The 42,248-nt window shown below is 69.6% G+C and carries 38 protein-coding genes and 1 riboswitch (1 of these 39 only partly in view); of the genes, 15 read left to right on the forward strand and 23 right to left on the reverse strand.

The features are described 5' to 3' along the window. The 14 genes from ABZ717_RS10900 to pyrR all read right to left on the reverse strand — a co-directional run. A protein-coding gene (locus ABZ717_RS10900) for a hypothetical protein (protein ID WP_358508195.1) crosses the window boundary here: on the reverse strand, positions 1-329 show its beginning. Its footprint begins 331 nt before the window's first position; only the first 329 of its 660 coding nucleotides appear in the window; the start codon lies at positions 327-329; its stop codon lies off the left edge, out of view. Positions 330-484: 155 nt separating this feature from the next. After that, positions 485-1,678 carry a methionine adenosyltransferase gene (gene metK, locus ABZ717_RS10905; protein WP_358508196.1) on the reverse strand — a complete coding sequence of 398 codons (1,194 nt, stop codon included), beginning with the start codon at positions 1,676-1,678 and terminating at the stop codon, positions 485-487. Positions 1,679-1,966: 288 nt separating this feature from the next. Further along, complete coding sequence (coaBC, locus tag ABZ717_RS10910) at positions 1,967-3,169, reverse strand: bifunctional phosphopantothenoylcysteine decarboxylase/phosphopantothenate--cysteine ligase CoaBC (protein ID WP_067606423.1); 1,203 nt, start codon at positions 3,167-3,169, stop codon at positions 1,967-1,969. A gap of 112 nt (positions 3,170-3,281) precedes the next feature. Beyond that, positions 3,282-3,548, reverse strand: a complete 267-nt coding sequence (gene rpoZ / locus ABZ717_RS10915) for a DNA-directed RNA polymerase subunit omega (RefSeq protein WP_358508198.1) — start codon at positions 3,546-3,548, stop codon at positions 3,282-3,284. A gap of 133 nt (positions 3,549-3,681) precedes the next feature. After that, the gene (gmk, locus tag ABZ717_RS10920; RefSeq protein WP_358508200.1) at positions 3,682-4,272 is read right to left on the reverse strand and encodes a guanylate kinase; all 591 of its coding nucleotides are present in this window, start codon (positions 4,270-4,272) and stop codon (positions 3,682-3,684) included. Positions 4,273-4,592: 320 nt separating this feature from the next. After that, the gene (mihF, locus tag ABZ717_RS10925) at positions 4,593-4,916 is read right to left on the reverse strand and encodes an integration host factor, actinobacterial type (RefSeq protein ID WP_017546565.1); all 324 of its coding nucleotides are present in this window, start codon (positions 4,914-4,916) and stop codon (positions 4,593-4,595) included. Positions 4,917-5,308: 392 nt separating this feature from the next. After that, positions 5,309-6,016: an orotidine-5'-phosphate decarboxylase gene (pyrF, locus tag ABZ717_RS10930; RefSeq protein WP_358508202.1), complete on the reverse strand. Its 708-nt coding sequence runs from the start codon at positions 6,014-6,016 to the stop codon at positions 5,309-5,311. Between the two features lie 304 nt (positions 6,017-6,320). Next, positions 6,321-7,256, reverse strand: coding sequence for a dihydroorotate dehydrogenase (locus tag ABZ717_RS10935; RefSeq protein ID WP_358508204.1), 936 nt, complete (start codon positions 7,254-7,256; stop codon positions 6,321-6,323). Between the two features lie 69 nt (positions 7,257-7,325). Beyond that, positions 7,326-8,225, reverse strand: coding sequence for a dihydroorotate dehydrogenase electron transfer subunit (locus ABZ717_RS10940; protein WP_358508205.1), 900 nt, complete (start codon positions 8,223-8,225; stop codon positions 7,326-7,328). Between the two features lie 87 nt (positions 8,226-8,312). Further along, positions 8,313-11,621 carry a carbamoyl-phosphate synthase large subunit gene (gene carB, locus ABZ717_RS10945; RefSeq protein ID WP_358508207.1) on the reverse strand — a complete coding sequence of 1,103 codons (3,309 nt, stop codon included), beginning with the start codon at positions 11,619-11,621 and terminating at the stop codon, positions 8,313-8,315. A 15-nt stretch (positions 11,622-11,636) separates the two neighbouring features. Continuing rightward, positions 11,637-12,779, reverse strand: a complete 1,143-nt coding sequence (gene carA / locus ABZ717_RS10950) for a glutamine-hydrolyzing carbamoyl-phosphate synthase small subunit (RefSeq protein ID WP_358508209.1) — start codon at positions 12,777-12,779, stop codon at positions 11,637-11,639. A gap of 44 nt (positions 12,780-12,823) precedes the next feature. Next, positions 12,824-14,125 carry a dihydroorotase gene (locus tag ABZ717_RS10955; protein ID WP_358508211.1) on the reverse strand — a complete coding sequence of 434 codons (1,302 nt, stop codon included), beginning with the start codon at positions 14,123-14,125 and terminating at the stop codon, positions 12,824-12,826. A gap of 90 nt (positions 14,126-14,215) precedes the next feature. Continuing rightward, positions 14,216-15,124 carry an aspartate carbamoyltransferase catalytic subunit gene (locus ABZ717_RS10960; RefSeq protein ID WP_358508213.1) on the reverse strand — a complete coding sequence of 303 codons (909 nt, stop codon included), beginning with the start codon at positions 15,122-15,124 and terminating at the stop codon, positions 14,216-14,218. Continuing rightward, the gene (gene pyrR, locus ABZ717_RS10965) at positions 15,124-15,798 is read right to left on the reverse strand and encodes a bifunctional pyr operon transcriptional regulator/uracil phosphoribosyltransferase PyrR (RefSeq protein WP_358508215.1); all 675 of its coding nucleotides are present in this window, start codon (positions 15,796-15,798) and stop codon (positions 15,124-15,126) included. Before pyrR ends, ABZ717_RS10960 begins: the two co-directional genes overlap by 1 nt. 502 nt (positions 15,799-16,300) lie before the next feature. On the opposite strand from pyrR, the gene ABZ717_RS10970 reads away from it, so the two are divergent. Then, a complete protein-coding gene (locus ABZ717_RS10970; protein WP_013154123.1) occupies positions 16,301-16,795 on the forward strand; it encodes a transcriptional regulator in 495 nt (164 codons plus the stop codon). A 310-nt stretch (positions 16,796-17,105) separates the two neighbouring features. Next, a complete protein-coding gene (locus tag ABZ717_RS10975) occupies positions 17,106-17,717 on the forward strand; it encodes a GNAT family N-acetyltransferase (protein ID WP_358508217.1) in 612 nt (203 codons plus the stop codon). Here the strand turns inward: ABZ717_RS10975 and metF are convergent. After that, on the reverse strand, positions 17,632-18,564 hold the full coding sequence (metF, locus tag ABZ717_RS10980) for a methylenetetrahydrofolate reductase [NAD(P)H] (protein ID WP_358508251.1): 933 nt from the start codon (positions 18,562-18,564) through the stop codon (positions 17,632-17,634). The two genes, ABZ717_RS10975 and metF, sit on opposite strands and share 86 nt — an antisense overlap. Before the next feature lie 354 nt (positions 18,565-18,918). Between metF and ABZ717_RS10985 the strand changes: the two genes are divergently transcribed. The 3 genes from ABZ717_RS10985 (at position 18,919) to ABZ717_RS10995 (ending at position 22,385) form a co-directional block, all read left to right on the forward strand. Further along, positions 18,919-19,995: a polyprenyl synthetase family protein gene (locus tag ABZ717_RS10985; protein WP_358508219.1), complete on the forward strand. Its 1,077-nt coding sequence runs from the start codon at positions 18,919-18,921 to the stop codon at positions 19,993-19,995. Between the two features lie 154 nt (positions 19,996-20,149). Then, on the forward strand, positions 20,150-21,424 hold the full coding sequence (locus ABZ717_RS10990; protein WP_358508221.1) for a DUF418 domain-containing protein: 1,275 nt from the start codon (positions 20,150-20,152) through the stop codon (positions 21,422-21,424). Between the two features lie 67 nt (positions 21,425-21,491). Further along, positions 21,492-22,385 (forward strand): SDR family oxidoreductase, encoded by an 894-nt coding sequence (locus tag ABZ717_RS10995; RefSeq protein WP_358508222.1) that lies wholly within the window; start codon positions 21,492-21,494, stop codon positions 22,383-22,385. A gap of 118 nt (positions 22,386-22,503) precedes the next feature. Here the strand turns inward: ABZ717_RS10995 and thiE are convergent, their stop codons facing one another. Next, complete coding sequence (gene thiE, locus ABZ717_RS11000) at positions 22,504-23,166, reverse strand: thiamine phosphate synthase (RefSeq protein ID WP_358508224.1); 663 nt, start codon at positions 23,164-23,166, stop codon at positions 22,504-22,506. An 80-nt stretch (positions 23,167-23,246) separates the two neighbouring features. Then, positions 23,247-23,606: an Rv2175c family DNA-binding protein gene (locus ABZ717_RS11005; protein ID WP_358508226.1), complete on the reverse strand. Its 360-nt coding sequence runs from the start codon at positions 23,604-23,606 to the stop codon at positions 23,247-23,249. An 87-nt stretch (positions 23,607-23,693) separates the two neighbouring features. After that, positions 23,694-23,805, forward strand: a riboswitch (TPP riboswitch). Between ABZ717_RS11005 and thiO the strand changes: the two genes are divergently transcribed. From thiO to thiI, 7 genes are all read left to right on the forward strand, one after another. Further along, complete coding sequence (gene thiO, locus ABZ717_RS11010; RefSeq protein ID WP_358508228.1) at positions 23,803-25,005, forward strand: glycine oxidase ThiO; 1,203 nt, start codon at positions 23,803-23,805, stop codon at positions 25,003-25,005. Its footprint overlaps the riboswitch before it by 3 nt. 26 nt (positions 25,006-25,031) lie before the next feature. Further along, positions 25,032-25,244, forward strand: coding sequence for a sulfur carrier protein ThiS (gene thiS / locus ABZ717_RS11015; RefSeq protein ID WP_358508253.1), 213 nt, complete (start codon positions 25,032-25,034; stop codon positions 25,242-25,244). Positions 25,245-25,247: 3 nt separating this feature from the next. Further along, positions 25,248-26,045, forward strand: coding sequence for a thiazole synthase (locus ABZ717_RS11020; RefSeq protein ID WP_358508229.1), 798 nt, complete (start codon positions 25,248-25,250; stop codon positions 26,043-26,045). A 364-nt stretch (positions 26,046-26,409) separates the two neighbouring features. Then, positions 26,410-28,365 (forward strand): Stk1 family PASTA domain-containing Ser/Thr kinase, encoded by a 1,956-nt coding sequence (gene pknB / locus ABZ717_RS11025; protein WP_358508231.1) that lies wholly within the window; start codon positions 26,410-26,412, stop codon positions 28,363-28,365. A 125-nt stretch (positions 28,366-28,490) separates the two neighbouring features. After that, a complete protein-coding gene (locus ABZ717_RS11030) occupies positions 28,491-29,156 on the forward strand; it encodes a response regulator transcription factor (protein ID WP_358508233.1) in 666 nt (221 codons plus the stop codon). Positions 29,157-29,342: 186 nt separating this feature from the next. Continuing rightward, a complete protein-coding gene (locus tag ABZ717_RS11035) occupies positions 29,343-30,368 on the forward strand; it encodes a 6-phosphofructokinase (protein ID WP_358508234.1) in 1,026 nt (341 codons plus the stop codon). Between the two features lie 242 nt (positions 30,369-30,610). Continuing rightward, positions 30,611-31,903 carry a tRNA uracil 4-sulfurtransferase ThiI gene (gene thiI / locus ABZ717_RS11040; protein ID WP_358508236.1) on the forward strand — a complete coding sequence of 431 codons (1,293 nt, stop codon included), beginning with the start codon at positions 30,611-30,613 and terminating at the stop codon, positions 31,901-31,903. Between the two features lie 85 nt (positions 31,904-31,988). On the opposite strand, the gene aroF is transcribed toward thiI, so the two are convergent. Beyond that, the gene (gene aroF / locus ABZ717_RS11045) at positions 31,989-33,035 is read right to left on the reverse strand and encodes a 3-deoxy-7-phosphoheptulonate synthase (protein WP_358508238.1); all 1,047 of its coding nucleotides are present in this window, start codon (positions 33,033-33,035) and stop codon (positions 31,989-31,991) included. A gap of 371 nt (positions 33,036-33,406) precedes the next feature. Between aroF and ABZ717_RS11050 the strand changes: the two genes are divergently transcribed. After that, positions 33,407-34,039, forward strand: a complete 633-nt coding sequence (locus ABZ717_RS11050) for a molybdopterin-dependent oxidoreductase (protein WP_358508240.1) — start codon at positions 33,407-33,409, stop codon at positions 34,037-34,039. A gap of 55 nt (positions 34,040-34,094) precedes the next feature. Here ABZ717_RS11050 and ABZ717_RS11055 read toward each other — a convergent pair whose 3' ends face one another. Genes ABZ717_RS11055 through ABZ717_RS11065 form a run of 3 tightly spaced genes read right to left on the reverse strand, consistent with a single transcriptional unit; the run spans position 34,095 to position 36,943 of the window. Then, a complete protein-coding gene (locus ABZ717_RS11055) occupies positions 34,095-35,240 on the reverse strand; it encodes a DUF5931 domain-containing protein (protein WP_358508255.1) in 1,146 nt (381 codons plus the stop codon). Between the two features lie 3 nt (positions 35,241-35,243). After that, complete coding sequence (locus ABZ717_RS11060) at positions 35,244-36,137, reverse strand: hypothetical protein (RefSeq protein WP_358508241.1); 894 nt, start codon at positions 36,135-36,137, stop codon at positions 35,244-35,246. Further along, a complete protein-coding gene (locus ABZ717_RS11065; RefSeq protein ID WP_358508243.1) occupies positions 36,134-36,943 on the reverse strand; it encodes an alpha/beta fold hydrolase in 810 nt (269 codons plus the stop codon). The genes ABZ717_RS11060 and ABZ717_RS11065 overlap by 4 nt, the downstream gene beginning before the upstream one ends. 416 nt (positions 36,944-37,359) lie before the next feature. Here ABZ717_RS11065 and ABZ717_RS11070 point away from each other — a divergent pair, with 416 nt between their 5' ends. After that, positions 37,360-38,178, forward strand: coding sequence for a lysophospholipid acyltransferase family protein (locus tag ABZ717_RS11070; RefSeq protein WP_358508244.1), 819 nt, complete (start codon positions 37,360-37,362; stop codon positions 38,176-38,178). Between the two features lie 119 nt (positions 38,179-38,297). Here ABZ717_RS11070 and ABZ717_RS11075 read toward each other — a convergent pair whose 3' ends face one another. Both ABZ717_RS11075 and ABZ717_RS11080 read right to left on the reverse strand, forming a co-directional pair. Next, positions 38,298-39,245 carry an ROK family glucokinase gene (locus ABZ717_RS11075; protein WP_358508245.1) on the reverse strand — a complete coding sequence of 316 codons (948 nt, stop codon included), beginning with the start codon at positions 39,243-39,245 and terminating at the stop codon, positions 38,298-38,300. A gap of 129 nt (positions 39,246-39,374) precedes the next feature. Further along, positions 39,375-39,854, reverse strand: coding sequence for a hypothetical protein (locus tag ABZ717_RS11080; protein WP_358508247.1), 480 nt, complete (start codon positions 39,852-39,854; stop codon positions 39,375-39,377). 486 nt (positions 39,855-40,340) lie between these two features. Between ABZ717_RS11080 and ABZ717_RS11085 the strand changes: the two genes are divergently transcribed. Next, entirely contained in the window at positions 40,341-42,149 is a 1,809-nt protein-coding gene (locus ABZ717_RS11085; protein ID WP_358508248.1) for a long-chain fatty acid--CoA ligase, read from the forward strand. Positions 42,150-42,248: the final 99 nt, after the last annotated feature.

Raw genomic sequence — 42,248 nt, forward strand, 5'->3', positions numbered from 1 at the left:
AGGACGTCGCGCTGTCCCGGCTCCAGTGGACGCTCCCACACGGCCCGGCCCTCCTCGACGCCTTCGGGGGCCCCGGAGACGTAACGCAGCGACTTCGGTAGGAACTGCACGATCTGGGCGTCGGGTACGGCCTCGTAGCCGGCGTTGCGCACCCTGATGGTGTACTCGACCCGGTCACCGACCTGGAGTCGTTCCTCGGAGCGCTCGCCGACGGTGACGTGCAGACTCCCCGCTCCGGGCACCGGCCCCTCCTCGTCCGGGGCCGGTTGCCCGGGAAGAGCGATCAGTGCGGCCAGTCCGACCGCGGACACCGCCGATGACACGGCCATGGTGTTCTCCCTCGCGAAGCATCACGTCGATGACTCAAAGCACCTATTTTGTAACACTGTGTAGTCGTCGAGTGTGGGAGGCATGCAGGGAAATGTCCGCGGACGCGACGAGGGGGCGTGTGACCGCGACCGGTCACACGCCCCCTCGGGGAGCCCTAGGCGCCGACGAAGGACCGCAGCGCGGCGGCCCGGTCGGTGCTCTCCCAGGTGAACTCCTTGAGCTCACGGCCGAAGTGACCGTAGGCGGCGGTGTTGGAGTAGATCGGACGCAGCAGGTCCAGGTCGCGCACGATGGCGGCCGGACGCAGGTCGAAGACCTCCTTGACGGCCTTCTCGATCAGCTCCGGGGCGACCCGCTCGGTACCGAAGGTCTCCAGGAACACGCCGACCGGGTGCGCCTTGCCGATCGCGTAGGCCACCTGGACCTCCACGCGCTCGGCCAGTTCGGCGGCGACGATGTTCTTGGCGACCCAGCGGGTGGCGTAGGCGGCCGAACGGTCCACCTTCGACGGGTCCTTGCCGGAGAAGGCGCCGCCTCCATGGCGGGCGTAGCCGCCGTAGGTGTCGACGATGATCTTGCGGCCGGTCAGACCGGCGTCGCCCATCGGGCCGCCGATCTCGAAGCGACCGGTCGGGTTGACCAGGAGGCGGTAGTCGTCGGAGTCCAGGCCGTAGGCGGCCACGACCGGTTCGATGACGTGCTCCCGGATGTCCGGGGTCAGCATCTCCTCAAGGTTGATGTCGGCGGAGTGCTGGCTGGAGACCACCACGGTGTCCAGCCGGACCGGGGTCTGGCCCTCGTATTCGACGGTGACCTGGGTCTTGCCATCGGGGCGCAGGTAGGGCACCGTGCCGTCCCGCCGAACACTCGCGAGCCGCTCCGAGAGCGCGTGCGCCAGTTTGATGGGCAACGGCATGAGCTCGGGGGTCTCACGGTTGGCGTAGCCGAACATCAGACCCTGGTCGCCCGCGCCCTGACGGTCGAGGGCGTCCTCTTCGTTCTCGACACGCGCCTCGTAGGCGGTGTCGACGCCCTGGGCGATGTCGGGGGACTGCGCGTCGATGGAGACGTTGACCCCGCAGGAGTCACCATCGAACCCCTTGGCGGAGGAGTCGTATCCGATCTGGAGGATCTTCTCGCGCACGATGGCGGGGATGTCGACGTAGGTCTGAGTGGTGACCTCACCCGCGATGTGGACCTGACCGGTGGTGATCAGCGTCTCGACCGCGACCCGGCTGCCGGGGTCGGTGGTGAGCATCGCGTCGAGGATCGCGTCACTGATCTGGTCGGCCATCTTGTCGGGATGGCCTTCGGTGACGGACTCGGAGGTGAAAAGGCGGCGGGACACGTTGCGTGACTCCTTGCAGCGGCTGCTGGCTGACATGGTCGGTGCGGTCCGGCTCGCCCCGGCTTCGCGCCGAGGGCGGTCAATGCCGACCGACGGGGTTGGTTATTCGTCCACTGTAACGGGACCAGTGGGGACGGTCGCCCGTTGGTCGACCTGGCAGGTCGCACACAGGGCCCGTTCGAAGTGTGACGTACTCGGCGGTAGGAATCTAGCGTAACGACATGGGGATTTTCACGCGTCCACCTCGAAGGAGACCGGATTCCCACCGGTGTTCGAGCACGCCCTCTCTCAGGGGGTCCGCCCCGGCGAACGTTCCACCACCAGGTCCCACACACGGTCGGCGAGGTCCTCCTTGGGACCGGTGGGGATGTCCACCACGGTGCCGTCGGCGCCCAGGACGGTCGCCTGGTTGTCCTCGGTGCCGAAGGCGCGTCCACCACCGACCTGGTTGACCACGAGCAGGTCGCAACCCTTGCGGGCCAGCTTGGCGCGGCCGTTGGCGATCACGTCGTCGGTCTCGGCGGCGAACCCCACGATGGTCTGGTCGGTGCCCTCCCTCTCCCGGGTGGTGACCAGACCGGCGAGGATGTCGGGGTTCTCGACCAGTTCGAGCGGGGCCGGGGCCGCGCCGGACTTCTTGATCTTGGACGCGGCGCTGTCGACCGGACGGAAGTCGGCGACGGCCGCGGTCATCACCACGATGTCCGCCGCCGCGCGTTCGGCCTCCATGGCCTCGGCCAGTTCCAGCGCCGAGGACACCCGCACCAGGCTCACGCCGGCCGGGTCGGGCAGGGAGACGTTGGCGGCCACCAGGGTGACGTCGGCGCCGCGCGCCGCGGCGGTGCGGGCCAGCGCGTAGCCCTGCCGTCCCGAGGAGTGGTTGCCGATGAAGCGCACCGGGTCGATGGCCTCGCGGGTACCGCCCGCGGAGATGAGCACGCGGCGACCGGCCAGGTCGGGTTCGGCGGTCCCACGACGCAGGACCAGGCGGGCGGCCTCGAACAGTTCGGCGGGTTCGGGGAGTCGACCTCGGCCGGTGTCGACGCCGGTCAGTCGGCCCACGGCCGGGTCGAGGACGATGGCGCCGCGCGAACGCAGCGTGGCCACGTTGGCCCGGGTGGCGGGGTGTTCCCACATCTCGGTGTGCATCGCCGGGGCGAACACGACCGGACAGCGGGCGGTGAGCAGGGTGTTGGTCAGCAGGTCGTCGGCGATCCCGGCGGCGGCCTTGGCCATGATGTCGGCGGTCGCCGGGGCGACGAACACCAGGTCCGCGGACTGGCCGATGCGCACGTGCGGAACCTCGTGCACCCGGTCCCACACACCGGTCTCGACGGGCTGCCCGGACAGGGCCGCCCAGGTGGGCTCTCCGACGAAGCGCAGGGCGGCTTCGGTGGGCACGACACGGACTCGGTGGCCGGACTCGGTCAGTCGGCGCAGGAGCTCGCAGATCTTGTAGGCGGCGATGCCACCGCCGACGCCGAGGACCACCTGGGGAACGTTCTCTGTGTCACTCACACCAGTTGTTCTACCAGGAGGCGCCCGTCGCACGCCCCTGGCGGGGTGTGCGACGGGCGCCGTGGTACTCGGGCACGTACTCGGGTCAGATGCCCTCGTAGGGCTCCGCGGTGAGCAGACCGGACTTGACCTCGCGCAGGGCGATGGACAGGGACTTCTCCTGGACCTGGGTCTCCACCAGCGGTCCGACGTACTCCAGCAGGCCCTCGCCCAGCTGGGCGTAGTAGGCGTTGATCTGGCGGGCCCGCTTCGAGGCCATGGTGACCAGGCTGTACTTGCTGTCCACCAGTTCCAGCAGGTCGTCGATCGGCGGGTTGGTGATGCCTTCGGCGACGGGCTCGGTACCAGCCACTTTGTTACCCCCAGGGACGGTCTCCGGCTCGTCGACAAGCCGTGACGTTGATTGGATGGAATGGTTCTCGGGGCCCGGTGAGGCGGGTGTGCGCCACCACCGATGTTCGGCGCGGCCGCTGTCACCCCAATTATCACACCTTGGGCGCGGTCATCAACGCTAGCAGCTCGTCGCACACGTCCTGTACGGACGTGTTGACCAGGGTCGTGTCGAATTCCTTCTCCGCGGCGAGTTCGACCTTGGCCACCTCCAGCCTGCGCTGGATGACCTCCTCGCTCTCGGTGCCGCGACCGGAGAGCCTGCGCACCAGCTCCTCCCAGGAGGGCGGGGCGAGGAAGACGTGCAGGGCGTCGGACATGGACTCGCGGACCTGTCGGGCGCCTTGGAGTTCGATCTCCAGCAGGACGGGGGTGCCGGAGTCCAGGCGTTCCTGGACCGGGCCACGCGGGGTGCCGTAGCGGTTGCCGGCGAACTCCGCCCATTCGAGCAGTTGGTTCTCGGCGACGAGGCGGTCGAACTCCTCGTCGGAGACGAAGTGGTACTGGACACCGTCGTGTTCGCCGGGGCGGGGGGCACGGGTGGTCACCGAGACCGACAGCCACACGTCGGGGTCGACCTCTCGCAGGTGCGCGACGACGGTGCTCTTGCCAACGCCCGAGGGTCCGGACAGCACGGTCAGCCGTTTCGCGACGGGGCGGGCGGGGTCCGCGTTCTGCGCAGGCATGTAGATCAGGATTCCATTCGGCGTGTTCGCCGCGCGGTGGGCCACCGGTCCGCCGGGACCGGCCAGGTCCGGCACGGTACCGCGCGGGCGGCTCACGCGGCCGCCGGTGGGCGGGCCGCGTACGGTCGCGGGAGATCCCTTTATACCACCGAGGCCGCGGCGCGATGGACGGAGTGTGACCTGGGGTCCACTCCTTGCCCGTCGGCCGCGGCCTCGGATCACGCTTCCCACCGATGAGACCCCACCGGATGCGGGGGCTCGTCACGCGTCTGTGGGGGACGCGACGTCCGGTGTTCGGCTATCTGCTCCGTACTTCCGAGCTACTTGGTGAGGTCACCGAACTCGCTCTCCAGGGCGGCACGCTGGTTGGTGCCCAGACCCCGGACACGGCGCGACTCAGCGATGTTGAGCCGCTCCATGATCTGCTTCGCGCGGACCTTGCCGACACCGGGGAGGGATTCCAGCAAAGCCGAAACCTTCATCTTGCCGATGACGTCGTCCTTGAGGCCGTTGGAAAGCACCTCGGACAGCGAGATGCCGCCGTTCTTCAGCTTGTTCTTGACCTCAGCGCGCTCTTTTCTGGCCTTGGCGGCTTTCTCGAGAGCCGCGCTGCGCTGCTCGGGTGTGAGGGGAGGAAGGGCCACGCCGGGTCACCTCGGATTTCTACTCGTTTGTAGAGGGCGGACGCCTGCGAAAGTTAGTAGGTCCGACCCCTGTTAGGCAACGTAAAGTGCCCTTTCAGAGGCTATTTCGTTGAAGGAACTACCCAGAGTAGTCGACCAATTGCGTGCAGGTACGAAAACCAGGACTTTCGTCCCGATTGCCGAGCAGGCGAAGCGCACGACCAGCGCAGGTCACACAGGGGTGACCCGGGTCACTCTTCGCCACGGCAATGGGGTTTCGGACACGCCTATTTGATCACCGTCTGTGACCCGCAACTGTGCGTGATGGGACGAATGCGAAGATCCGGAGGGCGATCCGTGCGGCCGGTTCCGGATCCGCGCAGCACAGCGGTTCCGGGACCGGCCACCGGATTTCAGACACGGGCCCCGGCACGCCGTACGGCCGCCGCGATGGAGGCCGCCGCCGCACCGGGGTCCGCGGCACGGGTGATCGGGCGACCGATGACGAGAAGGTCCGCCCCTGCCTCGATCGCCTCCTCCGGAGTCGCGACCCGGGACTGGTCACCCTTGTCCGCACCGGCCGGGCGCACGCCCGGCGTGATGAGGGTGATGTCCGGGCCCACCTCTGCGCGGACCGCCGCCACTTCCTGAGGCGAACACACCAGTGCGCGCGCTCCCGCGCCCACCGAGAGCGCCGCCAGGCGACGGACCGCGTCCCGTGCCGGACCGAGCAGCCCCACCTGCTCCAGATCCGTCTCGTTCATGGAGGTGAGCACCGTCACCGCCGCGATCTTGGTGTCCGGGGCGGCCTCGACCGCCGCTCGGACCATGTCCGCTCCCCCGCTCGCGTGCACGGTCAGGATCGAGGGCCGCAGCCCCGCCACGCTGCGCGCCGCACCGGCCACGGTGGCGGGGATGTCGTACAGCTTCAGGTCGAGGAAGACACCGACGCGGTTGGCCCCGCGTACGGCGCTGATCACCTCGGGCCCGTAGCGCAGGTACAGCTCCAGGCCCACCTTCACCGTGCTGACGTGCGGTGCGACGGCGGACGCCCAAGTGGCCGCGGTCTCGATGTCGCCGGCATCGATCGCGACGGCGATGGGCGCGGAAGGAGCGGTCATGTCGGTCTCTCCAATCGTGTGACCCGGCCGGAGCCCGGGGTCCGGCACTCGTCCGCCGTTCTTACGAACGTGCTTACGAATGCACATCCACTGTCATGTGCACACCGCATGGTGTGCGATTCCCTGGATCGAGCGCTTCATGCACCCGACCCGCGTCACTTCCCCGTAACGGCCTTCCAGTCGGCCGTAGGCGGCTGTTCCCCCTGATCCCTGCTCTGGATGCCGGGCGCGCCCGTTCAGCCACACAGAGCCATCTCAACGCTGTTCAGGCCGGTCAGGGCCTTGCCGCCCGGTGACCCGCGGATCACAACCCCGAGCGGTGCGCGGCGCCCACCAGATCCGAGGCCTTGGGCACCCCCAGAGTCTCCAGCGTCTCGGTGAACTCGCGCAGGACCCGAGTGCACGCGGAGGGGTCCGAGAAGTTCACCGTTCCCACCGCCACGGCGCTCGCGCCCGCCGCCATGAACTCCAACACGTCGGATCCGGTGCGCACACCCCCGACACCGACGATGGGCACGTCGGGGAAGGCCTCGTGGACCCGATAGACGCATCCCACGGCCAGCGGACGGATCGCCGGTCCGGAGAGTCCGCCCATCCCACCGGTCACCGCGGGACGCAACGTGCGGGTGTCCACGCTCATGCCCCGCAGGGTGTTGATCATGGTCAGTCCGTCGGCCCTGGCGCCGACGCAGGCCTCGGCCAGCTTCAGCACGTCCGGGACGTCCACCGCGATCTTGGCCAGCACGGGCAGATCGGATCGGGCGTGCGAGCGCACCGTCTGCACCACCGCGGCGGCCTGGGCCGGGTCGTCGGCGAAGTGTCGTCCGGCGGGGTCGGTCGGGTCGGGGCAGGACAGGTTCACCTCGATGGCGGCCACCCCTTCGGCGTCCGAGACCCGGCGGGCCAGCTCACCGAACTCCCCCACCCCCGAGCCCGCGATGGACACGATCGCCCGGCCGCCCCGGGACAGCAGCCACGGCAGGTCGCGTTCGAGGAACACGTCCACGCCGGGCCCCTGAAGGCCGATGGTGCTCAGCATCCCGCTGGGGGTCTCCGCCATACGCGGGGCCGGGCGGCCCGCCCGCGGCTCCAACATCAAGGACTTGGTGGTGATGGCGCCGATCTCCGCCACGTCGAAGAATTGCGCCAGCTCCCGTCCCGAGCCCGCACACCCGGCGGCGGTCACCACCGGGTTGGGGAGTTCCAGGGATCCGAGTCGGGTCCTGAGGTCTGCGTTCACGTGTCTTCGCTCGCTCGTGGTCGCCCGGACGACCCGCGCCCGGGACCTGGGGTGACTCATCATTGCCGGTCAGGCGATGTCACGGGTCGACTCCGCCGTGCCGGCGGCCCCCGACCCCTTCCAACCGGGTGCGCCCAAGGCGTCGAAGGGGATGGTGCCCACGTCGTCGAACCGCACCCGTTCGCCCCGGAAGACGGGGCCGTCCACGCAGGACCGCACCATCCGCGTGATCCCGTCCTCTCCCACCACCGGGATCACACAGGTCATGCAGATCCCGATGCCGCAGGCCATGGTCTCCTCGACCGCGACCTGCACGGGGACGCCGTGCTTGCCGGCCACCTGGGTGACGGCGCGCAGCATCGGCATGGGTCCACAGGCGTACACGGCGTCGGAGCGGGCGTCCTCGATCACCCGACCGAGGACGTCGGTGACCCGTCCGCGGGTACCGAAGGAACCGTCGTCGGTGGTGAACTCCGCGGTCTCCGCGATCCGGCGGGCGGTGATCGCGCTGAACACCCGATCGGCCGAGGCACCGCCCAGGACGAAGTCCACCCGGCAGCCGCGCCGACGCAGCGACTGCGCCAGTGGGAACAGCGGGGCGCTCCCCGATCCCCCGCCCACCAGCACGCAGTTGACGGGATCCCGGGGCAGGGGGAAGGGCCGACCCAGCGGGCCCACCACGTCGAGCAGGTCGCGCGATCTTCGTTCGGCCAGCCAGGCGGTGCCGGTACCGCGCACCGCGAACAGGAACTCCACGGTTCCGCCGTAGTCGGGTTTGACGTCGTGGATGGCGAAGGGGCGACGCAGCAACGTGCTGGAATGGTCGCCGCCCACCGTCACCGAGACGAACTGCCCGGAACGGAAGCGCTCGGCTATACCCGGGGCGACGACGGTGATGGCGTAGTAGGCGTCCACCCTGCGCACGTTCAGCACGGGGCACCTGACCTGCACCGGTCCGTTGTCGCTCATCTGTGGTGGCAGCCTCTCTGGACTCGCGGCGGTACGGTCCGGGTGCCGCGGGGGTGTTCCCACGGCACCCGGACGCTCCGCTACAGCCTAGGAGTCCTCGCGACTCGCCGTGAGCGCTCGGGCGTGCTCCTGCAAGGAGCGCACCCCCACGTCCCCGCGCACACCGGCCTCGATGGCCTGCACCGCGGCGGCCAGACCCTGGACCGTGGTGACGCTGGGAACGTTCCGGACGATCGCGGCGGTACGGATCTCGTAGCCGTCCAGACGTGGTCCGGCCTGCCCGGCGCTGCCGAACGGGGTGTTGACGATGAGGTCGACCTCCCCGTCGTGGATGAGCTGCACGATGGTGCGCTCGCCGTCGGGGCCGGGGCCCGCGCTGTGCTTGCGCACCACGGTGGCGCGCACGCCGTTGCGGCGCAGGACGACGGCGGTGCCCTCGGTGGCCAGGATCTCCAGGCCGAGGTCGGCCAGGCGCTTGACCGGGAAGATCATCGAGCGCTTGTCCCGGTTGGCGACCGACACGAACACCTTGCCCCGGGTGGGCATCGAGCTGTTGACCGCGAGCTGGGACTTGGCGAAGGCCGCCCCGAACTCCACGTCCAGGCCCATGACCTCACCGGTGGAGCGCATCTCCGGGCCGAGGATGGTGTCGACGCCCTCACCGTGCTTGTCGATGAAGCGGTTGAACGGCATCACCGCCTCCTTGACGGAGACCGGTGCGTCGGCGGGCAGGTCGCCACCGTCGCCCTTGGAGGGCAGCATGCCCTCGGCGCGCAGTTCGGCGATGCTGCTGCCGGCCATGACCCGGGCGGCGGCCTTGGCCAGCGGGACCGCGGTGGCCTTGGACACGAACGGCACCGTCCGGGAGGCGCGCGGGTTGGCCTCCAGGACGTTGAGGACGCCCGAGGCGAGCGCGTACTGGACGTTGAGCAGTCCCCGCACCCCGGTGCCGCGGGCGATGGCCTCGGTGGAGTAGCGGATGCGCTCGATGTCCTCGCTGCCCAGCGTGATGGAGGGCAGGGTGCACGCGGAGTCGCCGGAGTGGATGCCGGCCTCCTCGATGTGCTCCATGACGCCGCCCAGGTAGAGGTCCTTGCCGTCGTAGAGGGCGTCGACGTCGATCTCGATGGCGTCGTCGAGGAAGCGGTCGATCAGCACCGGGTGTTCGGGGCTGACCTCGGCGTTGCGCTCGATGTAGTCGGCGAGCATCGCCTCGCTGTAGACGATCTCCATGCCGCGGCCGCCCAGCACGTAGGAGGGTCGGACCATGACCGGGTAGCCGATCTCGTCGGCCGCGACCTTGGCCTGCTCGAAGGAGTAGGCGGTGCCGTACTTGGGCGCGGGGAGGCCGGCGGCGTCCAGGACCTTGCCGAACTCGCCGCGGTCCTCGGCCAGGTCGATGGCCTCCGGGCTGGTGCCGATGATGGGCACTCCGGCGTCCTTGAGACGTCGGGCCAGGCCCAGCGGGGTCTGACCGCCGAGCTGGACGATGACCCCGACGACCGGTCCGGCGGCCTGCTCGGCGCGCACGACCTCCAGGACGTCCTCCAGTGTGAGCGGCTCGAAGTAGAGCCGGTCGCTGGTGTCGTAGTCGGTGGAGACGGTCTCGGGGTTGCAGTTGACCATGACGGTCTCGAACCCGGCGTCGGAGAGCGCGAAGGAGGCGTGGACGCAGGAGTAGTCGAACTCCACGCCCTGGCCGATGCGGTTGGGTCCCGATCCCAGGATGATGATCTTGGGCTTGTCCCCGGTGGGGACCTCGGTCTCCTCGTCGTAGCTGGAGTACAGGTACGGCGTCTCGGCCTCGAACTCGGCGGCGCAGGTGTCCACGGTCAGGTAGACGGGGTGGATGCCCAGGGCGTGTCGGAGTTCGCGCACGACGTCCTCGGACTTGCCGGTGATCTCACCGATCTGGAGGTCGGAGAAGCCGAGTCCCTTCACCTCGCGCAGCAGCGCGGCGTCGAGTTTGGACGCGGCGGCCAGGGTGCGCGCGGCCTCCTCCAGACGCAGCATCTGGTCCAGGAACCACGGGTCGATCCTGGTGGACTCGTGCAGTTCCTCGACGGTGGCCCCGGCGCGCAGGGCCTGCTGGACCTGGCGCAGACGGTGCTCGGTGGGTCGGGCGGCCTCGCGCACGAGATCGTCCTTGTCGCCGGGCTCGCCCGCCCAGGTCAGGCCCACCCCGGACTTCTCCAGGGAGCGCATGGCCTTCTGGAGCGCCTCAGGGAAGGATCGGCCCATCGCCATGGCCTCGCCCACCGACTTCATGGTGGTGGTCAGGCCGGGGTCGGCGCCGGGGAACTTCTCGAAGGCGAAGCGGGGCACCTTGACCACGACGTAGTCGAGCGTGGGCTCGAAGCTGGCCGGGGTCTCCTTGGTGATGTCGTTGGGGATCTCGTCCATCGTGTAGCCGATGGCGAGCTTGGCGGCGATCTTGGCGATCGGGAAGCCGGTGGCCTTGGAGGCCAGGGCCGAGGAACGGGACACCCGCGGGTTCATCTCGATGACGATGATCCGGCCGGTCTCGGGGTGGACGGCGAACTGGATGTTGCAGCCGCCGGTGTCCACGCCGACCTCGCGGATGACCGCGATGCCGATGTCGCGGAGTTCCTGGTACTCGCGATCGGTCAGGGTCATGGCGGGGGCCACGGTGATGGAGTCACCGGTGTGCACGCCCATGGGGTCGAGGTTCTCGATGGAGCAGACGACGACCACGTTGTCCTTGGCGTCGCGCATCAGCTCCAGCTCGTACTCCTTCCAACCGAGGATGGACTCCTCCAGGAGCACCTCGGTGGTCGGGGAGAGAGCCAGTCCCTGGCCGGCGATGCGGCGCAGATCGTTCTCATCGTGGGCGAAGCCGGAGCCGGCGCCGCCCATGGTGAAGGAGGGGCGGACCACCACGGGGTAGTTCAGGTCCTCGGCGGCGTCCAGGCACTCTTGGATGGTGTGGCAGATGCGCGAACGCGCGGACTCGCCGCCGATGCGCTCCACGATGCCCTTGAAGGTCTCGCGGTCCTCACCGGACTGGATGGCCTCGATGTTGGCGCCGATGAGTTCGACGTCGTACTTGGCCAGGATCCCGGCCTCGTCCAGGGCCACGGCGGCGTTGAGCGCGGTCTGTCCGCCCAGCGTCGGCAGGAGCGCGTCGGGGCGTTCCTTGGCGATGATCTTCTCGATCATCCCGGTGGTGATCGGCTCGACGTAGGTGGCGTCGGCGATCTCGGGGTCGGTCATGATCGTGGCCGGGTTGGAGTTGACCAGGATGACCCGGAGGCCCTCGGCCTTGAGGACGCGACAGGCCTGGGTACCCGAGTAGTCGAACTCGGCCGCCTGCCCGATCACGATCGGGCCGGAGCCGATCACGAGGACGGATGAAAGGTCACTACGGCGCGGCATGCTCTGTACCTCTTACTACTTGGCAGCCGGTGCGGGCTGGGCGGACATCAGGTCGACGAACTCGTCGAAGAGATCGGCGGCGTCGTGGGGGCCCGCGGCGGCCTCCGGGTGGAACTGGACGCTGAACACGGGGCGGTCCAGCAACCGCAGGCCCTCGACGACCTGGTCGTTGAGGCCGATATGGCTGACCTCGGCCCGGCCGTAGGGGGTGTCGAACGGGATGTCGAGCGGTGCGTCCACGGCGAAACCGTGGTTCTGGCTGGTGATCGCCACCTTCTTGGTACGGGTGTCGATGACCGGCTGGTTGGCGCCTCGGTGCCCGAAGGGCAGCTTGTAGGTGCCAAGGCCCAGGGCGCGGCCCAGGATCTGGTTGCCGAAGCAGATGCCGAAGAGCGGCTTGTCGGCGTCCAGGATCCCTCGCATGGCCTTCACGGGTCCGTCGGCGGCCGCGGGGTCGCCGGGGCCGTTGCTGAAGAAGACGCCGTCCGGGTCCAGGGCGAGGATGTCCTCGGCGGTGGTGGAGGAGGGCACCACGGTGACCCGGCAGCCCCGCTCGGTCAGGCGCTGGGGCGTCATGGACTTGATGCCCAGGTCGACGGCGACGACGTGGTGTCGGGCCTCGACGCCCTCGGGCGGCAGGATCTCGTAGGCGGTGTCGGTGCTGACCTGGCCCGCCAGGTCGGCGCCGGCCATGGGGGGCTGTTCGAGGACGCGCGCGAGCAGCGCCTTCGGGTCGGTCTCGACGCTGCTGATCGCGGCGCGCATCGCACCCTTGTCGCGCAGGTGGCGGGTGAGGGCGCGGGTCCCGGTCAGGGCGATGCCGACCACGTCCTGGCGGTGCATCTCGTCGTCCAGGGTGCCCTTCGAGCGCCAGCTGGAGGTGATGCGGGAGGGCTCGCGCACCACGAAGCCGGCGACCCAGATGCGGGTCGACTCGGGATCGTCGTCGTTGACCCCGGTGTTGCCGATGTGCGGGGCGGTCATCACGACGATCTGGCGGTGGTAGGAGGGGTCTGTGAGCGTCTCCTGGTAGCCGGTCATACCGGTGTTGAAGACGGCCTCGCCGAAGGTCTCACCGACGGCGCCGAAGGATCGGCCGTGGAACACGCGACCGTCCTCGAGCACCAGAATCGCCGGTCCACCGATCTCCTCGGACACGTTTGCCCCCTCTGTCGTGCCAGGTCCGGCCTGGGCTTGGTAACTCACTTGATCTTCCCTTCCAGGACGGTCGGTGCGCCGCGCAGGAACGTGGCGATGATCCGACCGGGCAGGCTCATGCCGCGGAAGGGCGTGTTGCCGCTCTTGCCGACCATGGCGGCCGCGTCGACCTCGACGGGCGCGGCGGGGTCGTACAGAACGATGTTGGCGGGTTCGCCGACGGCGAGCTCACGACCGTGCCCGCCGACGCGACCGATGCGGGCGGGAGCGGTGGACATGCGGTCCGCGACCTGTTCCCAGGTGAGCAGACCGGTCTCGACCATGGTCCTGTGGACCACTCCGAGGGCGGTCTCCAGTCCGATCATGCCCATCGCGGCGGTGGACCATTCGGTCTCCTTGGCCTCGACCGGGTGGGGGGCGTGGTCGGTGGCCACGATGTCGATGGTGCCGTCGGCCAGTCCCTCGCGCAGCGCCTGGACGTCCTCGGCGGTGCGCAGCGGCGGGTTGACCTTGTAGACCGGGTCGTAGCTCTCGGCCAGGTCGTCGGTGAGGATCAGGTGGTGGGGGGTGACCTCCGCGGTGACGTCGCAGCCGCGTTCCTTGGCCCAACGGATGATGTCGACCGAGCCCTTGGTGGAGACGTGGCACACGTGCAGACGCGAGCCGACGTGCTGGGCGAGCAGGCAGTCGCGGGCGATGATCGCCTCCTCGGCGACCGCGGGCCAGCCGGGCAGGCCGAGGCGGTCCGAGACGCGACCCTCGTTCATCTGGGCGCCCTCGGTCAGGCGCGGTTCCTGGGCGTGCTGGGCGATGACGCCGTCGAAGGCCTTGACGTACTCCAGTGCGCGGCGCATGAGCAGCGCGTCGGAGACACAGATGCCGTCGTCGGAGAAGACCCGGACCCGGGCGGCGGAGTCGGCCATGGCGCCGATCTCGGAGAGCCGTTCGCCGGCCAGACCGACGGTGACGGCTCCGACCGGACGCACGTCGCAGTATCCGGCCTCCTCGCCCAGGCGCCAGACCTGCTCGACCACCCCGGCGGTGTCGGCGACGGGGTCGGTGTTGGCCATGGCGTGCACGGCGGTGTAGCCGCCCATCGCGGCGGCGCGGGAGCCGGAGGCGACGGTCTCGGCGTCCTCACGGCCGGGTTCGCGCAGGTGGGTGTGCAGGTCGACCAGGCCGGGAAGGGCGATCAGACCGGTGACGTCCACGACCTCTGCCCCGTCGGGGGTCGGCAGGTCGGGACCGATCGCGGTGATCTCGCCGTTCTCGAACAGCAGGTCGACCGGGTCATCACCGAGCGGGCGTGCGCCGCGGATCAGGTGGGTTCCCTGGTTTTCGGGCATGGAGATGTCGGCTTTCTCGTGTTCGTTGAAGTTCGTGGGCGGCGGGAGGGACCGACGAACGCGCGGTGGCGTGTTCGGGCACCCGTTCCGCTAGGAGCCGCCGAGCAGCAGGTAGAGCACGGCCATGCGCAGGCTGACACCGTTGGCGACCTGCTCGGTGACGGTGCAGCGGGGCGAGTCGGCGACCTCGGCGGAGATCTCCATGCCGCGCACCATCGGGCCCGGGTGCATGACGATGGCTTCCTGCGGCATCCGACTCAGGCGTTCGCCGTCCAGGCCGTAGTTGCGGCTGTATTCGCGCACTGAGGGGAAGAAGGAGTCGTGCATGCGCTCGGCCTGCACGCGCAGCATCATCACCACGTCGGACTTGGGCAGTACCTCGTCGAGGTCGTAGGAGATCTCGCAGGGCCAGGTGTGCACCGAGACCGGCAGCAGCGTGGGCGGGGCGACCAGGGTCACGTGCGCGCCCAGGGTGGTGAGCAGCAGGACGTTGGAGCGGGCGACCCGGCTGTGCAGGATGTCGCCGACCACGACCACGCGCAGCCCTTCGAGCCGGCCCAGACGCTCGCGCATGGTGAAGGCGTCCAGCAGCGCCTGGGTGGGGTGCTCGTGGGTGCCGTCGCCGGCGTTGAGCACGGAGCCGTCGACCCAGTTCGCCAGGCGGTGGGGCGCCCCGGAGGCGCTGTGTCGGATGACCACGCCGTCGGCGCCCATGGCCTGGAGGGTGAGCGCGGTGTCCTTGAGGCTCTCCCCCTTGGAGACGCTGGAGCCCTTGGCCGAGAAGTTGATGACGTCGGCGGACAGGCGTTTGGCTGCCAGTTCGAAGGAGGTGCGGGTACGGGTGGAGTCCTCGTAGAAGAGGTTGACCACGGTGCGACCGCGCAGGGTGGGGAGCTTCTTGACGGAGCGGTCCCCCACCTGGGCGAGTTCGCCGGCGGTGTCCAGGATGAGCGTGGCCTCGTCCCGATCGAGGTCACCGGCGGAGAGCAGGTGGCGCATCAAAGGTCCCCTTCCGTGTCCTCGGAGCGCTGGAGGGAACCGGGCCGCGTTCCTTCCTTGAGGGTGGCGGCGGGCGAGGGCCCGAGGAGGACGGCGTCGAGGCCGTCGCTCTCCCGCAGTTGGACGGTGACGCTCTCGCGAAGGGAGGTGGGCAGGTTCTTGCCCACGTAGTCGGCGCGGATCGGCAGTTCGCGGTGGCCGCGGTCGACGAGGACGGCGAGCTGAACGGCGCGGGGGCGGCCGAGGTCGCCGAGGGCGTCCAACGCGGCGCGCACGGTGCGGCCGGAGAAGAGGACGTCGTCGACGAGGACGACGACGCGGTCATCGAGGCCACCGGCGGGGATCTCGGTCTTGCCGAGGGCGCGGGCGGGAGCGAGCCGCAGGTCGTCGCGGTACATGGTGATGTCGAGGGAACCGGCGGGAACGTCGAGGTCCTCGACCCGCTCGATCCGTCGTGCCAGGCGTTCGGCGAGGGGGACGCCTCTGGAGGGGATGCCCAGGAGGGTGACGTCCTGGCCGCCCTTGGTGCGTTCGAGCACCTCGTGGGCGATCCGGGTCAGCGCCCGGTTGATCTCGTTGCCGTCGAGGACGGCTCGTGTGCCTTCGGGTACCTCGGGCACCGACGCGGGAGGTGCGGTCTCGTTGTCGTCCCGCGCGGGTTTTCGCGCATGCAAAGTAGTGACCCCTTCCCTGCCTCACAGAACAGGTCGTTAAAGGATGTCGATCGGGCCCACGCTACCAGCGAGGACTCCGGCACCTTCGGGCGCGCCCCCACCCCCGAAAGCACAAGTGTGATGCTCATCACATCACATGCCACGGATTGCCCAGCAAAGAGTATCCATTTCATGACACTCCGGAATCGCACCCAATCCGTGGGAAACACGAAATTCCCTGCAGGAGTGGGCTTTGCGACCCCCGAGAGCGCCCCACTCGTCCCGACCCCTCCACAAATGAGAGGCGTCTCACCTACGCACGGTTTGGCCACTGATTAGTCGCGTTTCACACCAACGGCTTGACCTGGACACCGACCCCCCTCTACCGTCACTGTCTGTAACCACTACCGGGTGGGGTTGCACCCCGTGACCATCCGCTGGACCGCCCAGGCGGCCCGCCGAGTACGAGCGGACGTCTCCCCCACTCACGCCAGCCACCGTCACGGCCGGGAGCGACAAAAAGATGCCATCCGAATACGCCAAGTCCCTCGGTGCGCGACTGCGTGCCATCCGCACCCAACAGGGCCTTTCCCTGCACGGAGTGGAGGAGAAGTCCCACGGACGCTGGAAGGCCGTCGTGGTGGGCTCCTACGAGCGCGGCGACCGCGCCGTCACCGTCCAGAAGCTGGCCGAGCTCGCCGACTTCTACGGCGTGCCGATGTCGGAGCTGCTGCCCGGCGGCGCCGCGCCCACTCCGCTCGGCCCGACACCCAAGTTGGTGATCGACCTGGAGCGTATGCAGCAGCTCCCGCAGGAGAAGGCCGGTCCTCTCTCCCGCTACGTCGCCACCATCCAGAGTCAGCGGGGTGACTACAACGGGCGGGTGCTGTCCATCCGCCAGGAGGACCTGCGCTCACTCGCGGTCATCTACGACAAGTCCCCAGGCGACCTCACCGAGGAGCTCATCAACTGGGGCGTCCTCGACCCCGAGGCCCGCCGCGCCGTCGACGCCTTCTGACCCCGGGCGCGAAACAAGCACGATCACTCACGAAGAGCCGGGTGCCGTCCGAAAGGGCGGCACCCGGCTCTTCGTGGGTCCGGCCCGGTCGGGCGGCGGCCGGAACGTACGACGAGGCCGGGTAAGGGCTTCCCCTCCCCGACCCGGCCTCGCCTCACCCGCACATCGGCGGGCGTATCGAACTCCTGTTCGATAGACACCAGTTAACACCCCCACGCGCGGAGCGTCAAGGAGAGCCGGGGGGAACAACGGGCGCATCGGCCCCGGGAAAACCAGGTCGAACGGCGGTGCCACCGCCTACTCTGGACCCGTGGCAGTCGACACCGAGTTACGTGAACTCGCCCCCGGCGCCTTCGCGCACGTCGTTCCGGCGCTTTTGGAGGTCTACGAGGCCGCCATGCGACCACCCCCGGAACAGTTGCCGGGCCGGGCCTCCGTCATGCACGGTCACACCCGCTATCCGGGGTTCCGCGCCATCCTGGCCGTCCAGGACGAGCGCGCGGTGGGATTCGCCTACGCCTTCCACGGTGCGAGTGGCCAGTGGTGGCACGACGTCGTCACCACGGGTATGCGCGTCCGAGGGCGGCGGGGCCACCTCAAGCGCTATCTGAGCGACCCCCTGGAGATCGCCGAGGTGCACGTACACCCCGACGCCCAGAACCTGGGCATCGGCCGCCGCATGCTGCACCGACTGTGCGAGGGAAGGCCCGAACGCACGGCCGTGTTGTCCACGCGTTCGGGCCCTTCGGCGGCACGCCACCTCTACCGCTCGTGCGGGTTCGTCGAGGTGCTGGACCCGTTCTCCTTCCCGGGGAGCCCGGACCAGCCCTTCTCGATCATGGCCGCGCGTCTGCCGCTGACGGCCCCTGCCGCTCCGGAGCGATCTCCCGGTAGATCTCCCTGGTGGCCGTGGACTGGTTGAAGGTGATGAAGTGGATGCCCGGCGCGCCCTCCGCCAGCAGCCGCTCGCACATCTTCTGGGCGTGCTCGATCCCGAACGCCCGCACCGCCTCGGCGTCGTCGCCGAAGCTCTCGAAACGCTCGGCCAGCGCACGCGGGAACGGGGCGCCCGACAGCATCTCCGAGCGCCGGATCGAGGCCGTCTTCACCACCGGGAACACCTCGGGGATGATCGGGATGTCACAGCCCCGGGCGGCCACCCGGTCGCGCAGCCGTAGGTAGTCCTCGGCGTCGAAGAACATCTGGGTGATGGCGTAGTCGGCGCCCGCCCGGCACTTGCGCACGAAGTGGTCGGTGTCGACCTCGACGTCGGCCGATCTCGGGTGCTTGTAGGGGAAGGCGGCCACGCCCACGGAGAAGTCGCCGCTCTCCTTGAGCAGGCGGACCAGTTCCTCCGCGTAGGTGAGTCCCTCCGGGTGCTGGACCCACGCGCCGTCGGGGTCGCCGGGCGGGTCACCGCGCACGGCCAGCATGTTGGACACACCCGCGTCGCACAGGCGACCGATGAGGTGGCGCAACTCGGCGACGGAGTGGTCGACCAGCGTCATGTGCGCGACCGGCATCAGCGTGGTGTCGGTGGCGATGCGCTCGGTGGTCTCCACCGTGAGGTCGCGGGTACCGCCGCCGGCTCCGTAGGTGACGGAGACGAACGAGGGACCCAGCGCCTCGATCTCCCGGATGGCCCGCCACAGACGCTCTTGCGAACGGGCGTTGCGGGGCGGGAAGAACTCGAAGGAGAACAGCGGCTCGCCCGAGTCGAGCAGGTCTCGGATATGGCGCGGCCTGGGGGCCGGGCCTCGGGGCGCCACGAGGCGCGTGGGTGCAGCGAGCATGCTTTCCACCCTAGGCCAGGACCTCCGATTCGCGGACACCTCATCTCATGTTTCAAGATACCTATCGGCGACATCGTCTCACGTACCATCATGTGAGACAGGGGGATTTTTACCGGAAACCTCCTGTTCGACCCAGATCTGAACCAAAAGTCCCTATTATGGCGGGTTTTCGCTGATCCGAGACCCCACTCCGAGGGGTGCGCCCGCATCACGACTTGTCCACATTTCGGACACCGAGAATTCCATCACCGGGAACCGGCCCTCACACCCTTGCCCGGCCGCCGAACACCCGGGCCCCTACCCTCTCGACCAGGGACTAACCTGCTGGGTATGGCCCCTTCTACTGCCTTTTCAGCCGTGTCCGTCATCCGTTCCGACGTGGACCGCGAACTGTCCGACTTCTGCGCCGAACACCGTGTCCGGCTGCTGGAGATCGGCCCCGAGCTGGCCCCCGCCATGGATTCCTTGGAGGCGATCGTCTCCAGCGGCAAGCGGCTGCGTCCCACCTTCGCCTACTGGGGGTGGCGCGGCGCGGGCGGGGCCGAGGGCGACGCCAGGATGATCCGCGCGGCCGCGTCCCTGGAGTTCCTCCAGGCCTGCGCGCTCGTGCACGACGACGTGATCGACAACAGCGACACCCGGCGCGGCGCCCCCGCCACCCACAAGCGCATGGCACGGCTGCACGCCGACCAGGGCTGGAGCGGCGACAGCGACGGATTCGGTCGTGGCGCCGCGATCCTCATCGGTGACCTGTGCCTGACCTGGTCCGACGAGATGTACCAGGCCTGCGGGTTCGTGCCGCGGACGCTGCAGGACGGGCGTGCTCCCTTCGACGCGATGCGCACCGAGGTCATGGCCGGGCAGTACTTGGACACCTTGGAGCAGGTCCGCGGCATCGAGACCCGTGAGGCCGCCCTTCGGGTGATGCGGTACAAGACCGCCGCGTACACGGTGGAGCGTCCGCTGCACCTGGGGGCCGCGTTGGCCGGGCGGGGCGAGGAGCTCGCCCGGGTCTACACCGACTACGGCGTCCCGCTGGGGATCGCCTTCCAGCTGCGCGACGACCTGCTGGGCGTGTTCGGCGACCCGACCACCATGGGCAAGCCGGCCGGTGACGACCTGCGCGAGGGCAAGCGGACCCTGGTGGTGGCCGAGACCCTGGCGCGGTCCGGTGAGACCGACGCCGAGCGCTTCCGCTCGCTGCTGGGCGTGCCCGACCTGTCGACGGACTCGGTGGAGTGGATGTGCTCCCTGGTGGAGTCCAGCGGCGCCCTGACCGCCTGTGAGTCGCTGGTCGAGGAGTACTCCGAGCAGGCGCTCGCCGCACTGGAGGACCCGGAGCTGGACGAGGGCGCGCGTGACCCGCTGCGCGAGTTGGTCGTCGCGGCCACCCGCCGCTCCCACTGATCGGCGATCCGCCCGAACCCCGAACCCCGAACCCCGAAGGATTGATTTTGGGGTCTTCGGGGTTTTTTATACCCTTTTTCAAATTACGCCCACAGCCCGATTCCGGCATGAATCGGAATCCACGATAGACCTTGAAACCGGAGCGCTCCCTCCCATGGCCAGAAACACCGCCCCTCTCGGGCCGACCACCACGGCCGAACGGGCACTCGCTCCGGACCTCGCCCGCGGCTTCATGCTGCTCTTCATCGCCCTGGCCAACACGGTCTGGTACCTGGGGGCCGCACCGAACACCGGCATCACCGCGCACCCCACCCCTGAGGGCGCACTGGACGATGTCGTGCAGTTCTTCACGGTCATGGCCGTGGACATGCGCAGCTACCCGATGTTCGCCTTCCTGTTCGGGTACGGCATGGTGCAATTGGCCAGGCGCCAGGAGGCGGCGGGTGCCGACGTCAAGGGCGTCGACGCCCTGCTGCGCCGCCGCAACCTGTGGCTCCTCGTCTTCGGCTTCTTCCACGCACTGCTGCTGTGGATGGGCGACATCCTCGGCGCCTATGGCATGCTCGGGCTGGTCCTGGGATGGCTGTTCCTCCGGCGCAAGAGCGGGACACTGCTCGTGTGGGGCGCCGTGCTGACCGGCCTGCTCGCGCTCCTGTCCGTGATCGTCCTCCTGCTCCTGCCGATCCTCGGCGAGGTCGACATGGGCGATCAGGACGTTCTGGTCACGGCCGCCGACATCGCCGAGACGTCCATCCTGTCCGCCGCGGTCATGCGAATGCTGGCCTGGCCCCTCAGCGTCGGGCAGGGGCTGCTGATCCCGGCCTTGCCCGCCGCAGCCCTGTTCGGGTTCTGGGCCGCGCGCCGCCGGATCCTGGAGGAGCCGGAACGGAACCTGCCCCTGCTGCGCGGGGTCGCGATCGTGGGCATCACCGTCGGCTGGCTCGGCGGTCTCCCCCTGGCGTTGGCCCAGATCGGCGTGTGGGACCTGGCCCCGATCCAGGGGCAGGCGCTGGCCATCCCGCACATGTCGACCGGCCTGTTCTGCGGGCTCGGGTACGTCGCGCTGATCGCCCTGGTGGCGTACCGGGTCCGGGAACGGGGACGAACCCGGGGCATCCTGGTGAGCGCCCTGAGCGCGACGGGGAAGCGCTCCCTCAGCGCCTACCTGGCCCAATCCGTGCTGTGCGCGCCGCTGCTGGCCGCATGGGGCCTGGGGCTGGCCGCGCACATGTCCTCGTGGACGATGTTCCTGTACGCGGTCGGGGTGTGGCTGCTCACCGTGGTGGGCGCCTACGCGCTGGAGCGCGCGGGGCGTCGTGGCCCGGCCGAGGTGCTGTTGCGCCGCCTGACCTACCGGCGCATCACCCGTACGATCGCCCCTGTCACGGGTGGGAACGAGGAGGCTCCCCAAGAGCACACCACCCGCTGACCGATGAGCTCAAAAAGGGGCGTGCCGATGAGCGGCCGGCACGTCCCCATACTCCAGGATGGCTGTCATGGGTGACGATCACATGACAAACCACACCATAGGGGTGACCGGAGCCACGGGAGCGGTGGGCGGGCGCGTGGCCGCCCGGATCGCTCGGCTCGGGTCGACACAGCGATTCATCGTGCGCGACATCAATCGCGCCCCGGAGTACCCGGGCAGCAGCGCGTCGATGGCCGACTACGAGGACGGGGCCGGGTTCACGCGGGCCTGTCGGGGGGTGGACACCCTGTTCCTGGTCTCGGCCACCGAGTCCGAGGAACGAATGGAGACCCACGTCAGCGCGGTGGACGCGGCGGTCGAGGCGGGGGTCTCCCGGATCGTGTACCTGTCGTTCCTCGGTGCGGGCCCGGCCTCGACCTTCACCTTCGCCCGGACGCACTTCTTCACCGAGGCGCACATCAGATCCACCGGTGTGTCCTACACGTTCCTGAGACCGAGCCTGTACCTGGACCTGCTGCCCCATTGGGTGGACGACGAGGGAGTGGTGCGCGGCCCGGCCGGTGACGGTCGGGCCGCGTGGGTGTCCCGGGACGACGTGGCCGACGTGGCCACCGCCGTCCTGACCGACCCCGTGGTGATCGCCGCGTCGGAGCGGACCACCTACGACGTGACCGGCCCGGAGGCGTTGTCGGTGGGCGCCACGGTGGAGAAGCTGGGCAGGCTCACCGGCCGCACCATCCACTACGTGCCCCAGAACTGGGAGGAGGCGCTGGAGTCACGCCGGCGCACCGGAGCCGCGGAGTGGGAGGTCGAGGGGTGGGCGTCGTCGTACGCGGCGATCGCGAACGGGGAGATGGACGTGGTGGCCGATACCGTGCCGAGCCTGACCGGGCACCCGGCGCAATCCATCGAGGGTTTCCTGCGCCGTCATCCGAGCGCGTTGGCGCACGTCGCGGTCTGACATCGGCGGTCTCTTCCCGACCACCGCCGTGCGGAGTGCGCGGTCGAGTTCGGCGGACCCGAGGTGCTGATCCCCGGGAGGTTCCCCGTCACCGGGTCCGGTGAGGCGTCGCCTCGGTTCAGGCCCGCGCGGTGAGCCGTTCCTTGAGGGCGACCGCCGCGGCACGGGGGTCCTCCGCCTCGGTGATGGCGCGCACCACGACGACACGCGAGGCGCCGGCGTCGAGCACCTCGTCGATGGTGGTCAGGTCGATGCCGCCGATGGCGAACCAGGGTCGTTCGGTCCCCAGTGCGGCGGCCTTCTCCACCAGGGCCGGGCCGGCGGCAGGGCGTCCCGGCTTGGTGGGGGTGGCCCAGGTCGGTCCGACGCAGAAGTAGTCGCTGCCGGCTTCCTCGGCGGAGGCCATGGCGGCCTCGACGTCGTTGTTGGATCGCCCGATGACGGGGTCCGCGCCGATGATGTCCCTGGCCATGGACACGGGCAGATCGCGCTGTCCCAGATGCAGAACGTCGGCGCGCACCGCGCGGGCGATGTCGGCGCGGTCGTTGACGGCGAGCAGCGCGCCGTGGCGTTCGCACGCCTCGCGCATGACCTCCAGCGCGGCGAGTTCCTCGCGGGCCTCCAGCCCCTTGTCCCGGAGCTGGACGATGTCCACCCCTCCGGCCAGGGCCGCGTCCGTGAACTCGGCGAGGTCACCGCGCTCGGTACGGGCGTCGGTGCACAGGTACAGAAGGGATGCGTCCAGGCGCTCGCGCAGGCTGGTTCCGTGGTTGGTCCTCACACCCGACACATTAGGCCCTGGTCGTCGAGAGACCCAAGGGCGCACCCCCCGGTGCGCCCCATGGAGCGAACGGCGATCACTCAGAAGGCCATGGCCTGGGCGCGGCGACGCACCTCGGTGCCCCGGTTCTCGCGCATGGCCTGGATCGGGGTCCCCGGAAGGGTGTCGTCCGGTGTGAAGAGCCAGCGCAGAGCCTCCTCGGTGGAGAAACCCGCGTCGGAGAGCAGCACGATGGTGCCGGGCAGCCCCTTGACGAGGTCGTCACCGTCCAGGAAGGCGGCGGGGATGGAGAGTTCTCCCTTGCGAACCACGCCCATGAGGCGGTTCTCGCGGATGAACGTCTTGATCCGGTTCGGGCTGACGCCCAGCGGCTCGGCCGCCTCGCGCAGGGTCAGCCAGTCGCCGACCAGTTCGTCGATGTCGAGGTCTTTGTGTGTCACCCTCCCAATCTGCCACACCCCACCGGCCACCGAGGACCGCCCGAACCCGTGCGGGGTCACCTGGCCTAGGATGGCGGGGAGCGAACAGACATGTCCCGCGGGAGCCGGGTGGACCCGGCTGAGAGGGAGACCGAGCAGTCTCCGACCGCACGAACCTGATCCGGATCATGCCGGCGAAGGGAGGGGAGCGCGCACCATGCGCGACTTCGAGGATTCCCGCTACAGGACCGGTTCCGACACCGATGGTGTGGTCGTCGTCGGTGGCGGCGTCATCGGGAGGGTGGTCGCCTGGCGGGCGGCCCGACACGGTCTGGACGTCACCCTGGTCGAGCCCGATCCCGTCACCGAACCCGCCGACGCGCGTTCCTCCTCCGCCGTCGCGGCGGGCATGCTCACGCCCGCCACCGAGGCGATCTTCGGTGAGGAGGAACTCATGGGACTCGGCGTCCGCTCCGCGCGGATGTACGACTCCTTCGTCGCCGAGGTGGAGGCGGACTCCGCCATGTCGGTGGGCCACCACCGCACCGGAACGCTCCTGGTCGCCTTCGACCGGGACGACCTGGCCGTCCTCGATGAACTCCACGACCTGCAACGACGTCTGGGCATCGCCACCGAGCGGTTGAACAGTCGAGAGTGCCGCCGGTTGGAACCCCACCTGGCCCCTTCGGTGCGGGGCGGGGTCCTGGCCCCAGAGGATCACTCCGTCGACCCCCGCCGTCTACTTCCGGCCCTGGCCCGGGCCGCCGAACGCGCGGGCGCGCGCGAGGTGGCCGGGGCCGTGACCGAGGTCTCCTCCCCCGGTCCCGACGGGGCCCGGTTGGGAGTGCACCTGGCCGACGGCACCGTTCTGCCGACCCACCAGGTCGTCCTCGCCGCGGGTTGCCTGAGCGACCGGATCACCCTGCCCGCGCCGGTGCTGCCTCCGATCCGGCCGGTCAAGGGACAGTTGTTGCGCGCCCGGGTCCGTGAGGGGGAGCCCCCGCTCGTGGAGCGGACGGTGCGCGGCCTGGTCCGCGGCTTCCCGGTCTACCTGGTGCCCCGCGCCGACGGCGAGGTCATCGTGGGCGCGACCCAGGAGGAGCTGGGGTACGACACCGCCCTGACCGCGGGCGGGCTCTGGCAGGTGCTGCGGGACGCGCGCGAACTCGTTCCCGGGGTCACCGAGCTGGAGGTCACCGAGACCTGCGTGGGCCTGCGCCCCGGGTCCCCCGACAACCGACCCCTGCTGGGCCCCACCCGGGTGCCGGGACTGCACCTGGCCGTGGGCCACTTCCGGCACGGGGTGCTGTTGGCCCCCGTGACCGGAGAGGTCATGGTGCGGGCGCTCACGACCGGGGCCCTGCCCGAATACGCGCATGGATTCGCCGCCGACCGGCCGCTGTCCGATGGCGGCGCGTGAGACGAACCGACGACGTGGGAGTGACTGTGGAACTGATCATCAACGGCGAGAGTCGCCAGAGCACGGCCACCACGGTCGAGGCGGTCGTACGCGACCTCACCTCGGCCGGCGACGGGGCGATCCCCGGCGGGATCGCGGTGGCGATCAACGACGAGGTGGTGCGGCGCACCGCGTGGGCCGGCACGGACCTGACGCCGGGCGACCGCGTGGACGTCCTGACCGCCGTACAGGGAGGCTGAACCATGACCGACATCCTCGACACCCGCCCCGATGTCGACACCGTCGAAGACCCCGTGATCATCGCCGGCGTCCCCTTCGGCTCCCGCCTCATCACCGGAACCGGCGGCGCGCCCTCCCTGGAGGTGCTGGAGGAGGCCCTGCTGGCCTCGGGGACGGAGCTGACCACCGTGGCCATGCGCCGGGTCGCCCCGGGCACGCAGGGATCGGTGTGGGACGTCCTGTCCCGCAACGGCATCCGTCCACTGCCCAACACCGCGGGCTGCTTCACCGCCGTGGAGGCCGTGCGCACCGCCAGGCTGGGGCGCGAGGCCTTGGAGACCGACTGGGTGAAGCTGGAGGTCGTCGCCGACGAGCACACGCTGCTTCCCGACCCGGTGGAGCTGTTGGAGGCCGCGGAGACACTCGTGGACGACGGTTTCACGGTGTTGCCCTACACCAACGACGACCCGGTGCTGGCCCGGCGTCTGGAGCAGCTCGGCTGCGCCGCCGTCATGCCGCTGGCCGCTCCGATCGGCTCCGGTCTGGGCATTCGCAACCCGCACAATCTGGAGCTGATCGTCGAACAGGCCGGCGTGCCGGTCATCGTCGACGCCGGCATCGGTACCGCCAGCGACGCGGCCCTGGCCATGGAACTGGGGTGCGACGCGGTGTTGTTGGCCACTGCCGTGACCCGTGCCCAAGACCCGGCCCTGATGGCGCGGGCCATGCGCGACGCGGTCCGGGCCGGTAGGGACGCCCGCCGTGCCGGGCGCATCCCGATCCGGCGGCACGCCCTTGCCTCCAGTCCCGACGTGGTCTGAGCGAAGTACCACTCGACCTGCCCGTCCGAGGTCCGTGTCCGGGCAGGTCGGAGCGGTCGCCGCGGCCCTCGGTCAAGAGCCGGCCGGTGCGGCGCCAAGCGAAGGTTTGGTGTCGTCCCCTACCTTGGATGGAATGTGTGTGCCGTGAGAGGGCACCGCACCCACCGAGACAGCCCAGGCGCGCGCACCCCCCGAGCGCACACGGACGGCCCGTGTGTCGCACAGTGCGGGGCCGCCGCGACCATGAACCGCGGGGCAGAACCGACTCCGGATTCCGCTATCGTGTCGGTTCGACATCTGGTGTCGGGTACGCGCCATCGGCCGCGATCTCCCGCGCTCCCCGCAGCAAGGACACAACTCCGCCGTGGACATGACGACTTCCGACCCGCTTGTAGGCGCGACGCTGGACCGTCGCTACTTCGTCGAGTCCAGGATCGCCGGTGGTGGTATGGCGACGGTCTACGTCGCCCACGACCTCAGGCTGGACCGCAGACTCGCTCTGAAGGTCATGCACCCGTCCCTGGCTCAGGACCCCTCCTTCGTCCAGCGATTCATCAACGAGGCGCACTCCGTCGCCAAGCTCTCGCACCCCAACGTGGTCCAGGTCTTCGACCAGGGCGAGGACCAGGGACACGTGTTCCTGGCCATGGAATACGTACCGGGGCGCACGCTGCGCGACCTGCTCAAGGAGCGCGGCCGGCTGACCGCCCGTCAGGCGCTGAACTTCATGGCCCCGGTGCTGGCCGCCCTGGGCGCCGCGCACCAGGCCGGCATGGTGCACCGTGACGTCAAACCCGAGAACGTCCTCATCACCGAGGACGGTCGGGTCAAGGTCGCCGACTTCGGTCTGGCGCGCGCGGTCGAGCAGTCCAACCAGGGGCTGACCCGCACCGGCACCCTGATGGGCACCGCCGCCTACCTGGCGCCCGAACAGATCGAGAAGGGCGTGGCCGACGCCCGCAGCGACGTCTACGCCGCGGGCATCATGTTCTACGAATTGCTCACCGGTGGCCAGCCGCACACCGGTGAGACCCCCATCGCCATCGCCTACCAGCACGTGAACGAGGACGTGCCGAGACCCTCGCACTTCCTGCCGGGGCTCTCCCCCGATGTGGACGCCCTGGTCACCAAGGCCACCGAGCGCGACCCCAGGTACCGGCCCGGTAACGCCGGTCAGTACCTGTCCAAGGTGCTGGAGGTCCTGAGCACTCTGCCCGAGTCGCCCTCGGGCGCCCAGGAGCGCATGACCCCGGTCGCGCCCACCGGCGCGGCGGGCGTCACCATGACCGCGCCCCAGCTGATCGCGGGTGGCGCGGGACCGGGTACCGAGAACGCCACGATGGTCGTCGACATGAACGCCGCCGCCGACTACGACGACGACTACGGCCCGGACGACGAGGGCGGCTCCTGGTTCTCGCGCAACCGCCTGTTGGTGGTGGGCGCGGCCGCCATGGCGCTGCTCGTGGGCGTGGTCGGCTGGTGGTTCCTGCTGGGCCGCTACGAACCCGTCCCCGACGTCGTCGGCGCCACGCCCGAGGTCGCCCGGGACGAGATCCGGTCGGCCGGATTGATCTACGACCTGTCCGACGATCAGGTCTACAGCGACGTCGCCGTGGGCGAGGTGGGCTCCACCGACCCCGAGGTGGGCGAGCGGCTCTCCCCCGGCGACCCGGTGACCGTGTACGTCTCCAAGGGGCCGCAGGAGGTGGAGATGCCCGACATCGCCGGGCAGAACATCGCCGACGTCCTCAAGGACCTGGAGGACCTGGGCTTCGTCGCCGACCGGATCGAGCAGGAGGAGGTCGAGTCGCCCGACGTCGATCCGGGTCAGGTCATCTCCAGCGAGCCCGAGGCGGGAGCGACCGCCGACCGTGAGGAGACGGTGACGCTCACCGTCAGTAAGGGCATCCCCGTGCCGAGCCTGGCCGGTGAGGAACGCGCGGACGCCGAGTCCACCCTGGAGGAGCTGGGCCTGACGGTCGAGATCGTCGAGGAGGACAGCGAGAACGTCGATGAGGGTCAGGTCATCGACCAGACACCCGACACCGGCACCAACGTGGGTCCCGGGTCCACCGTCACCCTGACCGTGTCCACCGGCCCGCCGGACGTGGAGATCCCCGACGTGGTCGGCGAGAAGATCAAGGACGCCCGCGAGGCCCTGGAGGACGCCGGCTTCAAGGTCGAGGTGGAGCGCATCCTGGGCGGCCGGATCATCGGTCATCAGTCGCACTCCGGGGAGGCCCCGGAGGGCACCGAGATCACGATCACGGCGACGCCCCGCGGTGTGGTCATCGACGGGGACGACGAAGACGACGACTGACCACCGAGGTGGGTCCACCATCGCGGGGAGGGGCGGGGAGCGTGTGCTCCCCGCCCCTCCCCGCGTTCGGACCGAAGCGGCCGGCCCGCTGTGTTCCCGGGCCCACTCCCGCTACGCTCGGCGGCATGGACGGCGAGAACATCCGGGTACTGGTGGTCGACGACCACCCCATGTGGCTCGACGCGGTCGCCCGAGACCTCGGTGAGGCGGGGATGACGGTCGTGGGCACCGCCGGCGACGGCGCCAAGGCGATGCGCATCGCGCCCGCGGCCCGCCCCACCTTGGCGGTGGTGGACCTGCACCTGCCCGACACCACCGGGGTGGAACTCACCGCCGCCCTGGTCGCCCTGCCCGAACCCCCCAGGGTGCTGGTGCTGTCCGCGAGCGGGGAGAGCGAGGACGTCCTGGCCGCGGTCAAGGCCGGCGCCACGGGCTATCTCGTGAAGTCGGCCGGGCGCGAGGAACTCCTGGACGCGGTGCGCCGTGTCGACGCCGGGGACGCGGTCTACACCCCCGGGTTGGCCGGTCTGGTCCTCGGCGAGTACCGCAGACTGTCGAGCGAACACGATCGTTCGCGGGAGGGGGACGACGGCACGCCGCGGCTCACCCCCCGCGAGACCGAGGTGCTGCGTCTGGTCGCCAAGGGGTTGGCCTACAAGCAGATCGCGCGGCGGCTGACCATCTCCCACCGCACGGTGCAGAACCACGTGCAGAACACCCTGACCAAACTGCAGCTCCACAACCGCGTGGAGCTGGTGCGTTACGCCATTGACCAGGGGCTGGACGACTGAGCGCGTCCCGGTCGGTTCCCACCGGCCGGGACGTCCGGCTCTTTCGGACATCATCGGCCCCTGATGGGGTGTGGATTTCGGAAAGGCCACCGCCCTTCGGGGTTGGCCCGGACTCCCCGCTCCCACTATGGTCTAGACCATATGGTGCCGAGCACCAGAACACATCCAACGTCGAGGAGAAGTCGAATGCGAGTCGGGGTCCTGACCGGTGGCGGAGACTGCCCTGGTCTGAACGCTGTCATCCGCGCCGTGGTCCGTAAGGGCATCAAGGACTACGGCTACGAGTTCATCGGCTTCCGGGACGGCTGGCGTGGGCCCCTGGAGGGCGACACCATGCCGCTGGACGTCAGCGCCGTGCGCGGCATCCTGCCCCGCGGCGGGACCATCCTGGGCTCCTCGCGCACCAACCTGATGAAGATCGAGGGCGGCGTCGAGCGCGTCAAGGACAACATGGCGGGGCTGGGCGTGGACGCCCTCATCGCCATCGGCGGCGAGGACACCCTCGGGGTGGCGCGTCAGCTGCACGACCGCGGCGTCAACGTCGTGGGCGTGCCCAAGACCATCGACAACGACCTCAACGCCACGGACTACACGTTCGGGTTCGACACCGCCGTCAACATCGCCACGGAGGCGATCGACCGGCTGCACACCACCGCCGAGTCCCACCACCGCGCCCTGGTGGTGGAGGTCATGGGCCGGCACGCCGGGTGGATCGCCCTGCACTCGGGCATGGCGGCGGGCGCCAACGTCATCCTCATCCCCGAACGGCCCTTCGACATCGACGAGGTCGTCAAGCACGTCCAGAGCCGATTCGAGACGCAGTACGCCCCCATACTCGTGGTCGCCGAGGGTGCTCACCCCAAGGAAGGCCAGATGGAGCTCGCCACCGGCGAGAAGGACTCCTTCGGGCACGTGCGCCTGGGCGGCATCGGCCAGAACCTGGCCGAGGAGATCGAGCGGCGCACCGGCAAGGAGGCCCGTTCGGTGGTGCTGGGCCACGTCCAGCGCGGCGGCACCCCCAGCGCCTTCGACCGGGTGCTCGCCACCCGCCTGGGCGTGAACGCCATCGAGTCCGTGCACGACAAGGCCTTCGGCAAGATGGTGGGCCTCCAGGGCACCGACATCGTCCGGGTGGACCTGGCCGAGGCCACCGACACGCTCAAGACGGTCCCGGCCGAGCGTTTCGAGGAGGCCGAGGTCTTCTTCGGCTGATGCCCTATCGCTGAGCGCCTCCGCTAGCGCTTCGGCGTGTTCGGGCGTTCGCGCCGGCGTTCCACGGCCCCTTCCGTGCCGGGAGGGGCCGTTCGTGTGTCCGGCGACCGGTCCGGGAATGTACCGAGCGCTCCTTGGATTGTTCGATACTGGAAGACAACGGTGGGCACGCCCGGTCCCACCACCCACCCCCTCCCGCCTCACCGGGCACGAAGGCATCATCTTTTCCGGAGGTAAGCACCATGTCCGCGTCGCTGGAGTCCGCGCCGATCCCCGCAACCGAGGTCGGAGCCGACGCCGGGCTCGGCGAGCTCTGCGTGCTGATGAAGCTCGGAGAGATCGTCCTCAAGGGTTCCAACCGCAAGCTGTTCGAGCGCCGGCTGCACAACAACATCCGTTCCTCGGTCCGCGACCTGGGCGACATCCGCCTCTCCCAGCGCGGCGCCGGCGTGATCATCGTGCGCAAGCCCGAGGCGTCGGACCTGGAGATCGCCGAGATCGCCGACCGCATGGCCAACGTCATGGGCGTGGTGTGGGTGCACCTGGTGCGCCGGGTCCGCAAGGACCTCGACGCCATCGTGGACCTGTCCGTGCGTTCCATGGCCGACCGCGAGGGCACCTTCGCGGTGCGCGCCCGCCGCCGGGACAAGCGTTTCGAGATGAACTCCGGTGAGCTGGCCGGCTTCCTCGGTTCCAAGATCATCGAGGCGCACGGCTACAAGGTGAACCTCAAGCGCCCCGACAACACCCTGTACGTGGAGATCGACAAGGACGAGGCGTTCGTCTTCACCGACGGCGTCCCCGGCCAGGGCGGTCTGCCCGCCGGGATGAGCGGTCGTGGCCTGGTCCTGATGTCGGGCGGCATCGACTCGCCCGTGGCCGCGCACCGGATGATCCGGCGCGGGCTGAAGGTCGACTTCCTGCACTTCTCCGGGATGCCCTTCACCGGCCCCGAGTCGATCTACAAGGCCTACAGTCTGGTCCGGCAGATCGACCGCTACCAGGTGGGTTCGCGCCTGTTCGTGGTGCCCTTCGGCAAGGCCCAGCAGCAGCTGAAGAGCTCGGGCATCGAGCGCCTGCAGATCGTCGCCCAGCGGCGGCTGATGCTCAAGACCGCCGAGGCCCTGGCCGACGACCTGGGCGCGGAGTGCCTGATCACCGGCGACGCCCTGGGTCAGGTCTCCAGCCAGACCATGACCAACCTGACCGCGCTGGACGACGCGGTGGACATGCCGATCCTGCGGCCGCTCATCGGCATGGACAAGACCGAGATCATGGACCAGGCCCGCAAGATCGGGACGCTGGCCATCTCGGAGTTGCCCGACGAGGACTGCTGCACGATGCTGACCCCGCGTCAGGTGGAGACCGCCGCCAAGATCGCCGACCTGCGCACGATCGAGAAGCGGATGGACGCCGAGGAGCTCGCGGAGTACCTGGTGACCACCGCCCAGATGCACAAGCCCAGCTTCCTGGGCGACGCGGCGCCCAAGAAGGGCGTCGTGCCGGCCGCGGCCACCGCCGTGCCCACCGTCTGACCGACCGAACACGAGGGGAGCGGCGCCCCCGAGGGCACCGCTCCCTTTCTCGTACGCGCTTCGACCGGGTTCCCTGGGAACGCGTCTACACGTCGGCGAGCTCGCGCGTCGGGGCCGGGGTGAGTGTACGTCCGCTCAGGGTGGCCAGCGTGCCGGCGACGTCGCGCAGAACGCCCAGGTCCTCCTCTACCAGGGCCTGGGGGCCGTCGCAGAGGGCGGTCTCCGGGTTGGGGTGCACGTCGACGATGATGCCGTCGGCGCCGATGGCGATGGCCGCGCGGGACAGCGGCAGGACCAGGTCGCGCTTGCCACCGGAGTGGGACGGGTCGACGATCACCGGCAGGTGGGTGAGGTTCTGCGCCACCGGGACCGCGCTGATGTCCAGGGTGTTGCGGGTGGCCTTCTCGAAGGTGCGGATGCCGCGCTCGCACAGCACGACGTCGAGGTTGCCGCGCTGGGCGATGTACTCGGCGGCCATCAACCATTCCTCGATGGTGGCGCTCATTCCGCGCTTGAGCAGGACGGGCTTGCCCGCGTCACCGGCCGCCTGCAGGAGCGCGAAGTTCTGCATGTTGCGGGTGCCGATCTGGAGCATGTCCGCGTGGGAGGCGACCAGGTCGACGTCGGCGGCGTCCACGACCTCGGTGACGATCGGCATGCCGGTCTCGTCGCGCACGTCGGAGAGGATCTTCAGGCCCTGCTCGCCCAGTCCCTGGAAGGCGTAGGGGGAGGTGCGGGGCTTGTAGGCGCCACCGCGCAGAAGGGCGGCGCCGGCGGCCTTGGCCATGTGGGCCGCGGCGAGGGTCTGCTCGGGCGTCTCGACCGCGCAGGGACCGGCGATGACGGTCATGTTCTCGCCGCCGATCGGCACGCCCCGGACGCTGACGACGGTTCGGCTGTCGTGGTTCTCGCGGCTGACCAGCTTGTACGGGGCGGAGATGCGCAGCACGTCGCCGACCCCGGGCTTGGCGCGCAGACCCAGGTCCTGGAACCGCTCGACGTCGCCGACCAGACCGATGATCGTCCTGCTGACACCGCGGGTCACGTACGCCTCACCCCCGGAGGAGGTGATCAGCTCGACGAGTGCGTCGATGTTGTCGGCGGTGGCGTCCGGTGCCATAACGATGACCATGTGGGTTGTCCTTGTTCGTCGGTTGGGCGGCAGTGCCGCTGAGTCGTCTCGCCTGGCCGGTCCGGTCCGGTGGAACACAAAGGAGCCCCGGGCCTTTTCCGGCCCGGGGCTCCTGGTAAGTCGTCTGTGTCAGCGCAGGGCTTTACAGGCGACCGGGGAGATGGGCCGGTAGCCATAAAAGCGCCAAAAGTTCCGCTGCATGGCTGTGACTATAGCGCACGGCCATGGCGGGCGCGCACGTCCGGGGCGAGTGATCTGGCTCTCGTCGGCGCCTGACAGGATGATGGACGCCGCGCTGCCACATCGGTGTGGAGCGTGTACGGTCCGTCGGCGGACGCCGGCGGGCGAGCGAGTCTTGCGGGGGGAGCCCAGTGTCCGAGGGGTCGGAGGCCGAGGGTACGGGGGGCGACCGGGACGGGTTGCCGCCGGGACAGGCGGTGCGCCGCGAGCACAAGCCGCTGCACTACGGGCGGGTCCCCTCCTTCCGACCGGGGCGGTGGGACTTTCGCGTGTTCGGCGCCACCGAGTCGTTGGGCACCTATCGGTGGGACTGGAACGAGTTCTCCGAGCTGCCCCGTGCACGGGAGGTGCGCCACTTCCACTGCGTGATGCGGTTCACCGTCCCGGACGTGCACTGGGGCGGGGTACGCGCCACCGACCTGGTGCGACTGGCACCGCCCGCCCCCGAGGCCACACACGTGATGGCCTGGGGCGAGTACGGCTACAGCGCCAACATGCGCATGGACGACTTCCTGTCCGAGGGGGTGCTGCTGACCACCCATCGTGACGGAGCCCCGCTCGCCCCCGAACACGGCTTCCCCCTGCGCCTGGTGGTGCCGCACCTGTACGGGTGGAAGAGCGTGAAGTGGCTTCGTTCGGTGGAGTACATGGTGGGCGATCGCCGCGGGTTCTGGGAGGACCGCGGCTACCACAACCGCGCCGATCCCTGGGGCGAGGAACGCTTCTCCCACCAGGAGGAACCCGGTGCCGGCCCGCCCCTGTGAGTCGGAGCGTCGTGCCCGCCGATCATCGGCCCCTCGTGGGCCTCGGCTCCCGGGCTCAGGTGCCCGGTCGGGGCACGCGCATCTCGAACTCGGTGCCCTCCCCCGGATCGCTGTGGACCTCGGTGCTCCCACCCAGATCGCGCACGCGTCCGAGGATGGACTGGTCGACCCCCAGACGGCCCTCGGCGCGCGCCCGCTCCAACCGGTCCGGTGGGATGCCGGGGCCGTCGTCGCGCACGGTCACCACGACCGCGTCGGGTTCGTCCTCCACGAGCACCCAGACCCGGGTCCCCTCCGGACAGTGCCGTTCGACGTTGTCCAGGGCGGCCGCGACCGCGGCGGTCAGCTCACGGGCGGTGAGGTCGGGCAGTTCGACGCGGGTGGCGGGCGCGGCGACGGTGACCCGCACCGTCTCCAGCGGACGCAGCAGGTCGCGCAGGTCCAAGGGGCCCGCCGCCCCGGCGGGGGCGGCCGGGACCGCCGCCGTGGCACCCAGGCCGTCCGCGACCAGTGACCGGAGCCGGACCTCCTGCTCGCCTGCCATCCGCCCCAGCTCTGCGGCCTCTCCCCCGATCTCGTCACCGCGCCGCCGCACCAGGGCCAGCACCTGAAGTACCGAGTCGTGGATGGAACGGGCGAGTTGCTCCCGTTCCCGGATACGCGCCTCCAGGGTGACGGCCTGGGCGAAGCGCTCCTCCGCCTGTTCGGCCACCCGCGCCATGTAGCCCACGGCCAGGCCGGTCAGCAACAGCAGGACCACGCCCCGGGCGGTGGCCCCGGTGATGGCGGCGTCCATGATCACGCGCAGGGTGAGGTCTGCGATCCCGTAGGCGATGGCGACCGTGGCGGCGCCTCGACGGCCCCAGATGACGCTCGCGGCCAAGGCGGCCCCGGCGAACCAGTAGGCGCTCAGCGGCGGGGCCTGGGTGAGGTAGAAGGGGGCCGCGGCCGGGGCGGTGGCGAACAGGCAGCCGAACGCGACCAGCAGGTCGGCGCACAGGAATCGGGAGGTACGGCGGGAGGGGACGGCGTAGACCTGGTGGGTGACCACCGTCCAGATCGCCATCATCACCAGAGTGAGCCAGGCGACCCAGGGGCGCTCCAGGTACTCGTGGTGTTGGGCGACCAAGACCAGCGCGTGGACCAGGGTGATGGCCCGGTAGAGGGCGAAGGTGCGCCAGAGGGGGACGTCGAAGCCCAGGGCTCAGACCACCGCCCCGTCGTCGGGACCGTTGTCGCCCGGGGAACGGGAGTCGGTCATGCGCAGGATCAGAACCACGAAACTGCCCAGGAACACCAGGACGCCCAACAGCATCGACCAGTCGGGCAGGGAGACGCCCAGGAAGGCGGCGCCGAACAGCAGCGCCGGCACACCCAGGAGACCGAACCAGGCGGCGATGCCGACCCGGTCCCCCTGGATCAGTGGAGAGGGCTGCGGGGGTTCGTAGTGGCCCTCCCGTTCGGCCTCCGCCCGGCGCCGGTCCTCCTCACGGGCCTCATCGTCGTCGTCCTCGGTATCGCGGGGCAGACCGGCGAGGATGTCGCCGAGTTCGTTGTCGCGCTCGTCGGGTGCGTCGAGGTTCTCCGCGTCCGGCCAGGCGATCCGACCGCGCTGTTCACCGGCGGATTCGTCCTCGTCGTAGAAGCGGGCGACCAGGTCGTTCCAGACCGCGTCGTCGTCGGAGCGCCCGGTCCCCTCGGCCAGGTCGGTGGCGGGACCGTCCAGGAGGTCGCCGCCGATCGGGGGTTCGGGGCCCTCCTTGACGACGGAGGCATCCGGGCCGGGCTCGTCCTCCCCGCCGGCACGGGGGTCGGAGGGTGGTGCGAGCAGGTCGGTGCCGTTCAGGTCGGGCAACTCGGAGCCCAGCACCTGTTCGGCTGCGCCTCGTTCCTCGGCGTCGACGTACAGGTGGTCTGTCGGCGGGTCCTCGACCTGGCCACCGGTGGGCTCCAGGACGTCCTCCTCCAAGGGGACCGCGTAGGCCGCGATACCACTACGCCGGAGCGCCTCCAGCATGAGGTCGGCGTGGGACGGCGCGAGGAGGATCAAAGGGACGTAGGCGTCGGCGAGCAGGCCGTTGCCCCGACGTTGCGTCATCGGTCGGCTCCTTCCTCGCTTCTACCGAGCTCTCGCACGAAGGCGAGGCTGCCCTCGAAGATGGTGGCGGCGTCATGGTCGAGGGTCGCCACGTGGTAGCTGTCGTGGAGCAGGTGGATCGTCAGCCGGGTGTTGACCGCCCTCCTTGCGAGGATACGCAGACTCTCCGGTCCCACGACGTGGTCCTGTGCGCTGCGGTAGGCCAGGATCGGCGCGCGCAAACCGGACATGCCGTCCTGAACCTCGCGCCACAGCTTCGGGAGTGTCGCAGCGGCCGCGGTGGGGACCCGGTCGTATCCGCCCTCACCGGCCGGCGCCCCGGCCGGTGCGAGGGCCACGTCGCTGCCGACCCCGGGCGTGGAGGGTAGGAGGCGGGCGGCGAAGTGACGGATGGGCGCGATGAACGGGAGCCGCCGGTCCTCCACCGTCAGGGACGGGTTGACCAGCACGACGCCCCGCACCACGTCGGGGTTCTCCTGGGCCAGGCGCAGGCTGAGGGCGCCGCCCATGGACAGCCCCATGACGTACACCTCGTCGCACCGCGCGGAGAGGTCGAGGAGGGCCGCCTCCACGGCGGCGTACCAGTCGTCGCTTCCGGTGGTGGCCATGTCCTGCCAGGTGGTGCCGTGACCGGGCAGTCGGGGCAGTTCGACGGTGAGGCCGTACTCGGCCAGATACTCGGCCCAGGGGCGCATCGAGTAGGGCGAGCCGGTGAACCCGTGGCAGAGCAGCACACCAGTGCGGGACCCGACGTGACTGTAGGGGTCCGCCCCCGGGATGAGGGGATGGGTGCTGGTCGGTCTCACTGGGTGTCTCCCGGGGATCGTGCGGCGGGGGGATCGGGATGGTGGACTCCCCAGCCGTGAGGCTAGTCGCTCGGACGAGCGTTTGTCATCGAGTGCACGGTAACGTTCCCTTGCCCGAACCACGCGCGGGCCGGGCGTGTTCCCGGGTTCGCGTGTTCCCGTGGCGTGGGTCGGCCCCCGACCGGGCCGGACCGGTGAGTATCCTCGATGGTGCCCCGCGGTACGGCCCCTCCCCACGACGGACACCGGCGTCCGGTTCCGGACACGTTGGTGGTCACTCGTGCGTGGTGGGAGGATGACCCGAGTCAACCTCCCCCGTCGCCGTGTGGGGGTGTTCGTTGTCGGCCGAGCGGGACAGTGAGACGTGGCAGACCCTGCCCCAATGCTCCCCGCGTGTGCAGGGGTGATCTGAAGCGATGTTCTACTGGGTGGTCAAGGCGATCCTGGGGCCGGTCCTGGCCGTGTTGTGGCAGCCCCGCGCCGAGGGCGTGGAGAACGTGCCGAGGCGCGGTCCGGCCATCATGGTCAGCAACCACCTGTCGTTCTCCGACCATTTCTTCGGGCCCTTGCCCCTGCCCCGTAAGATCACCTTCCTCGCCAAGGCCGAGTACTTCACCGGCACCGGCGTGAAGGGGTTCGTCAGCAAGGCGTTCTTCACCGGCGTGGGCCAGATCCCGATCGACCGGTCCGGCGGCAAGGCCAGCGAGGCGGCGCTGCGCACCGGTCTGCGCGTGCTCAAGCGCGGTGACCTGCTCGGCATCTACCCCGAGGGCACCCGTTCCCCCGACGGCAAGCTCTACCGCGGTCGCACCGGTGTGGCCCGGCTGGCGCTGGAGGCCAAGGCCCCGGTCGTCCCGATGGCCATGATCAACCTGGACAAGATCATGCCCCCCGGCCGAACCGTCCCCAAGCTGGGCGTGCGCCCCAAGGTCGTGTTCGGTAAGCCGCTCGACTTCTCCCGCTACTACGGGATGGAGAAGGACCAGCGGGTCCTGCGCGCGATCACCGACGAGATCATGTACGCGCTGATGGAGCTGTCCGGCCAGGAATACGTGGACCGCTACGCCCAGTCGGTCAAGACCGAGCTGGAGGCGGAGGCCAAGGAGGCCCGGCGCGAGGAGCACGCCGACGCCAAGGACCGTCGACGGTCCCTGCGCGCGGAACGCAAGGCCGAACGCAAGGCCCTAAAGGAGGCCAAGGCGGAGAAGGCGAAGGGCGACCCCGAGGACGTCTGAGGCTCCGGGCAGAGCACGAGGGGGCCGGTACCGAAGGAGATCCTTCGATACCGGCCCCCTTCACGTGTGTCCGGGCCCCGACACCGTCTCGGCGGGTCGGAGGGGCCGTTACGGACCGATCAGTGCCGGGCCAGGTCGCCGGCGCCGACGATGCCGGCGGCACCGCCGAGTTCGGCCACCCGGACCTCGGCCAGGCGACGCCCCGGCCGGCCGGAGACGTGTCGGGCGAAGGACGCCCGGACGGGGTCGAGGATGATGTCGCCCGCGTCGGAGACGCCTCCACCGAGGACGAAGCACTCGGGGTCGAGGATGGCGGCGAGGTCGGCCAGGCCCAGTCCCGCCCACTCCCCCACGATCCGGAAGCAGTCCAAGGCGGCGGCGTCGCCCTCCAAGGCGGCCTGGGTGATGCACTCACCGCCGATGCCGTCCACGGTCCCGCCCGCGATTTCGAGCATGCGACGAGCGTGTTCGGGGTCGGTGCGGGCCAGGTCCTGGCCCTCGGCGACCAGCGCACGGCCGCTGGCGTACTGCTCCCAGCAGCCGTGGTTGCCACAGGCGCAACGACGTCCGTGCGGCACCATCCGGTAGTGCCCCACCTCCGCGGCCACACCGAAGCGTCCACGGTGCAGTTCTCCCCCGAGGACGAGACCGCCTCCGATCCCGGTGCCCAGGGTGACGCAGACGACGTGGTCGCTGTCGCGGCCGGCGCCGAAGCGGAACTCGGCCCACGCGGCGGCGTTGGCGTCGTTCTCGATGACCACGGGCAGTTCGACCCGTTGTTGGACGCGTTCCTTGAGGGGTTCGTCGCGCAGCCCCAGGTTGACGGCGACCTGGACGGTGGATCGGTCCTCGTCGACGAAGCCCGCCACACCCACACCGACCGCCTCGATGGGCGTGTCCGGGATGCGGCCGCGCAACTCCTCCACCGCCTTGGCGACGGTGTCGGCGAGCTGGCCGGGGTCGTTGGCGGGGGTCGGGTACTTGACCTTGTCCAGGATCTGCCCGTCGTGGTCGACGACACCGGCGGCGACCTTGGTTCCACCGATGTCTACGCCGATGGTCGGCATGGGGGCGGCTCCTTCACACTTTCGCCCAAAACCTGACATAAGTAGCGGGCTTGATGTCATCAGGTTTTCAAATGGTGCAAACCCCTCGATTAAACCAGGCTCCACACGCCGCGAACACCCCGGTGACGACTACGCCTCACCTCGGTTCTCGCCCTCCTCGACGGCGGAGGGGTCGTCGGCCGAGGACTCACGGCGCATCCGCTCGTCACGCGCACGGTCGTGGTGCTCGCGTTCCTCTCTCTCGGCGCGGGCACGCTCGGCCTCCGCGCGCCCCTGTTCCAGACCGCGCTCGACCACGCCCCAGGTCCGCCCCAACGCGCCGGCCAGGGACAACCCCGCTCGCCCGAGGTGACCGGCGACCTCCGGAGCGCTCTTGCGCACGATGTCGGCGAGCTCCTCCAGCGGAGGACGTTCCTGTTCGCTCTCCATCCGGATGGCCTCCTCCCACACGTCGCCCTTCGGTTGTGGGTTGGTGACCGCGTTCACGCCGCGCCGCACGCCCGCCGCGAGCAGCTTGCGCTGGAGCGTGTCGACCAGCCGCAAGGCATCGTCGATGAGGTCGGGGCCATCGTTGCGGGAGCTGTTCCGTCCACCGTTGTTCTCGGTCATGTCTGGCGAGCCTCCTGTCGTCCGTGGCATCACGTTAACCGCACGGGGAAGGCGCGTGCGGGGCACTCAGGGCAGGTTCAGGGAGGAGTCAGGGATGACTCGGGGCCCCGACCACGTTGGGAGGGTCGAAAGGGGTACACGCCGGCGGGAGCGCCGAGTAGCCGAGCCGACACAAAGAACTGCTATGTACAGGATGTGCACGAGGGTCACGGCAGGCGATAGTCTCTTGCCCCGCGTGAGGAGCGACCCTGGCCGCCCGCCTGACCTGCATACATTCAAGAGGGGCGCCGGGCCTGACCCCGCACGGGCACCGACACGGAAAGGGTCGGGAAAGCGACCTGAGCAGTGTTTTCCCCAAACCCCGCACGTCAAGCCCGGATCACCGTTGGATACCGAACGACAACCCTTCCTACTCACGAGTAGGATCGTGTTGTTACGGTCGTCACGTCCCCATCCACCACACCCGTACATGTCCAGGAGCACCACGTGCGCGAATACAGCTCTCCCGCGAAGCCCGAGATCTCCGACGAGGCACGGCTGACCGACACGCTCTTTGCGCGCGCGGCCACCGAGCCGAAGGCCGTCGCCGCCCGCCGTCAAGAGCAGACCGGTGCCGGCCCCTGGCGCGACGTGACCGTCGAGCAGCTGCACGGTGACATCGTCGGATACGCCAAGGGCCTCATCGGTGCGGGCATCGGGCAGGGCGACCGCGTCGCCATCATGTCGCGCACCCGCTACGAGTGGACCGCCATCGACTACGCCGTCTGGGCGGTCGGCGCCATCGTCGTACCGATCTACGAGACCTCCTCCGCCGAGCAGATCCAGTGGATCCTCTCCGACTCCGCGGCCAAGGCCGTCTTCGTGGAGACCGACGCCCACGCCGAGCGCATCGAGTCCGTCAAGGGCGAGACTCCCGAGCTCGCCAACGTGTGGAGGTTCGACGGCGACGACCTGAAGACCCTGCGCGCCGGCGGCTCCGAGGTCACCGACGAGGCCCTGGAGGAGCGCCGCACCGCCGTCAAGGCCGACGACCTCGCCACCCTCATCTACACCTCCGGCACCACCGGCCGCCCCAAGGGCTGCCAGCTGACGCACCGCAACTTCCTCTTCATCGCGCACTCGGCCCTGGAGGGCCCCGCCAAGCCCATCATCAAGGAGCACGAGGGCGTCCCCTCCACGATGCTCTTCCTTCCCCTGGCGCACGTCTTCGCGCGTTTCGTCCAGGTCATGGTCATCGAGGGCAAGGCCGTCCTGGGTCACTACCCCAGCACCGGCCCGGACCTGATCGACGAGTTCTCCGTCTTCAAGCCCACCTTCCTCCTCGCGGTCCCTCGCGTGTTCGAGAAAGTCTTCACCAAGGCCCAGCAGAAGGCCGAGAGTGAGGGCAAGGGCAAGATCTTCAACCTCGCCGCCGACACCGCGATCGAGTACAGCCAGGCGCTGGGCAAGGGCAGCGTGCCGTTCACGCTCAAGCTCAAGCACGGCCTGTTCAAGAAGCTCGTCTACAGCAAGCTGATGGACCGTCTCGGCAACGAGGCCAAGTACGCGGTCTCCGGTGGTTCCGCCCTGGGCTCGCGCCTGGGTCACTTCTTCCGCGGCGCCGGCCTGACCATCGTCGAGGGCTACGGCCTCACCGAGACCACCGCCCCGACCTCGGTCAACAGCCCCGGCTTCAACAAGATCGGCACCGTCGGCCAGCCGATGCCGGGCACCACCGTCCGCATCGCCGACGACGGCGAGATCCTGCTCAAGGGCGACCACATCATGGTCGGCTACTGGCAGAACGAGAAGGCCACCGCCGAGGCCTACGAGGACGGCTTCTACCGCACCGGTGACCTGGGTTCCCTGGACGACGACGGGTTCCTGAGCATCACCGGCCGCAAGAAGGAGATCATCGTGACCGCGGGCGGCAAGAACGTCGCCCCGGCCGTCCTGGAGGACCGGATCCGCGCCCACGCCCTGGTCAGCCAGTGCATGGTCGTCGGTGACAACCGCAAGTTCATCGCGGCGCTGGTCACGATCGACCCCGAGTCCTTCCAGCTCTGGAAGGAGCAGAAGAACAAGAGCGGTGAGATCTCCGACCTGACCGGGGACGCCGACCTCAACGCGGCGATCCAGGAGGCCGTCGACGACGCCAACAAGGCCGTCTCCAAGGCCGAGGGCATCAAGAAGTTCAAGATCCTGCCGCAGGACTTCACCGAAGAGGGCGGCCAGATGACCGCCTCCCTGAAGGTCAAGCGTCACGTGGTCTCCAAGCAGTGGAGCAAGGAGATCGACGACATCTACGCGGGCTAGGCGACGCGTAGGTTCCAAGGATCTTCGAGAGGGGACCGATTGACTAAGGTTTCCAGAGGAAGGCTCGTCCGCTCTGGGTTAGTCGGGTCGTAAGCTGAG

It is taken from the genome of Nocardiopsis sp. NPDC006832, assembly GCF_040635885.1.
GTDB lineage: Bacteria > Actinomycetota > Actinomycetes > Streptosporangiales > Streptosporangiaceae > Nocardiopsis.

Bases quoted from the DNA above. Each gene is read 5' to 3' on its own strand.
- ABZ717_RS11020 (WP_358508229.1), top strand. From the start codon at position 25,248: ATGACCGACATCCTCGACACCCGCCCCGATGTCGACACCGTCGAAGAC.
- ABZ717_RS11070 (WP_358508244.1), top strand. From the start codon at position 37,360: ATGTTCTACTGGGTGGTCAAGGCGATCCTGGGGCCGGTCCTGGCCGTG.
- ABZ717_RS10970 (WP_013154123.1), top strand. From the start codon at position 16,301: ATGCCATCCGAATACGCCAAGTCCCTCGGTGCGCGACTGCGTGCCATC.
- ABZ717_RS11035 (WP_358508234.1), top strand. From the start codon at position 29,343: ATGCGAGTCGGGGTCCTGACCGGTGGCGGAGACTGCCCTGGTCTGAAC.
- pyrF (WP_358508202.1), bottom strand. From the start codon at position 6,016: ATGACCGCTCCTTCCGCGCCCATCGCCGTCGCGATCGATGCCGGCGAC.
- ABZ717_RS11030 (WP_358508233.1), top strand. From the start codon at position 28,491: ATGGACGGCGAGAACATCCGGGTACTGGTGGTCGACGACCACCCCATG.
- ABZ717_RS11075 (WP_358508245.1), bottom strand. From the start codon at position 39,245: ATGCCGACCATCGGCGTAGACATCGGTGGAACCAAGGTCGCCGCCGGT.
- gmk (WP_358508200.1), bottom strand. From the start codon at position 4,272: ATGCCTGCGCAGAACGCGGACCCCGCCCGCCCCGTCGCGAAACGGCTG.
- ABZ717_RS11080 (WP_358508247.1), bottom strand. From the start codon at position 39,854: ATGACCGAGAACAACGGTGGACGGAACAGCTCCCGCAACGATGGCCCC.
- ABZ717_RS10940 (WP_358508205.1), bottom strand. From the start codon at position 8,225: ATGAGCGACAACGGACCGGTGCAGGTCAGGTGCCCCGTGCTGAACGTG.
- ABZ717_RS11060 (WP_358508241.1), bottom strand. From the start codon at position 36,137: ATGACGCAACGTCGGGGCAACGGCCTGCTCGCCGACGCCTACGTCCCT.
- thiI (WP_358508236.1), top strand. From the start codon at position 30,611: ATGTCCGCGTCGCTGGAGTCCGCGCCGATCCCCGCAACCGAGGTCGGA.
- ABZ717_RS10995 (WP_358508222.1), top strand. From the start codon at position 21,492: ATGGGTGACGATCACATGACAAACCACACCATAGGGGTGACCGGAGCC.
- carB (WP_358508207.1), bottom strand. From the start codon at position 11,621: ATGCCGCGCCGTAGTGACCTTTCATCCGTCCTCGTGATCGGCTCCGGC.
- ABZ717_RS10985 (WP_358508219.1), top strand. From the start codon at position 18,919: ATGGCCCCTTCTACTGCCTTTTCAGCCGTGTCCGTCATCCGTTCCGAC.
- aroF (WP_358508238.1), bottom strand. From the start codon at position 33,035: ATGGTCATCGTTATGGCACCGGACGCCACCGCCGACAACATCGACGCA.
- ABZ717_RS10990 (WP_358508221.1), top strand. From the start codon at position 20,150: ATGGCCAGAAACACCGCCCCTCTCGGGCCGACCACCACGGCCGAACGG.
- thiO (WP_358508228.1), top strand. From the start codon at position 23,803: ATGCGCGACTTCGAGGATTCCCGCTACAGGACCGGTTCCGACACCGAT.
- ABZ717_RS10955 (WP_358508211.1), bottom strand. From the start codon at position 14,125: ATGCCCGAAAACCAGGGAACCCACCTGATCCGCGGCGCACGCCCGCTC.
- ABZ717_RS10960 (WP_358508213.1), bottom strand. From the start codon at position 15,124: ATGCGCCACCTGCTCTCCGCCGGTGACCTCGATCGGGACGAGGCCACG.